We start from the raw sequence: 56,240 nt of genomic DNA, 5'->3' as shown, positions 1-56,240 counted from the left end.
GTTGCGCACAACGCGGGCGGTGCTCTGTTGCTGCTGAGCATGGTGCTGGTGAATTACCGGATTCGCGTGGTGGACAAGGTCCGTGTTGGCCATGGCTGGCGACTCACACCGGTCACCAGTGCAGGTGGCACCGTGCACACGAGGGCTGACGCGTGGCGACGCTTCTGAGTGAGCGCCCGGCGCGAGCCGGGTGGCGCGACTACCTGGAGCTGACCAAGCCCAAGGTGGTGCTCCTGATGCTGATCACCTCGCTGGCGGGAATGTTCTTGGCCACCCGGGTCGGGGTGCCTTGGCCCATCCTGTTGTTCGGCAACCTAGGCATAGCCCTCTGCGCCGGGGGCGCGGCGGTGGTCAACCATGTGGTGGACCGGCGCATCGATGCACTGATGGCCCGTACCCACAAGCGACCGCTGGCTGACGGCCGGGTCGCGCCCTTGCCGGCGCTGGGCTTCGCACTGGCCTTGTCGCTGGCGGGTATGGCCGTGCTGCTGGTCTTCACCAACGCCCTCACCGCCTGGCTCACCCTCGCCTCGTTGCTGGGCTATGCGGTGATCTACACCGGGTTTCTCAAGCGCGCCACGCCGCAGAATATCGTCATCGGTGGCCTGGCGGGTGCAACGCCGCCGTTGCTGGGCTGGGTGGCGGTCAGTGGGCATGTGAGCGCCGAGCCGTTGCTGCTGGTGCTGATCATTTTCGCCTGGACCCCGCCGCACTTCTGGGCCCTGGCCATCCACCGCAAGCAGGAGTACGCCAAGGCGGACATCCCCATGCTGCCGGTGACCCACGGCGAGCGCTACACCAAGCTGCACATTCTGCTCTATACCCTGGTGCTGCTGGCGGTGAGCCTGCTGCCATACGTCATCCACATGAGCGGCCCGCTCTACTTGATCTGTGCCTTGGCCCTGGGCCTGCGCTTTCTCCACTGGGCCTGGGTGTTGTACCGTGGCACCAGGCCGCACGCTGCGATCAAGACCTTCAAGTACTCTATCGGGTACTTGTTCCTGCTGTTCATCGCACTGCTTTTGGACCACTACCTGTTGCCGAATCTATGACCCGAACCCAGAAAACCGTCTTCATCCTCGTCGCCGTCGTCGCCTTGATCCTCGGCCTGACCGTCAACAAGGTGCTCAATGGTCGCAGCGAGGCGAACCCGGCCGAGCTGATTGACGCCGGCATCATTCTGCTACCTCAGAGCCGCACCGTGCCGGACGTGACCATGACCGACCAGGACGGCCGGCCCGTGGCGCTGGATCAGCTCAAGGGCAAGTGGTCGCTGCTGTTCTTCGGCTACACCTACTGCCCCGACATCTGCCCGACTACCCTGGCCCAGTTGCGTCAGGTCAAGAGCGAGTTGCCCAAGGAGGCGCTGGAGCGCTTGCAAGTGGTGTTGGTGAGCGTGGACCCGAACCGGGACACACCGAACCAGCTCAAGCAGTACCTGGGCTATTTCGACAAGGACTTCGTGGGGTTGACGGGGTCGATCGAAGATACCCAGGCGCTGGCCAATGGGCTGAGCATTCCGTTCATTCCGGCTGATACCAGCAAGCCTGGATATACGGTCGATCACAGCGGCAACCTGGCGGTGGTCGGCCCGGATGGTCGCCAGCGTGGTTTCATCCGTGCGCCGATGAGCAACCAGAAGCTGGTGGCGCAGTTGCCAGGGTTGGTCAAGCGGGACTGAACCCGCGGCTGAAAAGCTTCGCGGGTAAACCCGCTCCCCCAGGTTCACCGCGGCGCTTTGGCCTGTGGCGTCTCTGTGGGAGCGGGTTTACCCGCGAAACATTCAGCGCGCAGACGGCTTAGAACGCCGGAATCACCGCACCTTTGTACTTCTCGGTGATGAACTGCTTCACCTCGGGCGAGTGCAGGGCGGCAGCCAGTTTCTTGATGGCGTCGGCGTCCTTGTTGTCCGGACGGGCAACCAGGATGTTCACGTAGGGCGAATCGCTGCCTTCGATGACCAGGGCGTCCTTCTCAGGATTGAGTTTGGCCTCCAGCGCGTAGTTGGTGTTGATCAGCGCCAGGTCGACCTGGGTCAGCACGCGTGGGATGGTGGCCGCCTCCAGCTCGCGGAACTTCAGGCCCTTGTCGTTGCCGGTGATGTCCTTGACGGTCGAGAGGATGTTCTTGTTGTCCTTGAGCTTGATCACACCGGCCTTGTCCAGCAGCAACAGGGCGCGGCCACCGTTGGTGGCATCGTTGGGGATGACCACCGTGGCGCCGGACGGCAGTTCGTCGAGCTTCTTGAGCTTGCTCGAGTAGGCGCCCAGCGGCTCCAGGTGTACGCCGGCGACGCTGACCAGATTCGTGCCTTTGGCCTTGTTGAACTCATCCAGGTACGGCTGGTGCTGGAAGAAGTTGGCGTCCAGGCGCTTTTCGGCCACTTGCACGTTCGGCTGGATGTAGTCGGTGAATTCCTTCACCTTCAGCTCCACCCCTTCCTTGGCCAGTTGCGGCTTCACGAAGTTGAGGATCTCGGCATGCGGAACCGGGGTGGCCGCGACGGTGAGGGACTCGGCGTTGGCCGAGAAGGCCGCGACAGCGGCGACGACAGCAAGCAGCTTCTTCATTGATCACTCCTTGTGAGGGCCGCGACGGCCCCCGAACGGGTCGGCCAGGCCGACCCCATTGGGGTTACTTACGGGAAAAATGCACGACCAGTTTGTCGCCGACACTTTGCAGAACTTGAACCAAGATCAGCAGCAGGATCACGGTGACCACCATCACATCGGTCTGGAAACGCTGGTAGCCGAAGCGGATGGCCAGGTCGCCCAGACCGCCGGCACCGACCACGCCGGCCATGGCGGTATAGGACACCAGGGTGATGGCAGTGACGGTGATGGCGGCGAAGATGCCTGGCCGGGCTTCGGGCAGCAGGGCATTGGTGATGATCTGGCGGGTGGTGGCGCCCATCGACTGGGTGGCCTCGATGATGCCGCGGTCTACTTCACGCAGGGCGGTTTCCACCAAGCGTGCGAAGAATGGCGTCGCACCCACCACCAGCGGCGGGATTGCACCGGCGACACCCAGCGAAGTGCCGGTGATCAGCACGGTGATCGGGATCATGACGATCAGCAGGATGATGAACGGCAGCGAGCGCAACACGTTGACCACCAGCGATAGCAGCGCATAAACGCCTTTTTGTTCGAACATCTGCCGCGGTCCGCAGAGGAACAGCAGCACGCCCAGGGGCAAGCCCAGCAGCACGGTGAAGAACAGCGAGCCGAACAACATGATCATGGTGTCGATGCTGGCCAGCCAGATTTCGGCCCAGTCGACGTTGGCGAAGAAATTAAGAGCGTCCATCAACGCAGTACCTCCATATGAACATCAGCAGCCTTGAAGCGGGCGAACGCCGCTTCCATGTCGCCGCCAGTGACGGCCAGCGTGAGCTGTCCATAGGGGACGTCCTTGATACGGTCGATACGTCCGGCCAGGATGCTGTAGTCAACGCCAGTCTCCCGGGCCACGGTGCCCAGAAGCGGTGCGTAGGTGGCATCGCCCTGGAAGGTCAGGCGCACGATACGCCCTGGTACGTGGGCGAAGTCATCGCGCTGCTCGCTTTCGTCCACCTGCTCATCTTCCTGGACGAAGCGCTTGGTGGTCGGGTGCTGCGGATGCAGGAACACATCGGCCACCGCGCCTTGCTCGACGATCTGCCCGGCATCCATCACTGCCACGCGGTCGCAGACCCGGCGGATCACGTCCATTTCGTGGGTGATCAGCACGATGGTCAGCTTCAGCTCACGGTTGATCTCGGCCAGCAACTGCAGCACCTGGGCCGTGGTTTGCGGATCCAGAGCGCTGGTGGCCTCGTCGCACAGGAGGATCTTGGGGTTGGTGGACAAGGCACGGGCGATACCCACGCGCTGCTTCTGGCCACCGGAAAGCTGGGCGGGGTACTTCTTGGCGTGGTCCGACAGCCCGACGCGAGCCAGCAGTTCGGTCACACGCTTGTCGATCTCGCTACGCGACAGCTCGCCAGCCAAGGTCAATGGCAGCGCGACGTTGTCGGCGACGGTCTTGGATGCCAGCAGGTTGAAGTGCTGGAAGATCATCCCGACCTGCTGGCGGAAGCGGCGCAGCTGGTTGGCGTCGAAGGCGGTGACATCTTCGCCGTCGACGATGATCTTGCCGCCGCTTGGGGCCTCCAGGCGGTTGATCAGGCGCAGCAAGGTGCTCTTGCCGGCGCCGGAATGCCCGATCAGGCCGAACACCTGGCCATTTTCAATGGTCAGGCTGGTCGGGTTCAGGGCGGGGATATCCCTACCGGCGACGCGGTAGGTCTTGTGGACATGTTGAAACTCGATCACTGAGCGAACCTTGTGGGGCGCATGGAATTTGGGTCAGCGGTTAGCCGGGGTCGCGCATTTTAGCCTTTTCCCATAGTTGTTCTTAGCATTTATTTCGTCATCAACCAATCCGCTGGGCATAACGCGACAACCGGTAATCCGATTGAACGCTCACGGGGCGCCTCCAGTCACTACAGGAACGAGCCCGAACGGGGCGCCTGAAAGCCATGACGAGGAGAACCGACATGCCAAAGACTCCGGATTCGCCCAGGGACAGCCAGCTGGCCGGAACCCACACGCCTGACCGGGCCAACACCAACGCCAAGGTGCAAAGCCTGGAAAGCGTGCGCAGCGATGCCACCGGCCAGGCCCTGCGCACCAATCAAGGTGTGAAGATTGCCGACAACCAGAACACCCTCAAGGCCGGCGTGCGTGGGCCTTCGCTGCTCGAAGACTTCATCATGCGCGAGAAGATCACTCACTTCGACCATGAGCGGATCCCCGAGCGCATCGTCCATGCCCGTGGCACCGGTGCTCATGGCTACTTTCAGAGCTATGGCTGCCACGAGCAGTTGACCAAGGCAGGCTTCCTGCAGGATCCGCAGAAAATCACGCCTGTGTTCGTGCGGTTTTCCACTGTGCAGGGCCCGCGCGGCTCGGGTGACACCGTGCGCGACGTGCGCGGCTTTGCCGTCAAGTTCTACACCGACGAGGGCAACTTCGACCTGGTGGGGAACAACATGCCGGTGTTCTTCATCCAGGATGCGATCAAGTTCCCGGATTTCGTCCATGCGGTGAAACCCGAACCGCACAACGAAGTTCCCACCGGGGCGTCGGCCCACGACACCTTCTGGGATTTCGTCTCACTGGTACCGGAATCGGCGCACATGGTCATGTGGGCGATGTCCGATCGGGCCATTCCGCGCAGCCTGCGCATGATGGAAGGCTTTGGCGTACACACCTTCCGCCTGATCAATGCCCAGGGCGAGGCCACATTCGTGAAGTTCCACTGGAAGCCGCGCCAGGGCGTGCACTCGGTGCTCTGGGACGAGGCGCAGAAACTTGGCGGCAAGGACCCGGACTTCCATCGCCGCGACCTGTGGGAGGCGATCGAGACCGGTGATTATCCCGAGTGGGAGCTGGGCGTGCAGATCGTGCCGGAGGCAGACGAGCACAATTTTGACTTCGACCTGCTCGACCCGACCAAGATCATTCCCGAAGAACTGGTGCCCGTGACGCCGCTGGGCAAGATGGTGCTCAACCGCAATCCGGACAACTTCTTCGCTGAAGTCGAGCAGATCGCCTTCTGTCCCGGGCATATCGTGCCGGGAATCGACTTCACCAACGACCCGTTGCTGCAGGGGCGTCTGTTCTCCTACACCGATACCCAGCTCAGCCGCCTGGGCGGGCCGAACTTCCATGAAATTCCGATCAACCGGCCGATCGTACCCAACCACAGCAGCCAGCGTGATGCCATGCACCGCATGACCATCGACAAGGGGCGTGCCTCCTATGAGCCCAATTCCATCGATGGCGGTTGGCCCAAGGAAACGCCGCCAGCACCCCATGGCGGTGGCTTCGAGAGTTATCAGGAGCGCATCGACGGGCACAAGATCCGTCAGCGTAGCGACTCTTTCAGCGACCATTTCTCCCAGGCGCGGTTGTTCTTCCAGAGCATGAGCCCGACCGAGCAGCAGCACATCATCAAGGCTTACAGCTTCGAGCTGGGCAAGGTCGAGCGCGAGGCGATCCGGGTGCGGGAGGTGAACGAGATCCTGGCCAACATCGACTTGGACCTCGCCGCAGCCGTGGCGACCAACCTCGGCTTGCCGGCGCCCAAGGCCGCAACGGTGCAGGTCAAGGGATCGACGCCAGCGCAATCACCGGCGCTGAGCCAGATGAACCACCCCGGCAGTGTGGGCATCAAGGGACGCAAGATTGCCTTGTTGGTGGCCGATGGGGTGGAAGGCGCCAGTGTCGATAGGCTGGTGAAGGCTTTCGAGGCCCAAAGCGCACGCGTGCTTGTTCTGGGGCCGACGTCGGCGCCGGTGACGACTGCCGAGGGCAAGGCGTTGGCGGTGGATGCCTCCATGGAGGGGATGCCATCGGTAATGATCGATGGATTATGGGTGCCGGCCGGCAAGGCGGCGCTGGAGGCGCTGGGGAAAAGTGGTTTGGCCAAGCATTATCTGCTTGAGGCCTACAAGCACCTCAAGCCCATGGGAATGGCCAGCGAGGGCAAGGCAATGCTCAATGCCTTGGGCTTGAACGAGGATGCAGGCTTGCTGCTGGGGGATGATCAGCAGGCGGTAGATGCCTTCGTGAATGCGCTGGAGCAACATCGGGTGTGGGCGCGGGAGGCGGTGGCCGAGGCAATTCCGGCGTAGGCCAGGCTGTGTTTAGCCAGTTCCCGCGCTGTGCGGAAGCTGGCCATGCCTGCGATTGGGGCGCAGCGCGCCCCGCAATGCTCAGGGCTGACGTGGGACCAGCACTACCTGCGCAGGCAGCGAGCGCTGGATTTCATGGCGCTGGTTCAGCTCGAAACCGCTATCGAGCTTGCGCACGCGCTTGTCGAGCAAGGTCTTGAGCCAGGGTGCATCGTCGGTGCGCGGCACCTGAAACACCACATCGCACTGGTAGTTCACCACATCGGCGGCGATGTCATCGAGCTGGCGGCGCATGGCGCGGATGTCGGTGGTCTTGAGCGCCACCACGGTGCTCGGCGCACTGGGGTCGATGACGCGGGCCTTGGGCTTGGCCTCGGCGGCCTTGAGCGCGGCCTCGGCCTTTTCAAGTTCGGCCTTGCGCGCCTGGGCCACGGCGTCGCCCCCCGTGACTGCCGGGGCCTGGGGCATCAGCGCGCGGGCACGGGCCAGCGCGGTCGCGGCAGCATTGACGTCGCCCTTCTGCAGCACGATCTGGCTGCGCTGCAGGTAGGCTTCGGCCAGTTGGCGTTGGTACTGCTCAAGGCGTGCGTCGTCTGGCGATTGTGCCTGCAACGCGGCCAACTGGTCTTCAGCGGTGGCCAGCTCATTGCTGGCAATGCTTTGTTGCAGCGCTTGCCAGGCATCGGTCTGGGCAGGCGCGTTCGACTGTTCAGACGGAGTGCTGGAGCAGGCCGCCAAGAACAGGGAAAAAACGGCAACAAGCAGAAAACGGGAGGCGAACGGCTTCATTCCTGCGACTCTCTATTTGCGCAAAAAGCGAGCAAGTCTACACCCTGGTGCGCACGCTCGAAAATAAGTCTTACAGACCCTTTACCTGACAAAAGGTTGCAGGATGCACCTGCGCGCATCCTTAAATTTTCAGCGCTTGGGCAACGCCAGGCTCAGCAAGAATAGCACCGCGGCGCACACCACGATCGACGGGCCGGCCGGGGTGTCCTTGAACCATGACATCGCCAGCCCGCCACAGACGGCGACCACGCCTAACAGGCTGGCGCCCAGGGCCATCTGCTCCGGTGAGCGGGCGTGACGCTGTGCCGCAGCGGCGGGAATGATCAGCAGCGAGGTGATCAGCAGTACACCGACGATCTTCATGGCCACGGCGATGACCACGGCAATCAACAGCATCAAGGCCAGGCGCAGGCTCGCCACCGGCAAGCCTTCGACCATCGCCAGTTCCTCATGTACGGTCACGGCCAGCAGCGGACGCCACAAGGCCGCGAGCAACAGCAGGACCACGACGCTGCCGCCCAGGATCCAGGCCAAGTCGGTGGGGCTGATGGCCAACAGATCGCCAAACAGGTAGGCCATCAGGTCGATGCGCACGTCGTGCATGAAACTCAGTGCCACCAGCCCCAGGGACAACGTACTCGGTGCCAGGATGCCGAGCAGGGTGTCGGAGGCCAGCGGCTGGCGTTGTTGCAGGGTGACCAGCAGGATCGCCAGCAATAGGCAGCCGACGGTCACCGCCAGGGCAGGGCTGACATCCAGCGCCAGGCCCAGGGCGACTCCAAGCAATGCCGCGTGGGACAGGGTATCGCCGAAATAAGCCATGCGCCGCCAGACGACGAACGATCCCAAGGGGCCGGCCACCAGGGCCAGGGACAAGCCTGCGAGCAGGGCGTAGAGAAGAAAATCAGCCATGCTTGCAGTGCTCTCCATGAACGTGGGCGCCAGGGGCGATCACCGAGCCGTGCAGGTCGTGGCGGTGATCGTGATGGTGATGGTAGATGGCCAGGCTCGGGGCGTTCTGGCCGAACAGTTCGACGAACGCCGGATCGCCGCTGACCTGCTCCGGATGCCCGGAACAACACACGTGGCGGTTCAGGCACACCACCTGGTCGGTGGTGCTCATGACCAGGTGCAGGTCGTGGGAGACCATCAGCACGCCGCAACCGTGGCGGTCGCGCAGGCGGGTTATCAAGCTGTACAGCTCGGCCTGGCCGGCCACATCCACGCCTTGCACGGGTTCATCGAGCACCAGCAACTCCGGTTCGCGTAGCAGCGCACGAGCCAGCAGCACACGCTGCATCTCGCCGCCGGAGATGGTCTGGATCGGGCTGTCGATCACCTGTTCGGCACCGACTTCCTGCAAGGCCGCTAGCGCCGCGGCGCGGTCCACTCCCGGTACCAGGCGCAGGAAGCGCAGCACCGACAGTGGCAGGGTGGGGTCGACCTGGATCTTTTGCGGCATGTAGCCGATACGCAGCCGAGGCTTGCGCCAGACCTTGCCACGGTGCGGTTTGAGCAGGCCGAGCACGGCGCGCACCAGCGTGGTCTTGCCGGCGCCGTTGGGGCCGATGAGGGTGACAATCTGGCGAGGCGCCACCGACAGGTCGATGCTGTCGAGCACCGATTCGCCGGCAAAGGTGACGCCGACCTGTTCGAGGCGGATCAACGCGTCGCTCATGCCTGCCCCCGGCAGCTGCCGCACAGGCCGACCACTTCGACGGTCTGCGTTTCGACGGTGAAGCCTACGCCCTTGGCGCTGGTGATGATGGCCTCGCTGATGCTTTGCTGTTCGAGCTCGATGGCCACATGGCAGGCGCGGCAGATCAGGAACTGGCCCTGATGCACGTGCTCGGGGTGGCTGCAGCCGATGAAGGCATTGAGCGAGGCGATGCGGTGGACCAGGCCGTTTTCCAAAAGAAAATCCAAGGCGCGGTACACGGTCGGCGGTGCAGCGCGGCGGCCGTCCTGTTCGCTCAGCACGGCCAGGATGTCGTAGGCACCCAGCGGCTTGTGGCTCTGCCAGACCAGTTCCAGCACCCGGCGGCGCAAGGCGGTCAGGCGCAGGCCCTGGCGTGTGCACAGGGCGTCGGCCTCGGCCAGTGCACTGTGCACGCAGTGGGAATGATCATGAGGACGGTTGGCCAGCGGCGTGATGGACATGGGTGGCGACGGTTCTGGACAGAGACGTTATTATGTTACCTCTTTCTGGCCCGCCGAGTACTCACCGTGTCCCGATTGCTTGCCCTTTTTGTCGCTTTCCTCGCCTTCTCGGCCCACGCCGAGGTGCGCGTGTTGACCAGTATCAAACCATTGCAGCAGATCGCCGCGGCGGTCCAGGACGGCGTTGGCAGCCCGGATGTGTTGCTGCCGCCGGGCGCTTCGCCGCATAACTATGCCTTGCGCCCTTCCGATGTGCGGCGCGTGGCCAATGCTGACCTTTTGTATTGGATCGGCCCGGACATGGAAAGCTTCCTGCCCCGGGTGATCAACGGCCGTACCAAGCCTAGCGTTGCGGTGCAGTCGCTCCAAGGCATGCACCTGCGCCATTTTGGCGAGGACAGCCATGCCCATGAGGATGACGGCGATGACCATGATCATGACCACCGCCCGGGCAGCCTGGATGCGCACTTGTGGCTGTCGTCGGCCAACGCGCGGGTGATCGCGGCGAAGATGGCCAGCGACCTGGCCGCCACCGATCCGACGAATGCCGCTCGTTACCAGGCCAACCTCAAGGCCTTCATCGACCGTCTGGATGCCTTGGACCTGCGCATCAAGGCCCGGGTAGCAGGTGTCGAAGGCAAGCCGTACTTCGTGTTCCATGAGGCTTTCGATTACTTCGAGGCGGCATATGGCCTCAAGCACACCGGTGTGTTCAATGTGGCCGCCGAGGTACAGCCGGGCGCGCAGCATGTCGCTGCCATGCGCAAACGCCTGCAGGAAGTGGGCAAGACCTGTGTGTTCAGTGAGCCGCCACTGCGCCCGCGCTTGGCCGAAACACTGACGGCTGGTCTGCCGGTGCGTCTGGCCGAGCTCGATGCCTTGGGAGGGAACGATCCTGTGGATGCCAAAGGCTATGAGCGGTTGCTGGAGAAGCTGGGCAATGAGCTGACGGGGTGCCTGGAGCAGCTGTGAATCGATGGAGGCGTTTTCGCGGGAAAACCCGCTCCTACAGGGATAGCGCCACCTTTCAAGGCTGGCGCTGATGCTGTTGGGAGCGGGCTAACCCGCGAAGAAGCAGACGAGGTCAGAGGGCGAACGGCAGTCCCAGTGCCACTTGCTGACGGTGCGCCAGGCGCACCTCGAACTCGCTCGGGTCGTGGATCATCACGTCCATTCCGGCAAACGCCTGGGCCGCGATCAGGCGCGACAGCCAGAACCGCACGCATGCCACGCGCAACATGACCGGCCACAACTCGGCTTCGGCAGCGGTGAACGGACGCAGTGCAGCATAGGCGGCCAGCAGCGCTTGGGCGCGTGGCACATCGATGCCTCCGGCTTCATCCAGGCACCAGTCGTTCACGGTGATGGCGATGTCATACAGCATCGGCCCCGAACAGGCGTTGTAGAAGTCGATCACGCCGGTCAGGTGCGTGCCTTCGAACATCACGTTGTCGCGGAACAGGTCGGCGTGCAGGTTGGCCCGTGGCAAGGCCAGGATCTGCGCTTTGTGCGCGTCGATCTCGTTCAGCGCAGCCTGCAGCATCTGGCCCTGCCCGGTATCCAGGCCTGGCATCAGCTCGGCCCCGGCCTCGAGCATCCAGATCAGGCCGCGGTCGGTGCGACGCTCGATGATGTGCTCGCGGGTGGCCAGGTGGATATGCGCCAGCAACTCGCCGACCTGGGCGCAGTGCTGGTTGTTCGGCGCCTTGATGTGCTTGCCCGACAGCCGTGGCTGCAGCAGCGCGGGCTTGCCGCACAGTTCGCGCAGGGCATTGCCGTCGCGGTCGCGCAGGGCGTAGGGCACTGGCATGTCGGCATCGTGCAGCACATCGAGCAATTCGATGAAGAACGGCATGTCCTCGGCTGGCCCGCGCTCGATCAGCGTCAGGACGAATTCCCCCTGCTCCAGGCTGACGAAGAAATTGCTGTTCTCGGTGCCGGCGGCGATGCCCTGGAAGTCGAGCAAGCGGCCCAGCTCATACGGCGCCAGAAAGGTTTCCAGCTCAGGCCGGGTCACAGGGGTGAAGACTGACATGATGAAAAGAAGCCCATGCGGGCACTTCCACCCGGAAGTGCCTGGTTGATGTGAACGATACGCCTCAGATTACCACTCGAAGATCTTCCAGGACGGAATCAGCATGTCCGGCTGGTCGGATCGAATGAAGTTACCTTCGGAGCCATCGGCGCGTACCAGGAAATAAGGCTTGCCGTGCTTGGGCGTCACCTTGATCGCATACAGGAAACCGTTCTGCCGGTACTCCTGGATGGTTTTGTCGCCTTCCGTGCGAATGGTTACATCGGGATCTGCCGATGGGGCGTCTTCCGCCGCCAGGGTGACGACTGGCATGGTGGCCAACAGACCGAGCAGTAACAGGCGATTGAGTGTACGCATGATAACCTTGTCCCTTTGTCGTCAATTGTTCCCGCTATTCTAGCGCCGGACCTGCCGAAAAGGTTGATTCTCCTCATGAGCCAAGCGCCCCTCGTCCTGGTGGACGGTTCCTCCTACCTCTACCGCGCCTTTCATGCGCTGCCGCCGCTGACCACCTCAAAGGGCATGCCCACGGGTGCGGTCAAGGGTGTGCTGAACATGCTCAAGAGCCTGCGCAAGCAGTATCCGGACAGCCTCTTCGCGGTGGTCTTCGACGCCAAGGGAGGCACGTTCCGCGATGCCATGTTCGCCGAATACAAGGCCAATCGCCCGAGCATGCCTGATGATCTGCGGGTGCAGATCGAGCCGCTGCATGCCAGCGTCAGGGCCTTGGGCTATCCCCTGCTGTGTGTCGAAGGTGTCGAAGCCGACGATGTCATCGGCACCCTGGCGCGCAGCAGCGCGGCCTTGAATCGGCCAGTGATCATCTCGACCGGCGACAAGGACATGGCGCAATTGGTGGACGGGCACATTACGCTGGTCAATACCATGACCGGTAGCGTGCTGGACGTCGCTGGCGTGCACGAGAAATTCGGTGTCGGTCCCGAGCACATCATCGACTTCCTCGCGCTGATGGGCGACAAGGTCGATAACATCCCCGGTGTGCCGGGGGTTGGCGAAAAGACCGCGGTCGGCTTGCTGACGGGTATCGGTGGCGGCCTGAGCGACTTGTACGCCAATCTCGACAAGGTACCGGGGCTGCCGATTCGTGGCGCCAAGGGCCTGCCGGCCAAGCTCGAGGAGCACCGCGAGGCGGCGTTCCTGTCCTACGAGTTGGCGACCATCAAGGTCGATGTGCCGCTGGACATCGAAGTCGAGGCGCTGGTGTGCGGCGAGCCGGACCGTGACGCATTGCTGGCGCTCTATACCGAGATGGAGTTCAAGAGCTGGATCGCCGAGGTTCAGCGCGATGCGGCCCAGGTCGGTGACGTGGTCGCACCGCCCCCTGCGTCGCAGGCCAAGATCGAGCCCAAGTACGAAACCATTCTCGACCAGGCGCGCTTCGACGTCTGGCTCGACAAGCTGCGCCAGGCGCCGTTGTTCGCCTTCGACACCGAGACCACCAGCCTGGACGCACAGCAGGCGAAGCTGGTCGGCCTGTCGTTCGCGGTCGAGCCGCATGAGGCTGCCTATGTGCCGCTGGCCCATGACTACGAGGGCGCTCCGACGCAACTGGACCGCGACAGCGTATTGTTGGCGCTCAAGCCGCTGCTGGAAGACCCGGCCAAGGGCAAGATCGGTCAGAACGCCAAGTACGACATCAATATCCTGGCCAACTGTGCCCTGGGCGGCGACCCGGCGCAGGGCATCCAGATGCGCGGCGTGACCTACGACACCATGCTCGAATCCTACGTGCTGGATTCGACCGCCACCCGCCACGACATGGACAGCCTGGCGCTCAAGTACCTGGATCACAGCACCATCGCGTTCGAGGACATTGCCGGTAAAGGCGCAAAGCAGCTGACCTTCAACCAGATCCCGCTGGAAAAGGCCGGCCCTTACGCGGCCGAGGACGCCGATATCACCCTGCGCCTGCACCACGCCCTGCAGGAGCGTCTGGCCAAGACCCCCAGCGTGCAGCCGGTTTTGATGGACATCGAGATGCCTCTGGTGCCGGTGCTGGCCAAGATCGAACGCCAAGGGGCATTGGTCGATGCCGAGCTGCTCAAGGTGCAGAGCGGTGAGCTGGGCGTGAAGATGGCCGAGCTCGAGCGTGAAGCCTTCGCGCTTGCAGGCGAGGAATTCAACCTGGGCTCGCCCAAGCAGTTGGGTGTGATTCTCTACGACAAGCTGGGCATGCCGGTGCTGAGCAAGACCGCCAAGGGCCAGCCCTCCACGGCCGAAGCGGTGCTGGCTGAACTGGCCGAGCAGGATTACCCACTGCCTACGGTACTGATGGAATACCGTTCCCTGAGCAAGCTCAAGAGCACCTATACCGACAAGCTGCCAGAGCAGATCAACCCGCGCACCGGCCGGATCCACACCTCCTACCAGCAGGCTGTGGCCGCCACCGGGCGCCTGTCGTCCAGCGACCCGAACCTGCAGAACATTCCGGTGCGCACTGCCGAAGGCCGGCGGATTCGTCAGGCGTTCGTCGCCAGCCCCGGCTACAAGCTGCTGGCGGCCGACTATTCACAGATCGAACTGCGCATCATGGCCCATCTGGCCAAGGACGAAGGGCTGCTGCATGCCTTCCGCAACGACCTGGACGTGCACCGGGCTACCGCCGCGGAGGTTTTCGGCGTGCCGCTGGAGCAAGTCACCAACGACCAGCGTCGAAGTGCCAAGGCCATCAACTTTGGCCTGATCTACGGCATGAGCGCTTTTGGCCTGGCCAAGCAGATCGGTGTCGATCGCAAGCAGTCCCAGGACTATATCGACCGCTATTTCGCCCGCTACCCTGGCGTATTGGCCTACATGGAGCGCACTCGCGCCCAGGCCGCCGAGCAGGGCTTCGTCGAAACCTTGTTCGGTCGCCGCCTGTATTTGCCGGACATCAACGCGAAGAACCCGGCGCTGCGCAAGGGTGCCGAGCGCACCGCGATCAACGCGCCGATGCAGGGCACCGCGGCGGACATCATCAAGCGCGCCATGGTGGCTGTGGATAACTGGCTGACCGATAGCGGCCTGGATGCACGTGTGATCCTGCAGGTCCACGATGAACTGGTGCTGGAGGTGCGTGAGGACTTGGTCGAACAGGTACGGGAGCAGATCCGTCCCTACATGAGCAATGCCGCGCAGCTGGATGTGCCGCTGCTGGTGGAAGTGGGCATTGGCTCGAATTGGGACGAAGCTCACTGAATCGAGCAGGGCAAGCAGGATAGGATGTGTGGCGAGAGTCGTGGATCCATTGTCGGTTCAGCGCTGGCGGTTCTGAGGTTTCATGAAACTATCGCAAATAGTTTTCAGGGCCTTGGAACTAAACCGGTGAAGCGGGACTCAAAGTAACTGAATGGCTGGTGAAGCCTTTCGATGCTCCTATGTTGTGTTAAGTGTTGGCAGATACCCGGACCCCGCCCTAGCGGTCCGGACTTGAACCCCGAACTTCCCCCTCCCCATACGAAGTCCGGGGTTTTTTTTGCCTGGAATTTGGCGACCAACTTGCGCCTGGCGCTGTGGGAGCGGCTTTACCCGCCATCGGGTATCAAGCGTACGCTCCCACCGGACACGGCCTTGTCCTCAGGCGGGCTTGTTTTCCAGCTCCATCCACTCGGCCAACACGCCGTAGGCTTCCTCGAGCCCGAGGCGCTTGGGGGCCGAGAACAACTGGATGGTCACCCCATCGCCCCAGCCCTTGCGGATTTCCGACTGCACCTTGAGCAGCGTGTTCTTGGCCGCGCCAAAGGTGAGCTTGTCGGCCTTGGTGAGCAGGATGTGCATTGGCATGGCGCTGGCCTTGGACCAGTCGAGCATCATCTTGTCGAAATCAGTCATCGGGTGACGCACATCCATCAGCAGGATCACTCCGCGCAGGCACTCACGGCTGCCCAGGTAGGCTTCCAAGTGATGCTGCCAGTGCTGCTTGAGTGGGATCGGGACTTTTGCATATCCGTAGCCTGGCAGGTCGACCAAACGCCGTTCATCGTCCAGACTGAAGAAATTCAACAGTTGGGTGCGCCCGGGGGTCTTGGAGGTACGCGCCAGGCTGGCATGGGTCAGGGTATTGAGGGCGCTGGATTTGCCGGCGTTGGAACGACCGGCGAAAGCCACCTCGTAACCCTGGTCTTGAGGGCATTGTTCGACCTTGGCGGCGCTAAGGGCGAATTTGGCTTTCTGGCAGAGGCCGAGGATGGGGTTTTTGACTTGCATGGGATATCCGATATGGGTGTTGCCAAGGCCAGCCATTCAGGCGCCGGGCGCGGCAAGCTGTGTCGTTTCCGTTTGGATGGCGGAAGTATATAATGCCCCAGTTTTTGTGTGCGCATTATCCCGGCGTAGGATGATGTGCATGGGGTGTCGAACAATAGCTCGCGCATTAGAACGCAGCGCGGCCCCCAACCCTGAAAGGTCGTTGCGCATGGCGAAATGGCTGCTTGCTGTCGGTATGTTCCTGCCGTTTTTAAGCGCTCAGGCTACACAGGATCCCGAGGCGTTGTACAACCGCACGTGTGCGGCCTGTCATGCCGGGCAATTGCCACAGGCCCCCCAGCGGGGTGATCGGGCAGCGTGGAATCCGAGGCTTGCGCAAGGTATGGACGTATTGGTGGCGCATGTTACCCAGGGTTTCAAGGCTATGCCGCCGCGTGGATTGTGCATGGACTGCAGTACCGAGGACTACCGGTCTGTCATCCTCTGGATGAGCGACAGTCCCGATACATAACATTTCACCCCTAGCCGTGTTGGATTAGCTGATGAACAAACTATTCGTGAGTCTGCTGTTGACCATGGGTGTCGCAGGTGCGGCCAATGCTGCGGAACCCATCAAAGGCGATGCTGCTGCCGGTCAGGCCAAGACAGCCGTCTGTGGAGCCTGCCACAACCCTGACGGCAACAGCCTGGCGCCGAACTTCCCCAAACTTGCCGGCCAAGGCCAGCGCTATCTCGAAAAACAGCTGCACGATATCAAGTCCGGCAAGCGTACCGTGCTGGAGATGACCGGCATGCTGACCAACTTCAACGATCAGGACCTGGCCGATATCGCCGCCTACTTCTCAAGCCAGAAGGGCAGTGTCGGTGCGGCTGATCCCAAGCTGGTCGAGCGTGGCCGCGCGCTGTTCAACGGTGGCGACCTGGAGAAAGGCATGCCGGCCTGCACCGGTTGCCATTCGCCCAATGGCGCAGGCATCGCCCTGGCGGGCTTCCCGCACTTGGGGGGCCAGCACGCCCAGTACGTGGCCAAGCAGCTCACCGACTTCCGCGAAGGCAACCGCACCAATGACGGTGATGCCATGACCATGCGTTCGATCGCAGGCAAGCTGAGCAACAAGGACATCGAGGCCTTGGCCAGTTACATCCAGGGCTTGCACTGAACCCTGTAGGCCCTCGCAGGCCCTGCGCATTAACGTTCGGTTAATGCTGCCTGGCAAAGATGAAAGGGCGGCCTGGACCGCCCTTTTTTCTGTCCATAGCCGTTACACTACAGAACCCGAGCCCTTCCCGACCGGTCTTAGCTACCGGTCGCGTCGAGGCGACCAATGACTGCTCAGGAGTAAAGCATGCGTAAACTGATTCTCAGCGCTGCGCTGGTCGCCGCCAGCGTATTCGGAGTGACCGCCGTACAGGCCGCGGAGCCTGTCGAAGGTCAGCAGTATTTCGAGCTGAGCAACCCCGTTCCTGTTTCCGTCCCGGGCAAGATCGAAGTCGTCGAATTGTTCTGGTACGGCTGCCCGCACTGCTACCACTTCGAACCGACCATCAATCCATGGGCTGAGAAACTGCCGGCCGACGTCAACTTCAAGCGCGTGCCCGCCATGTTCGGCGGCCCCTGGGATGCCCACGGTCAGATGTTCCTGACCCTCGAGGCCATGGGCGTCGAGCACAACGTCCATGCCGCGGTCTTCGATGCCATCCAGAACAAGCGCATGCGCCTGACCAAGCCTGAAGAAATGGCCGACTTCCTCGCCACCCAGGGCGTGGATAAAGACAAGTTCCTCGCCACCTTCAACTCGTTCGCCATCAAGGGCCAGGTGCAGCAGGCCAAGGACCTGGCGAAGAAGTACGAAATCACTGGCGTGCCGAGCATGGTCGTCAACGGCAAGTACCGCTTCGACCTGGGTACCGCCGGCGGGCCGGAAGGCGTGCTGGATGTCGCCGACCAGCTGATCGCCAAGGAGCGCGCCGCTAAATAAGCGGCGTTGCCCATGAGCCGCTTTCGCTCCACACGCCTGGTTGGCCTGCGGCAACCGCAGGTCAACGAGCATCACCTGCAGGCATCAGGCTTGCCGGCGGATGGGCGACTGCGCCTGCTCAGCTTCAATATCCAGGTCGGTATCAGCACCGAGCGCTATCGGCACTACCTGACCCGCAGCTGGCAGCACCTGTTGCCGCACAATGGGCGGGCCGGCAACCTGCAGCGGATCGGCGAACTGCTCGGTGACTTCGATCTGGTGGCCTTGCAGGAAGCCGATGGCGGCAGCCTGCGCTCGGGTTACATCAATCAGGTCGAACATCTGGCCCAGCTCGGGGCATTTCCGTACTGGTACCAGCAGCTCAACCGCAACCTCGGGCGTTTCGCCCAGCACAGCAACGGCGTGCTCAGCCGCCTCAAGCCACAGCATCTCGAAGATCACCCCCTGCCTGGCCCAGCCGGTCGAGGTGCGATCCTGGTACGTTTTGGCGAAGGCGAAGACGCCCTGATCGTGGTGATGATGCACCTGGCGCTCGGCGCCAAGACACGGGCCCGGCAATTGGCGTATGTCCGCGAGTTGATCGGCGGCTACCGCCATCAGGTGCTCATGGGCGACATGAACACCCATGCCAATGACCTGCTCGAGCATTCGCCCCTTCGCGATCTGGGCCTCATCGCGCCGCAGGTCGAGGCCACCTTTCCCAGCTGGCGCCCCCAGCGCTGTCTGGATCACATCCTGCTCAGCCCGAGCCTGACCCTGGAACGGGTCGAGGTGCTGGCCCAGCCAATTTCCGACCACCTTCCGGTTGCCGTCGAGATTCGTTTGCCTGATGCACTGACTGTGGATACGCTGCCGGCTTTGGGCTGATTGCTATCACCGGTTTGCGGATCCAGGCATGACAGACGAAGGCGAGCGCTGGAAAGAGAAGTACCTCAAAAGCATCGAACAGCAAGAGAAGCTGGAGCGCCGTTGGGAAGCTCGTCTCGATCTGCTGCGTCGCGGCCTGGTGCGCAGCACCTTGGCGGCCGAGGGCAGCGACAAGACAGTCGACCAGTGCATGAAGGAAATGCGCGAGGTCATTCGCAGCGACAACATGGACGCGGGGCTTGCGGGCCTGTTGCCACGCTTGGAAAAAGCCGTGCTGGACTCCGAGCAGCGCCGCGAGACTCGCATGACGCAGGTCAGCGAAGCCCTGACCTCGCTGGTCGAGCAACTGCAGCGCTTGCCCTTGCCCGGTGATATCGCCCGGCCCCTGAAGAAACTTTCAAAGAAACTCGATGGTGGGGTTAGCCAGTCCCGAGAGCTGCCGCCGCTGCTGGGCGAGCTGAGCGGCCTGCAGGGTCGCGCCCTGAGCTTGCTGCAAAGGCCCGATGAAGAACCGCGACCAGGATTCCTCCAGCGGCTGTTCGGCGGCCGCGAGGCGGACCTGGAGCCGGCCACCCAGCTTGCTGAAGCCAGGCCTGCCGAGGTCCTCGAAAAAACGCTGGCCGAACCAGCGGCGCTGGCCGATGTGGATGAACTGCATCCCTTGGCGCAACCGCAGATAGACCCTGGGCAGGCTGCTGAGCGCGATGACGATGCGCTGCCCCCTGAAACGGACGTCGAAGTAGCTGAGCTGAGCGGTACCGACGCGCCTCGCCCGCACGAAGGAGCGCTGGAAACCCTGCCGCTGCCTGAAAGCCCTGAGGCGGTTTCGTCGTCACCCATTGAAATCGAGCCTGCCGACGCGTCTGCCGTCGTCGCGGAGCAAGAGCTTGCTCATGTGCAAAGCACATTGGAAGCAGAAGGCCCGTATGCCCTCCCTGACGCTGTGGAACCCCCCTACAGCACCGTCGCGGCGCATATCGAGCAGACGCTGATCGGCCTGCTCGACGACCTGAGCCTACCGGAGCGCCATAAGGCACAGGCGTTGGCCATGCGCGAGCGGGTATCGCGTGGGTTGAACTGGTACGAGCTGATTCCGGTGCTCGATGACTTGGCCGTGCTTATGCTGGCCATCACCGACAGCGGCCAGCATGAATTCGAAGCCTACCTGCAACAGCTCAACGGGCGCCTGGAAACCTTCCAGAGCCACCTGCAAGAGGCCAGTGCCGGGCATGCCGACAACAGCTGCGCCGCGCGTGAACTGGACAACCAGTTGCGTGAGCAGGTCGATGGCCTGCAAAGCAGTGTGCAGGGCGCCGCGGACGTGGACAGCCTCAAGCTCATCCTGGAGAACCGCCTCGAAGGCTTGCTGAACACCATGGATGAGCACCAGCATGAGCGCGATCGTCGTGAGCAGGAGCTGGCGGACCGCTTGAAGGGCCTGGCCGATCGAGTGGCGAACATGGAGCAGGAAGCCCTCGGTTATCGCGAACACCTGGAGGAACAGCGCCAGAAAGCCCTGCTCGACCCCCTCACGGGGCTGCCCAATCGTGCGGCCTGGTCGGAGCGCGTCGAGCGGGAGGTCCAGCACTGGCAGGCCCACGGCGGGCATCTGCTGATGGCTATTCTCGACCTGGACCACTTCAAGCGGATCAACGACAACTATGGTCACCTGGCTGGCGACAAGGTCCTCAAGATCGTCGCCGACCAGTTGCGCAAGCGTCTGCGAGGGCAGGATTTCATCGCCCGGTTTGGCGGCGAAGAGTTTGTCGTGCTGCTGCCGCAGACCTCGCCTGCTGTCGGCCTCAAGCTGGCCGAGACCTTGCGAGCGGCCGTCGAGGCCTGCCCGTTCCACTTCAAGGGCGAGCGGGTGGTGATCACCACCTCTATCGGCCTGAGCGCTTTCCGCTCTGGCGAGCGAGGCGACCAGGTGCTCAAGCGCGCGGACGACGCGCTGTACCGAGCCAAGGATCAGGGCCGCAATCGCGTGGAGCAGGCATAATTATTTACCGCATTCACTGCGACCCGGGTGCTGACAATGGTCGACCGGAAACCTGATGGACAGGTTTCGGCCCCTTGATCGAACAGGAAATAGCAGATGAAAGCACTCAACGGATTGGCCGTGTTTGCCATGGTGCTGGCCGTGCAGACGACCGCAATGGCCAAAGAACATGTGTTTACCGCTCATGTGGCGGCGGATGGCACGTTGTTGCGGCAGTCCCCGAAATGGATCTCCGACATCACCCATCAGCCCCAGCCCAACTACTTCAGCTTGTACAAGCTGAAGTTGAACAAGCAGGTTGTGCGGCAGGACCCGGGCTTTTGCACAGTCTCTGCCATCGATGCCAGCAGTTACGATCGCCAGCTGCATGGACAAGCCAAGGTAACGGGCAAGCCTTCGGCAGAAAAGGTCGACGTGATGACTCAGCTGGTCGACAAGAAAGGACCCAGTGGCGACAACGACCTGGAGTTTCTTTTGATGTGCACGCGGTGATTGCGTTTCTCGAGCTGTAGTGAGAAGTGCACGTTATACTGTAGCGCTGTTGCCGATTACTTTACTGACGTGCCCTCTCCCATGAAAACGCTTTTTGCCGGGCTGATGTTGTTGATGGTGGCTGGCTGCTCCACCGGCCTGCGGATCGACCGTAACCATCCTTCCGTCAACCACGACAGCCGTATCCAGTTCATCGTCCTGCATTACACCAACGCATCCCTGGAGCGCTCCTTGGCCTTGCTGACCCATGGCGAGGTCAGCAGCCATTACCTGGTCGGCGATGGGCCAGCCACCGTTTATCAACTGGTTGATGAAAACCGCCGGGCCTGGCATGCCGGCGACAGCCAATGGCAAGGGCGTACTTGGCTCAACTCCAGCTCTATCGGCATCGAGATCGTCAACCCAGGCTACACCGACACACCCAACGGGCGCGTCTGGCACCCCTACAGCGAGGCTCAGATCCAGGCCTTGATCGCGTTGCTCAAGGATATCGTCAAGCGCAATCACATCGAGCCACGGCACATCATCGGCCACAGTGATATCGCGCCGCTGCGCAAGCTTGATCCAGGCCCGCTGTTCCCGTGGAAACGTCTCGCCGATGCCGGCCTTGGCGTTTGGCCAGACGCAAATGCCGTTGCACGACAACAGGCATATTTCAGCGTCAATCCTCCGACCATCAGCTGGTATCAGCAGCAACTGGCGCGATTCGGTTATGCGATCGAGCAGACCGGCGAGCTGGATGTTGCCACTCGCCATGTGATCGCGGCCTTCCAGATGCGCTTCCGTCCTCAGCGCTTCGACGGCATGCCGGATGCACAGACCGCCGCGATGCTGCAAGTCTTGAATCGCTCGCGCTGAGTAACGGTAACGAAACCTTTCTGATGGTGTCATACGCCAAACGGGCAGGCTGACTTCTCGCAGAGTTGCTATACCTCTTGGTAATCAACTGGATGCCTGTGATGTCAGCCTTCCTTGCGACACTGCGTCAAATTTTCCACCGTCCCTGGATGCTGGCTGGGCTGGCCGCATTTTCCAGCGCAATCGTGCTGCTCGCAGGAAGCTTTGGTGTCGCGCTGCAGCAGATGAAACAAAACGAAAGCGCACAGATGAACGCCCGGGGCGAGCGTTTCCTGGAGCGCCTTGAACAGATCTTCGGCCAGTTGCGCGAAGGCGTGGACCAATTGCAGGCGCAACCTCTGCGCGGTTGTGATGCGGCGATGGTCGCGGCCTTGCAGCAGATCGGCTTGAGTTCGCGATTCATCTATGAGGCCGCCTATGTGGACGGCGCGGTAGTCTGCTCCAGCCGTGGCGCCGAGAGCACCCTCGAACCCCTTCGTGCTCCGGACATCCAGGGGCCCACCTACAGCTATTGGCTCAACACCAGCACCGAGCCGAACGAGAACCTGGCCGCCTTGATGCTGGGGCGCGGCAAGTTCCTGGTATCTACCTCGCGGGGTCATCTTTCCGATGTGGTCGACTTGCCGCCGGGTGGCAGCGTGCTGGTCGTGCTCGACCATGGTACCCGGGCGATCCCCGTGCTCGGCCCGCCCCAGCGCTGGCCTCCGCCGACAGTGGAATGGCCGCCGCCACCGAACCAGTCGTTGCTGGAGAAGAACGACTGGTTGCTCTATCACATGCCGACCAACTCGCCCGACTACCAGTTGGTGTTGATCGCGCCTCGGGCGGGCCTGCCTCTGAAGATGAACGGGATGCTCTGGCTGCTGTTTCCGGGCAGCCTGGTATTGGCCTGTTGCGTCGGCTGGCTGGTGCTGCAATTGATTCTGCAACGGCGCTCGATGAGTTCGGAGCTGCAGAACGCCTTGCGTCGGGGCGAGCTGCAGGTGCTTTATCAGCCGATTTTCGAGCTCGACAGTCGCCGTTGCGTCGGTGCTGAGGCCTTGGTGCGCTGGCTCAGACCGGATGGCTCGCTGACCAGTCCCGATCTGTTCATCCCGTTGGCTGAAAACACTGGGCAGATCCGTCAGATCACGGACTTCGTGTTGCAACGGGTGCTGGAGCAGTTGGGCCAATTGTTGCGGGCCAATCCTTCGCTGTACATCTCAGTGAATCTGGCGGCCTGTGACGTGATGGTGCCCCGCATCGGAAGGGTGGCGGCCCGATTGCTGGCGCATCACCGGGTGGCGGCCAGCCAGATCGCCTTCGAGGTGACCGAGCGGGGCCTGATCGATGTGGTGGTGGCGCGTGACAATTTACAGGCCTTGCGCGCGGTGGGGCATCAGGTCCTGATCGACGACTTTGGCACAGGCTATTGCAGCCTGGCTTACCTACAGACGCTCCCGGTCGACTGCCTGAAAATCGACAAGGCTTTCATCGATGCGCTTGGGCATGACGCTGCGAGCAGCGGCGTGGCGCCGCACATCATTCGCATGGCCCACTCCCTGCACCTGCGAGTGATTGCCGAAGGGATCGAATGCGAGGACCAGGCGGAGTTACTCAATAGCGAAGGTGTCAATTATGGGCAAGGCTGGCTGTTTGCCCATCCGCTCAGTGCCCGGCAGTTCACCGAACTGGTGACCCGTCAGCGGCGCAAAGGCAAATAGCCGGCGGCGAACGTTGTGGGTGAACCCACTCTTACAAGTTCAATGGTGCTGTCGAGAACGGCCTGGATCCTCTGGGCGCAGGTTACTCGCGAAGCACACAGCCCACGGTGGAGGTTCTACACGGGCAAGGTCATGTAGAACTGCGTCCCCTGCCCTGGACGGGAATACACACCCATCCGCCCGCCATGCAGCTGGACGATCTCCTTGCACAACGCCAGGCCCAAACCGGCTCCGCCTTTCTTGCGCCCGACCTGGACGAAGGGCTCGAAGATCCGGGCTTGCTGGCCATAGGCGATGCCTTCGCCGTTGTCCTCCACCCCGATGATCACTCGTTCGGCATGCCGCCGCGCATGCAGCCGGATGCGCCCATCGTTGGCGGTATGACGGAGCGCGTTGTGCAACAGATTGTCCAGCACCCGGTCCAGCTGCGCGGCGTCTGCCGGGATGCGTGGTAGAGGGGGCTCGACGTCTATGAACAGCTCGATGTTCTTCTGCGCGGCCTGCTCGGCAAAGCGTGAATGGGCACGCTCGAGTAGCTCTTCGATGCTGCAGGGCGAAAGCTCCAGCTTTTGCAGGCCGCTCTGGTAGCGGGAAAAGTTGAGCAGGTCGTTGATCAGTTGGGTCAGGCGCTGCATCTCCTCGCCGATGGTGTCCAACAGGTCGTTCTCCCGCGCTTGGGGTGGAAACGTCACCCGTTCTCGCAACAGGCCAAACGCCATGTGCATGCCGGTCACCGGCGTACGCAGCTCGTGGGAGGCCCGCAGGACGAATTCACTGCGCACCCGCTCGAACGCTCGCTGCTCGGTGACGTCGTGCAGCACCATTACGGCTCCAAGGATCGGCCCTTGTGGGTGGCTGACCGGCGTCAAGCTGTAGGTGAGCAGACGGGTTTCGTCGTCCACCTCGATGCTCAGGTCGTCCGGCGGTCGGTCCAGGCTACCGCCGCGCAAGACCTGATGCAGTTGTGGCTCGAGCTCCGGGCGCTGTAATGCTTCGGCAAGGCCCGTTCCAACTCGACTGGTGTCCCAACCCAACTGGCGTTGCGCCACAGGGTTCAAATGTTCAAGGCGGCCTTGGCGGTCGATGATCAGCAGACCATCGTCGATGCTGTCGAGCACGGCCTGCAGGCGCTGCTGGCCGGCCAGCAATTCATCGATGTTGGTGGCCTGGTGTTTGCGCAGGGCATCGGCCATCAACCCGAAGCGCCGGGTGAGCTGGTTGAGCTCGGTAGCCTGGGTGACTGGCAAGGTGACGTCGAAATTGCCTTGGCCGACCTGATCGGCGGCCTTGGCCAGGGCCTCGATGGGTTGGCCGAAACGGCGAGCGATGTTGTGCGCTGTGACGAACCCGAGCACCACTACCAACAGTCCCATCAAGCCGAGCACGCCGCTGATCAGCAGGGCGCGGTCGCGCGCTTGTTCTTCGCTGCGTGTGATGCGCTCCAGGGCCTGCTTGTGGGAATCGATCAGGTCGGTACGGACCTGATTGAAGGCGGCGCCCAAAGGTTGCTCGGTGTCCATGCTGCGCGCGGGCGCCGCGCTTTCGCGGTAGGCCTGGAGAAAGGCTTGGTAATTGCTGCTGGCCTTGCTGAAGGCGGTGCGCTCGCCGCCTTCGGCAAGGCCTTGGTTGAGCAGGGATTGGAAGTCTTCCTGCAGGGTCACCAGATTGCGTGGGTCGGTGTCCGCATCGAGGATGAGCTTCAACTGCTCTCCAAGGTTCTGTCGTAGCTTGAGGGCGATCTCCAGCGTATGGGTGGTGTCCCCCACCAATCGCTGTTGCACTGTAGCCATCTGCATCACGCTGACCAGCCCGAGCAGCAGGCCGAGCAAGGCGACCGTGACCAGGGCCGAGATGCTCAGGAAAAGCCGCGTGCGCAGCTTCATGGGCCACTTCATAGGTTGTACTGCTTGCGTTTGCGGTACAGAGTCGAGGCGTCGATCCCCAGCGTCTTGGCCGCCTGGTCCAGGGTATCGCTGGCCGCCAGCACCGCGCCGATGTGGGCGCGCTCTAGCTCGTCCAGGCTCAGGGCGGCGCCGATGCGTGGTGCGTTGCTGGTGGGAGGCTCGGCCATGCCCAGATGGCTGACTTCCACGCGCTCCTGCGGACAGATGATGCTCGCCCTCTCCACTACGTTGCGCAGTTCGCGGATGTTGCCCGGCCAGCGGTAGTTGAGCAGTGCCGTGCGGGCCTCGTCGCTGAACACTCGCGCGGGCCGGGCATATTCCTTGACGAAGCGGGCCAGGAAGCGCTCGGCGAGCATGAGGATGTCTTCGCTGCGTTCACGCAGGGGGGGCAGGTGCAGGGTGATGACGTTGAGGCGGTACAGCAAGTCCTCGCGGAAGCGACTTTCACGAACCATTTCTTCGAGGTTGAGGTTGGTCGCCGCGAGGATACGTACATCGGCGCGGCGGGTGACAGGATCGCCAACCCGCTCGTACTCCTTGTCCTGGATGAACCGCAGCAGCTTGGGCTGCAGGGTCAGAGGGAAGTCGCCGATTTCATCGAGAAACAACGTCCCGCCGTCCGCCTGGCTGACGCGGCCGAGGGTGCTCTCGCTGGCCCCGGTGAAGGCGCCGCGGGTGTGGCCGAACAACTCGCTTTCCATCAATTCGGCATTGAGCGAGGGGCAATTGATGGTCACGCAGGCCTTGCGCATTCGCTTGCTCCAGCCATGGATGGCGCGGGCCAGTTCACCTTTACCGGTACCGGACTCACCCAGGATCAGAATGTTGGCATCGGTGCTTGCCACCTGCCGGGCAGTTTCCAGCACCGCCATCATGGCCGGGCTGTGGGAGTCCAGGCCGTCCTTGGGTTTGCGCACCTCGCCTTCGAGCGCTTCCAGGCGGGCGGACAACTGACGTACCTCCAGCTGCTTGGCGGTGGCCAGGCGCAGTTGGTCGGGGCTGCAGGGTTTGACCAGATAATCGGCAGCGCCGGCCTGGATTGCGTCCACCGCCGTGTCGACCGCTGAATGGGCAGTGACGATGACCACGCGCATCCACGGTGCCTGAATGCGCATCTGCGCCAGGACATCGAGGCCGTTGTCTTCGCCTAGGCGTAGATCGAGAAAGCACAAGTCGAACACCTGGCGTTGCAACAACGCTTCAGCCTGGGCGGCGCTGCTGGCCGTGGCGACGCTGTAGCCTTCATCTTCCAGGCAATAACGGAAGGTTCGCAGGATCGCGGATTCGTCATCCACCAGCAGAATGCGGCCTTGGTTGTCCTGGGCTGATTCCATTTTCCTGCGCTCCTTCGGGATTGATCTCAATTAGTGTCGGAAAAATCGGGCAAGTTGCATGGTCAATTCTGAAGGAATCCGCCCTTTGCATGCTAGCCAATAGCCTTTCCTGCCTCCTGGCCCTGCCAGGGCAGGCGCTCAGAAAGAAGACAGCGGACTGGCATGGGGGTTGCGACGGTTCTCTCTTTATATGTCACCGATGGAGGAGCTGACATGTCTTTTTCCCTGAGAATCCTGGTGCTGACGACGTGCATGCTGACCGCCGTGCCGCCGGTTTTCGCCGATCCCGTCCAGGACGCGCGCCTGCAAGGCGCCCTGCAGACAGCTCTGTCGCTGAACCGGGTGCTCAACCCCTTTCGCATCGAAGTGACAGTCAATGGCGCGAACGCCAGGTTGACCGGCGAGGTGGAAAACGATGTCGAGCGTCAGCTGGCCGAGCATGTCGCGCTTGCCACCCACGGCATCGAGCAAGTCGACAACCAACTGCAGATAAACCCGGCGCTGGTCGAGCGGCCGCTTGAACTGCGTGCCTATGCCCAGCGTCTGGAGGACGCCACCTTGGCAGCGGTGATCCGAGCCCGGCTGCTCTGGAGCCGTATTACCGAAAAGGCAGCTATCGAAGTGGAAAGCCGCGAGGGCGTGGTCACCCTGCGTGGCAAGGTCGACAGCGCCGAGGCCAAGGAGCTGGCAGGCGTGTTGGCGCGGACCACCGATGGGGTGCACCTGGTCAACAACCTGGTCAGCCTGGACAGCGCCGCCATGGCCAAGGCGCGGGAGAAGCCCGTGGATGCACCGGTCGGCCCGCAGCCCAGCGACAACTGGATCGTCGACAAGATCCAGAGCAGTTACCGCTACAGCCGCAACCTCGACGGCCTGAACCTAAAGGTGGCGAGCGAACAAGGCATGGTCCGGCTTTCCGGTGAGGTCGTCAGCAGCGAGCAGAAGACCATTGCCGTGGAGGTGGCACGGCAGATCATCGGCGTGCGAGGCGTGGATGCCGACCTGTTGAAAGTCGCGAGCAAGGTTGAGGGTTGATCGTGCAAAACGCACGACCCCAGATAGGCCATCGTGCAGGATACGTGCTTGATGGCCTTTGGTGTTCCATATAAGTGTCTGATTTAAAAGGATTTTAAAAGAAGGCGAAGGCTGGCATGCAGGCTGCAACTTCCTGTCTAGGTTCGAATAAAAACACAGCAGGAGGAGCCGGCATGAATCGCCCATTCGTCAACCGCCCGCAGATCGCCGATTCGCCCTGGCGTCAGTGCTTGTTTCTGGGCCTTGCGCTACTGCTGACATTGGCCGCTGGCCAGTTTTACTACAGCTGGCAGACGGCGCGGTTGGCCGAGCAGGTGGCGGCGCAAACCGCGCTGTTGACGCAGATCCAGGCGAGCCGTGCCAACACCTTGGTCAAAGCCACCGCGCCGTTGCCGGCTGCCAAGGCTTCGCCAGCCCATCTGGACACTGTCGTCCATGAAGAACGCTGGGTGTTCTGAATGCCGTACCGGATCGATTTCAAAAAGAAAGGAGAACCATCATGCTGAGTTGGGCTATCACTTTCCTGATCATCGCCATCGTTGCTGCCGTGCTGGGCTTCGGTGGTATCGCCGGCGCCGCCACGGGTATTGCGAAGATTCTGTTCATCGTCTTCCTGGTGCTGTTCGTGGCTTCTTTCTTCTTCGGACGCGGCAGAGGTTGAGCATGAGCCGGATGCTATGCAAAGCCCTGGCTACTGCCCTGTTACTGGGCGGTAGCGCAGCGGCGATGGCGGCCAATGACGGCCAGGTTCGGGTCGATCAGCTGCTCGGTTCGGACCCCGATTACCGCGAAACGTGGCAGGACACGATCAAGGGCGAGGAGCGCCTGCCCGATTGGGTCATCAATTTATCCGGCAGCTCGCAACACCAGATGTCGGCGGTTACCGAGGATGGTGACCGGTACTTGGTGGGCCCTTTATGCGAATCCCCGTCCAACTGCACGTACAAGCGCCTCGTGGTGGCGTTCAGTTGGGACAAGGATCATGCCTACGGAATGCTCGTCGAAGTCCCCGAAGGCCTGCCCGCGGACAAGTCACCCACCCGACATGCGCAGTATCGCTGGCTGGGTGATCCGGACGACGGGATGAAAGCCATGCTGCAGGAGCAGCTCAAGCGGGATCCGAAGTGGTACTGACCAAGGGTCACGCATGTGTAACGTCCTAGAAGCTGAACCTTTTTATCTTTCAGGCTTCTATGGTGCGCCACTCCGAGGAGGGGTGACGCATGACCAAGGGGCTGGGCTGTTCTGATTGTTGCAGGATCGGAGTGGCCTAGGGGTACAGGGAGTACCTCCGCAATGGGCCGGGTCAGGTAGGGCGGTATCGGAAGTTTTGACCGGCGGTGTCAGATTAGGCGCAAAGCCAGGTCAGACTTCCGAGACGCCTATATAAGAAAGACGTCTGGTTGCTTTCAGTATTTTTCCCTCAAGACACATTTTGTCTCGACCGTATATCGAAATTTTTTCGATGGGCGCATCGCGTACCTTTAGTACCTTTGACACCATTCGGATTGTCGAACAAAGGTAGAAAACCCTCGTATGGATGCCGATAAATCGGCCGAAAAATGGCGCTTTGGTCTTGTTCGGGAATCCGAACACCGGAAAACCAACCCCTTCTGATGCGCGAAATTCCTCTCAAGCCTCATGCCGATTCGGCATAGGGTAGTCATTTACGGCATTAGACTGACCCCCGTCCCGTCGCAATAGTTGCCGCCTTTTTTCGCAGGCCGGAGCGTCCGACGCTCGCTTGCGGTGACCTTCGATGGCGTCGCCGCACGGAAGTCCAACGCTACCCAATACGCTGGCAAAGGCTCTGGGATGCGTTTTTCCGCCTGGCACCCATGACCACTAGAAGAAAGGGTAAAGACATGAAGAAGGCAAAACTGAGCCTCGCCTGGCAGATCCTCATCGGACTTGTCCTGGGCGTTGCGATCGGCGCGCTGCTGAACCATTTCAGTGCAGAAAAGGCATGGTGGATCAGTAATGTCCTGCAGCCTGCCGGTGACATCTTCATTCGCCTGATCAAGATGATCGTCGTCCCGATCGTGATTTCGTCGCTGATCGTGGGCATCGCCGGAGTTGGCGACGCGAAGAAACTGGGCAGCATTGGCCTGAAGACCATCATCTACTTCGAGGTAGTGACCACCATCGCCATCGTCGTGGGCCTGGTGCTGGCCAACCTGTTCCACCCAGGTGCCGGTATCGACATGAGCACCCTGGGCACCGTCGACATCTCCAAGTACCAGGCCACTGCGGCCGAGGTGCAGCATGAGCATGCCTTCATCGAAACCCTGCTCAACCTGATCCCGTCGAACATCTTCGCGGCTGTCGCCCGCGGCGAGATGCTGCCGATCATCTTCTTCTCGGTGATGTTCGGCCTGGGCCTGTCGAGCCTGCCGGGTGATCTGCGCGACCCGCTGGTGCGCACTTTCCAGGCTGTGTCGGAGACCATGTTCAAGGTCACCCACATGATCATGAACTACGCGCCGATCGGTGTGTTCGCCCTGATCGCGGTCACTGTCGCCAACTTTGGCTTCGCCTCGTTGCTGCCTTTGGCAAAGCTGGTCCTGCTGGTGTACTTCGCCATCGCCTTCTTCGCCTTCATGGTGCTGGGCCTGGTTGCCCGCCTGTTCGGCTTCTCGGTCATCAAGATCATGCGCATCATGAAAGACGAGCTGATCCTGGCTTACTCCACTTCCAGCTCCGAGACCGTCCTGCCGCGCGTGATCGAGAAGATGGAAGCCTATGGCGCGCCGAAATCGATCTGCAGTTTCGTGGTGCCGACCGGTTACTCCTTCAACCTCGACGGCTCGACCCTGTACCAGAGCATTGCGGCGATCTTCATTGCCCAGCTGTACGGCATCGACCTGTCCTGGAGTCAGCAACTGCTGCTGGTGCTGACCCTGATGGTCACCTCCAAGGGCATCGCCGGTGTGCCGGGTGTATCCTTCGTGGTCTTGCTGGCGACCTTGGGCAGTGTGGGCATTCCGCTGGAAGGTCTGGCATTCATCGCCGGTGTCGACCGCATCATGGACATGGCCCGCACCGCCCTGAACGTGATCGGCAATGCCTTGGCCGCCCTGGTCATCGCCCGTTGGGAAGGCATGTACGACGCCGCCAAGGGCGAGCGCTACTACAGCTCGCTGCTGGCCGGCCACAAGCATGACGCCGTGGTTGCGACTGCAAGCGAGCCTGCCAAGGCCGTGCAGCAGAACCACTAAGCACACATGCTGAAAAAAAGCCCCGACTCGATCGGGGCTTTTTGTTGCCTGGCAATCTGTCAGGGCTTTGCCGGAGCGGATTGACCCGTGGACCAGGGCAAAGCCCTGGCCCTGGCTCCAGCCCACTGGCGCGATACGCTATCATTCGGGCATTTTTCAGGGGGAACACACGGATGCTCAACGGCCTTTGGCTCGGCTTTTTCCTGGTGGCGGCGGTCAGCGCCCTGGCCCAATGGCTGGTGGGCGGCAATGCCGGCATCTTCGCGGCGATGGTCGAGAGCATCTTCGCCATGGCCAAGCTGTCGGTGGAGGTCATGGTTCTGCTGTTCGGTACCCTCACCCTCTGGCTGGGCTTCCTGAAAATCGCCGAACAGGCCGGTATCGTGGAGTGGCTGGCCAAGGTCCTGGGGCCCTTGTTCGCTCGCCTGATGCCGGAAGTGCCGCCTGGGCACCCTGCCCTAGGCCTGATCACCATGAACTTCGCCGCCAACGGCCTGGGCCTGGACAACGCGGCAACACCCATCGGCCTGAAGGCCATGCGCGCCCTGCAGGAGCTCAACCCCAGCAGCACCACCGCGAGCAATGCGCAGATCCTGTTCCTGGTGCTCAATGCCTCGTCCCTGACCTTGTTGCCGGTGACGATCTTCATGTACCGCGCCCAGCAAGGGGCCATGGACCCGACCTTGGTGTTCCTGCCGATCCTGCTGGCCACCAGTGCTTCGACCCTGGTCGGCCTGCTCTCGGTGGCAGTCATGCAGCGCCTGCGCCTGTGGGACCCGGTGGTGCTCGCCTACCTGGTGCCCGGCGCCTTGTTGCTGGGGGCGTTCATGGCTTTTCTCGGCACCCTCTCGGCAACGGCGCTGGCCAGTCTTTCGTCGATCCTGGGCAACCTGACATTGTTCGGCGTGATCATTCTGTTCCTGGTCATTGGTGCGCTGAGGCGGGTCAAGGTCTACGAGGCCTTCGTCGAGGGCGCCAAGGAAGGTTTCGATGTGGCCAAGGGCTTGCTGCCCTACTTGGTCGCCATGCTGTGCGCGGTCGGTGTGCTGCGTGCGTCCGGCGCCCTCGAGCTGGCGCTGGATGGCATTCGCCACACAGTAGAGTGGATCGGCCTGGACACCCGTTTCGTCGAGGGTCTGCCCACGGCGCTGGTCAAGCCGTTCTCTGGCAGCGCGGCACGCGCCATGCTGATCGAAACCATGCAGACCCACGGCGTCGACAGCTTCCCTGCCCTAGTGGCGGCGACGGTGCAGGGCAGCACCGAGACGACCTTCTATGTGCTGGCGGTGTACTTCGGCGCTGTGGGCATCCAGCGGGTGCGGCACGCCGTGGGGTGCGCCCTGCTCGCCGAGCTGTCCGGGGTGATCGCGGCGATTTTGGTCTGCTACTGGTTCTTCGCCTGAGCCTGGCCGGCCTGGGTGACGGTCCAGTTCACCACTTGCCCTACCAGCTGGTCGCTGGCATTGCCGAACCCCGCCACTACCGCTGACACCTGTTTGTCGGCCAGCGGCTGGCGCACTTCGAAGCGATGGCTGGCAAGGATGCGCTGGCTGCGTCCGTCCACCAGGCGCGCGTCATAGCGCACCACCACCTCCACCGTGTCCTGTGCACGGTACTCGCTCTGGAATGCCTGCAACTCGCCGGCCAGCTCGTAATCGGCCTGCAGGTTGCTGTCATCGGCGCTCAGGCGCTGCACCCGTCCGTCGCGCTGGAAACCGTCGAGCAAGCGGTTGCGTATCAGCAAAGGCGCTGGATCGCTCCAACGTGCGCCCTTGTAGCTGCTGATCACATCGCCCTGGGGGATCACTGCGATACGGGGTGTGGCCAAGACCTCACTGGCCAGGGGCTTGTTCAGACGCAACGACCAGTCCAGCGCGCTGGCGGTTCGGCTGGGTTGGTTCACGGGCAGGCGATAGGTGTCCACCGGCTCGGTCTTGGGCAGGATCGAACAGGCGGTGGCCAGGCTCAAGGTGGCGGCCCAAGCCAGAAGGCGCAGCGTCGGTCTCATGGCTGGAACTCCTTGTTGTTGTCTCGGCCCAGCAGATAGCCGCTCGGGTCGGCCTCCAGACGCCGGGATATGCCCTTGAGCGCGTTGAGGGTTTCGCGCAGTTCTCGGATGGCCGGCGCCAGTTGATTCAGGCCCTGGGCGCCACCGTCGATGGCCTCGCGGTTGTCATTGAGCATCTGGTTGATGGTCTGGGTACTCTCGGCCAGCGACTGCATGGCCTGTTCAGCGCTGTCGATGGCCTGCTTGCCTTCGCTGCCGACCAGGCTGTTGGCGTTGCGCATCAAGGCCTGGGTCTCGGCCAAGGTGGCATTGGCCTGTTTGCCGAGCTGGGCCAATTGATCGATGGCTTGGCTGATACCGCCCTTGTGGCTGGCGAAGGTGCCGGTGGTCTGCTCCAGGTTGGCCAGGGTGTTGCTCAGGCGCTCGATATTGTCTTCGGAGAACATCTGGTTGGCGTTGTGCAGCAGCAGGTTGATGTTGGTCACCAGGTCACTGCTGTCGTTGAGCAGGCGCGAAATGGGCGATGGTGAGGCGACGATCACCGGCAGTTTGCCGTCCTTGCCCTTGAGCTCAGGGCTTTTCGGCGTACCACCGCTGAGCTGGATGAACGAGTTGCCGGTTACGCCAGCCAGCGTCAGCTTGGCCTGGGTGTCTTCCTTGACCGGCGTGTCGGCGCTCAGGCGGATGCGGGCCAGAACCCGGCGCGGGTCTTTGGGGTCCAGGCGCAGGGTGCTGACGTCGCCGACCTTGATGCCGTTGTACTGCACCGGGCTGCCCCGGGACAGGCCGGACACCGCTTCGTTGAACACCACTTCGTAGTCTTTGAAGGTGTCATCGACGCTCGACTTGGTCAGCCATAGGCCGAACAGCATGGCGCCGGCCACCACCAGGACGGTGACTAGGCCGATCAAAACATGATGAGCTCGGGTTTCCATTGTTCAGCGCTCCTGCCCGGCGCCAGCGGCGGCCTGTTCCGCCGCCCGCCCGCGCGGGCCGTGAAAGTATTCGTGGATCCAGGGATCGTCGGTCTGCTCGACCTGGGCCAGGGGGCCGGCCACCAGGACCTTTTTCTGTGACAGCACCGCGACCCGGTCGGTGATGGTATAGAGCGTGTCCAGATCGTGAGTGATCAGGAACACCGAAAGGCCCAGGGCATCGCGCAGGGTCAGGATCAATTGATCGAATGCGGCGGCACCGATCGGGTCGAGGCCGGCGGTGGGCTCGTCGAGGAACAGGATGTCCGGATCGAGCGCCAGGGCACGGGCCAGGGCGGCGCGCTTGATCATGCCGCCGGACAGCGAGGACGGATACTTGTCGGCGGCGGAGATCGGCAGGCCGGCCAGGGCCAGCTTGACCCCCGCCAGGTGCTCTGCGTCGGCGCGAGAGAGGCCGGCGTGCTCGATCAAGGGCAAGGCCACGTTCTCGGTGACCGTGAGCGAGGAAAACAGCGCGCCCTTCTGGAACAGCACGCCGAAGCGTCGTTCCACCAGGGAGCGCTGCTCGCTGTTCAGGGTGGCCAGGTCCTGGCCGAATACGTTGACCTGCCCTTCGTTGGGCCGGCGCAGCCCGATGATGCTGCGCAGCAACACCGACTTGCCGCTGCCCGAGCCACCGACCACGGCGAGGATTTCGCCGCGGTACAGGTCCAGGTCGAGATTCTCGTGCACGCTCTGGGTGCCGAATCGGTTGCATAGCCCCCGGGCTTCGATCACTGCGTCTGGTACGCCACTCACCAGCCCATCTCCATGAAGAACAGTGCGGCCACCGCATCGAGCACGATCACCACGAAAATCGACTGGACCACGCTGGAGGTGGTGTGCGCCCCCACCGATTCGGCGCTGCCGCTGACCTTGAAGCCTTCCAGGCAGCCAATGGCGGCGATCAGGAAGGCGAAGAACGGTGCTTTGACCAGGCCGACGATGAAATGCTGCACGCCGATGTCGCTCTGCAGCAGCGAAAGGAACATCGCTGGCGAAATATCCAAGGACAGGGCACAGACCACGGCGCCGCCGACGATGCCGCAGATCATCGCGACGAAGGTCAACAGCGGCAGGGAGATCAGCAAGGCGAGCACCCGCGGCACCACCAGCAGTTCGATGGGATTGAGCCCCAGGGTGCGGATGGCATCGATTTCTTCATTGGCTTTCATCGAGCCGATCTGTGCGGTAAAGGCGCTGGCGGTGCGTCCGGCCATGAGAATGGCGGTCAGCAGCACGGCGAACTCCCGCAGGAAGGAAAACGCTACCAGGTCCACGGTGAACACCGTAGCGCCGAAATCCGCCAGTACCGTGGCGCCGAGAAACGCCACCACCGCGCCCACCAGGAAGGTCAGCAGTGCCACGATCGGTGCGGCGTCCAGGCCGGTCTGCTCGATGTGCGCGACCACCGGCGTGACCCGCCAGCGGTGAGGCTGCCAGGCCCTGCGAGCGAGCGTCTCGAGGATCAGGCCGATAAAGCCGAGCAATTGCCGGGTGTCCTCCCAGAGGGTGGCGACGGCGCAGCCGATGCGCTCTAGCAACAGCAGCAAGACGGGGCGCTCGGCTTCCTTGACCGGGATGCAGTAGTCCTGCACCGAGCAGTAGACGTTCTTTAGCAAGGCGCGGCTGGCTTCGGGGAGGTCATGGGTGCAATGCGACAGGCGCTCGGAGCCGAGCAACTCGGCCAGCAGCGAGGCGCCGGCGGTGTCGAGTCGACCCAGCTGGCTCAGGTCGGCGATCGTGTCGTCGCCATACTGTGAGCGCAACCGTTCGCTCTCGCGCTTGAGGCTGGCGTAGTGGGCCAAGGTCCAATCACCGGCGATGCGCAGGCAGGCCGGTTGGCTGCTGGTGTCCAGGGTAGCGCTGGGGGTGGTCATAGGCTCCATGCATCTGACAGGGCGCGAGGCGTCGACTCAGATCATAGCGCACCAGAGCGGCTGGGGCTGCTGGGCTGTCGCTTGCCACCGGCACTGGGGCGCGGGTTCACCCGCGAACATATCGGTGAAAGCAACACGAGACAGTCGCGCCCAAGCATCACTGGGCTGGCGCGTCGTCGAGCACCTTGAAGCGCAGCACGCCAATCACCTGGCCATCCTCGGTCAGTACCCTCACCTGCCACTTGCCCACCGGGTTGGGTGGGAAGTTCTGCTTGTGGGTCCAGGCTCGATAGCCTTCCTTACGCCCGCCGTGGATGTCCAGGGCGATGCGGTCGACTTCTTTGCCGTTCAACTGCCACACATGATAGATGCGCTCGTTCAGGCCGCGCGGGGCGTTGATGGCGGTGTAGGCGTACAGGCCACCGCTACGGATGCGACTGACGGGGACTTCCTCGAGAGAGTCGCCGGGCTGGCGGTTCTGCACTTCAGTACTGACGGCCACTTCAGTCATCCACAGGGTCGCCGGAGGTACCCAGGAGCGCAACAGCCAACCGCCGCCGCCGACCGTCAGCGTCACCAGCACCAACGCCACCGCACGGCGCCAGTTGTTGATCGGGAAACTGCTGGCCAGGCTCGGGAACGACAGCGCCATTGCGGCAATCAATGCCAGCTTGAAGCTTTGCGCGGTCGTCAGGTGCAGGATGATCGGCAACGCGGTCAGCAAGGCGGCGAACAGCGTCAGGGTGTGCAACGCCAGGAACAGCCAGCGTCGGGGCGCCAGCCACTTGTAGTACAGCGGGTCGATGATCGAGATGAGGCCGGCCGCGCCGAGCAAGCCCGTGAACACCAGCTGGCCGCTGTTCCAGGTGGTGGTGATGAAGAAGAACGGCAGGACGAAGAACAGGCTCTCCTGGTGGATCATCTGTGTCGCGTAACGCAGCAACGGCTGTGGGATCTCGCGCTTGAACACCTTAGCGAACAAGCCCGTCAGGGTATTCTCCAGCATCAGCCAGACCCAGCTGACCAGCATGAGCACGGCAACCCAGCTGGCCAGGCTGGCCTGGCGATCGACAAGGATGAAACTGCCGATGCCGGACAAGAAACCGCCCAGCGCGATGACGCCGGGGTAGCGCTTGAGCAGCTCGATCACGCGGATGACGAAATGGGGTATCGGGGGCATGGACGCAACAGACAAGAACGTGAGTGAGGCCAGGCAGGCCCTATCGCGGTAAAAGCTCGCGACAGGATGGAACTGGCAAGATGATGCCGCAGGATACTGCCAAATCAGGGCTTGCGTGTAGCGTCGTCGGGCTCAGCTGCCCGATGGCGTCGCAGACGCAGCAGACCAACGGCCAGGATTACTCCCAGCAGCAAAGCGAGTAGCCCATAGAGTTCGTCGAAGCCCAGCAGCGGCTTTTCGATGCGCAAATAGCCGGGCTCCTTGAGTAAGGCGCGCAAGGCGGCATCGGCCTGCTTGAGGCTCACCTGGCGCAGCTTGCGCGCCGGGTCACGGAAGCGCCCGTCGTTGTAGTCGTTGAGCGCACCCCAGTAATAGTCCGCCAAGGCGCTGTTGCCCTGGGTGCTCCAGCTTTCCCGGGCGATGGCTGCGTCCTTGATGCGAGCGAAGGTGTCCGGGTCCAGGCCGTTCTTGCGCAGATGATCGAACAACTGCTCCATTACCTTGATCGCCTGGTCGACATCCTGTCGCTCGAGGTCTGCGTTCAAGGCCAGCATGCCGGTATCGCCGAAGCTTTCGCGCCGCACCGATGGTCCGTAGGACAAGCCATGGCGCAGGCGCAACTGGTCGTACAGGGCCCAGTCCAGATAGCGCGAGAGCAGATCGAGGGTGGCGTTCTGGTCGTTGTCGGCCGCAGGTTCGATGAACAGCCAGTGCAGTTTGACGCTGTCCCCCAGCCAGCCGCGGGTCAGGTCGCGGCGTTGTTCGGCCTGTTGAGTGATGGTGTCGAGGTTTCGACGTTCGCCCGGCTCGGTGGCCGGCAGTTCGCCGTAGGTGCGTTCCAGGTAGGCCGGCAGCAGGCGGTCCAGGCCGCCAACCACGATCAGGGTCATGTTGTTGGCGGCATACCAGCGTTCGCGCAAGGTTTTCACCTGCTCGAGGGTCATGTCCTCGAGGTTGGAGCGCTCGGCGCACTTCAGGCCCAGCTCCACGGCCAATTGGTCGCTGCCTGGGTGGCCGATGTCCTGGCGGTCGAGCCAGCGTTGCAGGTGGCCGTAATGGCCGCCGTCCTCGCGTTCGATGATCTTTTTCGCCGTCTCCAAGGACGTGGAGTCGATGCGGGTATCGCGGATCACTGACAGCAGCAGGTCCAGGACCTTGCGTTGGTTGCGCGCGGGCGCTTCGATCACGAAGGTGGTGTCGGCACTGCTGGTGTAGGCATTCCACTCGCCGCCCAGCGATTGCAGGCGCTCTTCCAGGCCCCCTTCGCCGGTGTCGTCGATGCCGCTGAACAGCAGGTGTTCAAGCAGATGCGGCAGTTCCTTCTGGTCGCAGTCGAAGTCATCCAGGCCGACGCCGACCACCAGGCGAATGGCCACGTGATCGCGCTCATAGCCGGACTTGAGGATCACCTGCAGGCCATTGGGCAACAGATAACCCTCTACCCGCGAACGATCGAGGGCAAACGAGGGCAGGCTGCAGATCAGCAGGCAAACGAACATCAGGCAACGCATCGGCGAGCTCGGGTCTCCAGGTGTGTGCGAATTTCAGGACAGGCGGGCCTCGTCCGGCACGCTGTCGAGCAGAAGTCCGCCCGTATCCGCGCCGCCCAGTACGACATAGGCACTGCTGCAGAACAAAGAGTTCAATCGCTTCATGTCGGCGATCAGCTCCAAGTGTAGCGAACTGGTCTCGATACTTTGCACCACTTTACGTTGCAGACGGCTGACATGGGCGTGGGCCAGGCGCCGCTCTTGTGCGCGGAAACGGCGCTTCTCGCGCAGCAGCAAACGCGCACTCTCAGGGTCTGCGCTGAGGAACACCGACAAGCCCAGACGCAGGTTGGCCAACAATTGCTCCTGAAGGCCAGTGAGTTCTTCCAGCCCGACTTGGGAAAACTCTCGGCGCTGCGAGGTCTTTTGCTGTTGGACCTTGCGCAACATGCGCTCGATCAGGTCGCTGGCGAGCTTTAGGTTGATGGCCAGTTCGATGATCTCTGCCCAGCGGCGGTTGTCTTGTTCGCTCAGGTCTTCCCGGGACATTTGTGCCAAGTACAGCTTGATGGCGCTGTACAAGGCTTCGGCATCCTCGCCCAGGGCACGCACTTGCTGAGGCAGTGCGGTCTGGGTGCCGCGCAGCGCGCCGAGCATGGCTTCGAGCAGGTTATCGACGATATCTCCCAGGCGCAGCGTCTCGCGAGCAGCGTTGGCCAGGGCCAGGCTCGGAGTGCCCAAGGCGGTGGCGTCCAAGTGGCGTGCCTTGATCGGTCCATTGCCGTTCTCGCGTTCTGGCAGCAGCCAACTGCATAACCGGCCCATGGGTTTGACTGTGGGAAGCATGACCAGGCAGCGCAACGTGTTGTAGAGCAGGTGGAAGCCGATCACCAGTTCCTGGGGGCTGAAGCTCAGCGAGTCCATCCAGTCCACCAGCGGATGCAGCACGGGAATGATCAGCACCAGGCCGATCAGCTTGTACAGCAGGCTGCCCAGGGCGACCCGGCGGCCGGCGGAGTTCTGCATGCTGGTGGTCAAGAAGGCCAGCAGGCCGCTGCCGATGTTGGCGCCCACCACCAGGCCGATCGCCACCGGCAGGCTGATGACTTCGGCGCCCGCGAGGGTGGCGGTGAGCAGTACGGCGGCCAGGCTGGAATAGGACACCAGGGCGAACAGCGCGCCCACCAGGGCATCGAGCATGATGTCGCCGGTCAGCGAGGCGAACAGCACTCGCACACCCTGGGCATGGGTGATTGGCGCGGCGGCCTGCACGATCAATTGCAGGGCCAGGATGATCAGTCCCAGGCCGATACCCACGCGCCCGAGCTGGCCGGCGCGGGTCTGTTTGCGCGAGAGGAAGAAGATCACCCCGAGGAAGATCAGCAGCGGCGACAGCCACGACAGGTCGAAGGTCAGCACCCGCGCCATCAGCGCGGTGCCCACGTCGGCGCCCAGCATGATCGCCAGTGCCGGCGTCATGGCCATCAAGCCCTGCCCCACGAACGAGGTCACCAGCATCGCGGTGGCATTGCTGCTCTGCACCATGGCGGTGACCACGATGCCGGCGATGAAGGCCAGTGGGCGCTTGCTCATGTTCTGGCTGAGCACACGACGCAGGTTTGAGCCGTACACGCGCAGGATGCCGGTACGCACGATATGCGTGCCCCACACCAGCAAGGCCACGGCGGACAGCAGGTTGAGCAGGGTCAGCATGTTCTGGGCCCCCTTGTTGCCTTGTGCCCCAGGCTGGGGCCAATAGGTGAAGCTGTGAGCCGGGCCCGGGGGTGGGCTGTTTTTGGGGCTCACTGAAGCTTTAGTTGTTTTGCGGACCTGCCGCCAGCTTCGCATGCTCGCCAGGCATTTGAAACATTTGAGTCATGAAAGGGCTGTCATCAACCCGAGGGAACTTCGCGCCAGAAACGAGAAAGGACCCCGAAGGGCCCTTTCTTTCTTGCGCTTCCTGATCTTATTGACCCGGAATGTCCTTGCGCAGTTTCACCGGCTCATGCTCCTTGCCCTGCTTTCGTGCCAAGGCGGTGCGCATGCGGATGTTGATCGCCTCGACCGCCAGGGAGAACGCCATGGCGAAGTAGACGTAGCCTTTTGGCACATGCACGTCGAAGGATTCGGCAATCAGCACGGTACCGACCACGATCAGGAACGACAGGGCCAGCATCTTCAGCGACGGGTGTTTGTCGATGAACTCGCTGATGGTGCCTGCACAGAGCATCATCACCAGCACGGCAACGATGATCGCGGCGATCATCACCGGTACGTGGGAGACCATGCCCACGGCAGTGATCACCGAGTCCAGCGAGAACACGATATCGATGATGGCGATCTGGATAATGGTGTAGAAGAACTTGCCGCCTGCGCCCTTGGGCTCTTCTGCGTTTTCGTCCTCGCCTTCGAGGCCGTGGTAGATCTCCTGGGAGCTCTTCCAGAGCAGGAACAGGCCACCGAAGAACAGAATCAGGTCACGCCCCGAGATGCCCTGCTCGAAGATGACGAACAGGTCGTCGGTCAGGCGCATCACCCAGGTGATCGACAGCAGCAGCATGATGCGGGTGACCATGGCCAGGGCCAGGCCGAAGATCCGTGTGCGCGGCTGCATGTGCTTGGGCATGCGGCTGACCAGGATCGAGATCATGATGATGTTGTCGATACCGAGAACGATCTCAAGCGCCGTAAGAGTAAAAAAGGCAACCCAGATTTCCGGGCTGGTCAGCCATTCCATGTGTTTTCCTTTGAACGATAAGGGCGACGCACCCAAGCGGGTGCATCGCGGTTGAATAGTGCGCGTTTCTTACAGACTGCTGAACAGCGGGAAAATCCCCATGAGCAGCGCGGCGAGCATTATGCACAGGCACACGAGCACTGCCCACTTGAGCGTGAAGCGCTGATGATCGCCGAATTCGATACCCGCCAGGGCCACCAGCAGGTAGGTAGAGGGTACCAAGGGGCTCAGCAGGTGTACCGGCTGTCCGACGATCGACGCGCGGGCCATTTCCACCGGAGTGATGCCATAGTGGCTGGCCGCTTCGGAGAGTACCGGGAGAACCCCGTAATAGAAGGCGTCGTTGGACATGAAGAAGGTGAACGGCATGCTGACGATCGCCGTGATCACCGCCAGGTACGGCCCGAGTGCGTCGGGAATCACCGCCAGCAGACTCTTGGACATGGCCTCGACCATGCCGGTGCCGGAGAGGATGCCGGTGAAGATACCGGCGGCGAAAATCAGCCCGGTCACGGCCAGCACGCTGCCGGCGTGGGCAGCGATGCGGTCTTTTTGCTGTTGCAGGCATGGGTAGTTGACGATCATCGCGATGCTGAAGGCGATCATGAACAGCACCGGCAGCGGCAAGGCGCCGGCGATCAGGGCGACCATCAGCGCAGCGGTCAGGGCGCCGTTGAACCAGATCAGCTTCGGTCGACGGGCTTCCGGAAACTGCGAAACGGTGATTTCGCTGTGGTCGATGTCGTCGGTGGGCAGGTGCAGTTCGCCCAGGCGAGCCCGTTCGCGCTTGCCGTAGAGGTAAGCGATGGCGAGGATCGCCACCACGCCGAACGCCATGGCCGGGATCATCGGCACGAAGATGTCGGACGGGTCGACATGCAGGGCGCTGGCGGCACGCGCGGTGGGGCCGCCCCACGGGGTCATGTTCATCACGCCGCCAGCGAGGATGATCAGGCCGGCCATGATCCGCGGGCTCATCCCCAGGCGGCTGTAGAGCGGCAGCATGGCGGCGCAGCAGATCATGTAGGTGGTGGCGCCGTCGCCGTCGAGCGAGACCACCAGAGCCAGCGCCGCGGTGCCGACCGACACTTTGAGCGGGTCACCTTTGACCAGTTTGAGGATCTTGCGCACGGCCGGGTCGAACAGGCCGGAGTCGATCATCAGAGCGAAGTAGAGAATGGCGAACATCAGCATGACGCCGGTGGGCGCGAGCTTGCTGATGCCTTCGAGCATCATGGGGCCGATGTGGCTGTAGAAGCCGCCGAACAGGGCGAACAGGATCGGTACCAGGATCAGGGCGATCAAGGCCGACAGGCGCTTGGTCATGATCAGGTACATGAACGAAATGACCATGGCGAAGCCGAGGAAGGTCAGCATGGCGGTACTCCAGGCGGTGCGCTGCGAAAGGAAAGTCGATTCGGGCGGGTCAGCGCGTCAGGCGCTGCGCGGGGAGTAGCCGGAGAGGTATAGCGAACAGGCGGGCACAGGAAAACATCGGGTATCACCATTGTTGTTGTTGATTGGGCCGGGCGCGGAAACTTCCGGGTGCCCTGGCTGACCGGTCTGCTGCCGGTGGTGGGGCTATCCTATTGGCGGAAGCTTTCAGCCAGCTTTCGGCTGAAACCAGGCGACAGGAGGTAGTGCCGATGACCGATGTAATGGAAGGTGGCTGCCATTGCGGCGCCCTGCGCTATCGGTTGCAAGGCGATCTTACAGATGTCGCCCATTGCCACTGCTCGATCTGCCGGCGGGTCAGCGGAGGTCTGGTGGTGACCTGGCTGACCTTGCCTCGTGACGATTTCAGATGGTTGACGGGCACGCCGGGCTGTTATGTCGCTCCGGCCAGTTGCAGCCGTTACTTTTGCACCAACTGCGGGGCTCATGTGGCGTTGCTGACGCTACACAGCCCCGCAAGCATCGACGTGACGGTGGCGACCCTGGACCACCCGGAGCGCGTACGTGCCAATCGGCACATCTGGACCAGCAGCCGGTTGCCTTGGTTGCATCTGGATGAGGATTTGCCTGGAGAGGCGCAGGAGAGCCTTTGAAGGCCGGAAACAGCCCCACCAACCTGAGCGGTATCAGGGAAGCTGCAAACCGCCGGCGGCTTTGTGCAATTCCCGCAGATGCACGCCGATCTGCTTCACATTGGCCTCTACCGCCGCGATCTCCTGGGCCCGTGAAGGCTCGAGCAATGCCCTAACTTCTTTGTCCAGGTCGGTGCTCAGGCGCAACAATTGGGCCTGGCGCTCGCTGCTGATCTTCTCGAGCTGCTTGCGTTCTTCTGGCTGGGGCAAGCCGTAGCCCTTGTTTTCCAGCAACTCCGCCGGGCGGCTGAGGAAGCCGCTGTTGGCGAGCATTTTCTGCAAGGTGTCGTTGGCCTTGGAGATACTGCCGTCCTTGAGGGCGGTGGCGTTCAGGTAGCGCTGTTTGACCTCGTCCTGGGCCAGCAGCAGCTGGCGGCGAAGGCTGGCCTGTTCGAGCAGCAGCAACGCGGCGCTGGTGCGCAGGTCTGCCTGCTGGAACCAGGTACTGCGGTCCTTGGCATCCAGGGCCAGCCAGTCTTCGACTTTGTTCTGCTTGATCGGCAGCTGCTTCTTCAGCACATCGAACATGGCCTGGTAGCGCTCGCGGTAGGAGTCGAAGCGATAGCCCAGGCGCAGGGCCTCACGTGGGTCATCCAGGACCCTGGTATCGGCCAGCCCTCGCCCTTTGAGTACTTCCAGAAGGCCGTTGGGCATGATGCTGTCCAGATCGTTCAGCCGTGGATTGCCAGTGCCGCTGCGCAGCAGTTTCAGGGACTCGACCGCACAATTGTTGGACAGGAAGTAATAGTTGCCGTCATAGCTCCAGTGAATCTCCGCAGCCTGGCGCACCAGGCTTTCAACCTCTTGACGGCTGAGCTTGAGCGGGATCGACGCCAGGCTGCGCAGTTCGGTCTTGGTGTACTCGTCGATCACCTGGCTCAGTGGCAGCACGAACAATCGCGAAGGGTAGGCACCGGTCAGGCCGTCCCAGCTGGACAACTGCACGTCATTGACGAATGCCCGGTACGACAGCACCAAGTGTTGGTCCAGATCCAGCCGGCAGTCTGGGCCACGAGGCCTGCCTGGGGCGCAGATCACCAGGCGCAACATGCTGTGGCCCCAACGGCTCACCCAGTTCTGGTTGGCTTCGGCCAGTAGGTAATCGACTTCATAGACTCGCTGCGGGTCGATTTCGCCCAGAGGCTGGCGGGCGAAATCGGTCCCGGCATTGAGAAATGGCAGACCGCTGACGCAAGTGTTCTGCTGTGGGGCCCAGCCGAAGTGGTCGCGCAGGTACTGATTCAGGGCGGGGCGGCGGCAGGCGTAGCTCGGGTCGAGGAGGAAGTACTCCATGTTGACCGCAACGAACTCCTTGGGGCTGCTCAATTCATAGCTGTCAGGGCTGCGGGCCAGCTGGCCATTGTGTTGCTCGCGATCGCCGCGACGGCCGACATATTGCGGCCATCCGGCCAAATCGAGCAGGCGCGGGTCGTCGCTCAGGGTAAAGCGCCTTTCAGCCTGGCCTCGGCACTGCTCAGGCAGGCCGATCTTGCCCAAGGTGTCCTGCTGGCGCTTGCAGCGGGTGATCAGCTGGCGTTCGGCTTCAGGCCACAGGCGGGCGCGGTCGTAAATGTGTGTCAGCTCGTGAAGCACGGTCGCCAGCAGCTCCTGCCGGACCGTGCCGTGAGGACGGTCGGTCTGCTTTTTGGCCGCGCTGCCATCGGTGAGGCTGGGCAGCAGGCGACGGTTGAGCTCAAGCGTCGCGACCGGCGACGCCTGTCCATAGGCGTCGGTAGGCATACGCTCGCTCCAGCTGACCTGGATGCGTCGATCCAGCTGTTGCTTGAAGCGGGGGGGAAGCTTGCCCATGGCCTCGTCGAGCAGGGCTTGGGAGGCCTGCTGCTGCTGTGGGTCGAGGCCACTGACCTGCAGCTCGAGCTGCAGGCCAGCCAGGGCGGGCGTGCCGAGCAGCGTCAGGACGCAGCCCAGCAGCCAGGCACGCACGTGGTTCACAGAGCGAGGATGGCTTCGGCCAGAACCTGGTCGCTGGCATCGCGTGCTTCTGGGACGCGCTGGCGAAGGGTGTCGAAGGCGGCCTCCAGTTGAGCGCCGCGGATCTCGCCATTGCTGGCGACGAAACTGGCGGCGTCATCGTGGGCTTGTTGCACCACTTTGGAGTCGCGGATGGACGTCGTGGTGTCAGAGGTGAAATCGATCGAACGGCCAAAGGCACGGACGATGATATTGCTGGTGGCCACCAGGGTTTGTGCCTGGGCCAGGTCGGCCAGCAGCAGCATGCCGAGGGCAGCGGCGATCAGCGGTTTACGCATGGAGCATCTCCGGAAGATACAAGGAGTCAGACATGTTTATTGGACGAGAATTGCCTCGGCCAGTTCACGGTCACCGACACAATGGTACGCATGGGCATGACGCAGCGAATCGAGTGCCGCCTGCAGGCGTGCTCCGCGGATCTGGCCGTCGGTGGCCACGAAGGCTGCGGCGTCGTCGCGGGCCTGGATGACCAGCTTGCGGTCGAACGGCGCGGAGGTCACCTTGCTGGTGACGTAACTGCTGGCGACCAGGCTCTGGGTGGTGACATCCATGGCATGGGCGCTTCCCACGCCGATAAGGGCGAACAGTAACGGCAACGAATAACGCATGGAGTTCTGAAGGCGACGGAGGTGAACGGCGAAGGCTACCCCGGATACGTCGGCCAAGGCCAGTGTGTCCGGTTTGAATGGGGCCGATGTGCAGCCCTCTCGCGGGTAAAGCCCCTTCCACTGGCACTTGGCAGCTTCTTGGGGCTTACCCGCGCTCGGTAAGCAGTGTCAGAGCGCGAGGATGGCCTGGGCCAGTTGCGCGTCGCTTGCCTGCAGGCTTGGCAGCTGCTGGCGGATATGGATGAACGCGCTTTCAAGCTTGGCGCCGCGGATTGCGCCTTCGCTGCCGACGAAGGTCGCGGCATCGTCGCGGGCAGCCTGGACGATCTTGCTGTCACGGAACGACGAAGAGAGATCGGAGGTAGCGTCGGTGGAGGCGGCTACGCCGCGCACGACCGTGTCGGTGGTGACGACGAAGCTGGTGGCGTTGGCGGTGCCGGCCAGGGCCAGCAACAGGGCGGCGCCGATGAGGTGTTTACGGGACATGGTCGTGGACTCCTGCGTAAGGGTCTGGGTGATTCTGGTTATCTGCCGCACGTTTGATCGCTCGCGATGCTTTCAACCAAGCGGCTGAACGAAGCGTATCACGCGGCGGCGGTGCAGAGGTTAACTGGACGGGCTTCGTGCGCAACTGTATTGGTCAATTATCTGCTAATCAAAACTGTGCTGGTTTGCGCTGTGGTACGCGCACTAGAGCCCTGCAAACAAAAAGCCCGTCGCGGTTTCCCACGACGGGCTTTTGAAATTCTAGGGCGCCGGCCGAGGCCAGCGAGCCCGGGCTTAGCGCCAGAACGGCTTGCTCAGCTCTTCGTAACGCTGGGACTCGGTGATACCGGCGTCAGCCAGCAGACGACCGTCCAGGCGAGCCAGCTGACGACGGCTGCTGATACGACGCTGCCACAGCAGCAAGGTCGACAGGGCGCGCAGAGGCAGCGAAGCGTTGGAGGCTTGAGCGTTGTTTTCGAAAACCAGATCGGAACTGAGGGTACGTTCCATGATGTGTCATCCTTCCGCTTATGGCGGCATTAGGTAGTGATTTAACTGATGCCAATGATCCTCCTCCGTCGTCCAGAACAGTAGATACAGTTCACCAGTATTGCGATCACTCAGTTAACTGTCTAAGCCGACTGTTGCACCTGAAATTGGCGAAACTGTACCGGTGCGCACTTGTTTGGTGCAAAAACAGCGCGCTCCGATTTCGTGCCGACACAAAATCGACGTTTTTACCAGTACAGTAGTACAGTTTTTCTGAGTAAAAGGCGGACAAGCCAACAGACTGTGTAGGTCCGAATGCAATCGCGGGAGCAGCCCACCCCCCCACAGAGGTGAGGATGGGGCTGCTCCCGCGACAGGTCCAGGCAGGCTGTGCTGGATCAGCTGGCGAGCATGCGACCGCTTTCTTCCAGGTTTTCGTGCCAGCTCAACGCCTCGCGCAGAATGTGCGGGGTGTGGCCGCCACGCTGGCAGGCGCGGTCGAAGTAGTCGTTCAGCGCGGCGCGGTAGTCCGGGTGCACGCAGTTATCGATGATCGCCCGTGCGCGCTCGCGCGGGGCCAGGCCGCGCAGGTCAGCCAGGCCTTGCTCGGTGACGAGAATGTCCACGTCATGCTCGGTGTGGTCCACATGGCTGACCATCGGCACTACGCTGGAGATCGCGCCGCCTTTGGCGATCGACTTGGTGACGAATACGGCCAGATGGGCGTTGCGGGCGAAATCGCCGGAGCCGCCAATGCCATTCATCATCTTGGTGCCGCAGACGTGGGTGGAGTTGACGTTGCCATAGATGTCGAATTCCAACGCGGTGTTGATACCGATGATGCCCAGGCGACGCACCACTTCGGGGTGGTTGGAAATTTCCTGTGGACGCAGGACGAGCTTGTCCTTGTAGCGCTCCAGGTTGCCGAACACATCGGCGTTGCGGCGGGTCGACAGGGTGATCGAGCTGCCCGAGGCAAAGCGCAGCTTGCCGGCGTCGATCAGATCGAAGGTCGAGTCCTGCAGCACTTCGGAGTACATGGTCAGGTCTTCGAACGGCGACTCGATCAGACCGCACATGACCGCGTTGGCGATGCTGCCGATGCCGGCCTGCAGTGGGCCGAGCTTGTTGGTCATGCGGCCGGCATCCACTTCACGCTTGAAGAAGTCGATCAGGTGGTCGGCGATGGCCTGGGTTTCGTCGTCCGGCGGCAGCACGGTGGACGGCGAGTCGGGTTGGTCGCTGATCACGATGCCGACGATTTTGGCCGGGTCGATCGGGATTGCGGTGCTGCCGATGCGGTCATCGACTTTAACCAGCGGAATAGGGGTGCGAGTCGGGCGGTAGGTCGGGATATAGATGTCGTGCAAGCCTTCGAGGTTGGCGTTGTGCGACAGGTTGATCTCGACGATCACCTGCTTGGCGAAGATCGCGAAGCTGGCCGAGTTACCTACGGACGTGGTTGGAACGATGTGGCCTTGCTCGGTGATCGCCACGGCCTCGATGACCGCGATGTCCGGCAGCTTGAGCTGCTGGTTGCGCAGCTGCTCGACGGTTTCCGACAGGTGCTGGTCGATGAACATCACCTGGCCGTCGTTGATGGCCTTGCGCAGGGTGCTGTCCACTTGGAACGGCATGCGGCGGGCGAGCACGCCGGCCTCGGTCAGCTGCTTGTCCAGGTCGTTGCCCAGGCTGGCGCCAGTCATCAGGCTGATCTTCAGGGGCGACTGCTTGGCACGTTCGGCCAGGGCATGCGGCACGGCCTTGGCTTCGCCGGCGCGGGTGAAGCCGCTCATGCCGACGGTCATGCCGTCCTGGATCAGGCCAGCGGCATCAGCCGCACTCATTACCTTGCTGTGCAGGGAGGACAAGCGGATACGATCACGGTACATGGATTGTTATCTCGGGCTACTGAAGCTACTGGAGCGCAGTCTAGAGATTTCGCCCGTTGCCGTCCCGCGACCATGGTCGTAGGCGAAGGCTGGATTTAGAGCCGTTGATCTGGATCATGCAAACGAAAAACCCCCGAGCAGGACACCCGGGGGTTTTAGGGGATTGCCTGCGCTTCTATATATAAGTGCAGGTGAGTCTGGCGATCATTCCACGGCCTTGACCATGTCCTCGATCACCTTCTTGGCATCCCCGAACACCATCATGGTCTTGTCCAGGTAGAACAGCTCGTTGTCCAGGCCTGCGTAGCCGCTGGCCATGGAGCGCTTGTTGACGATGATGGTCTTGGCCTTGAACGCCTCGAGGATCGGCATGCCGGCGATCGGCGACTTGGGGTCGTTCTTCGCTGCTGGGTTGACCACGTCGTTGGCGCCCAGCACCAGCACCACATCGGCCTGGCCGAACTCGGCGTTGATGTCTTCCATCTCGAAGACCTGGTCGTACGGCACCTCGGCTTCGGCCAGCAGCACGTTCATGTGCCCAGGCATGCGCCCCGCCACTGGGTGGATCGCGTACTTAACGGTCACGCCGTTATGGGTCAGCTTCTCGGTCAGTTCCTTGAGCGCGTGTTGGGCGCGGGCCACTGCCAGGCCGTAACCAGGCACGATGATCACGCTGTCGGCGTTGCTCAGCAGGAAGGTCGCGTCGTCGGCCGATCCGGACTTCACCGGACGCTGCTCCTGGGAGCCTGCGCTGGCGCCGGCATCGGCATCGGCGCCGAAGCCGCCGAGGATGACGTTGAAGAACGAACGGTTCATCGCCTTGCACATGATGTACGAGAGGATCGCACCGCTGGAGCCGACCAGGGAGCCGGCAATGATCAGCATCGAGTTGTTCAGCGAGAAGCCGATACCGGCCGCTGCCCAGCCCGAATAGCTGTTGAGCATGGACACCACCACCGGCATGTCGGCACCACCGATCGGAATAATGATCAGCACGCCCATGATGAACGCCAAGGCGAGCATCAGGGTGAAGGCACTGTAATGGCCAGTGAAGGTGAACAGCAGGCCCAAGGCAATGGTGGCCAGGCCCAGGATCAAGTTCAGCTTGTGCTGCCCGGTGAACTGTACCGGTGCGCCTTGGAACAGGCGGAATTTGTACTTGCCTGACAGCTTGCCGAAGGCGATGACTGAGCCGGAGAAGGTGATCGCACCGATGGCCGCACCGAGGAACAGCTCCAGGCGGTTACCGGTGGGGATCGGGTCGCTGATGCTGGCGACGATGCCCAGCGACTGCGGCTCGAGCACCGCGGCTATGGCGATGAACACCGCTGCCAGACCGATCATGCTGTGCATGAAGGCCACCAGCTCCGGCATCTTGGTCATCTCGACGCGCTTGGCCATGATCGAACCGGCGCTGCCGCCGATCAACAGGCCGACGATCACGTAGCCGATGCCAGCAGTCGCCAGCTCTGCACCCAGCTTGTAGATAAGGCCGACCGTGGTGAGGATCGCGATCCCCATGCCGATCATGCCGAACAGGTTACCCCGGCGCGAAGTGGTCGGGTGCGACAGGCCCTTGAGCGCCTGGATGAAGCAGACGGAGGCGACCAGGTAGAGAAGCGTTACCAGATTCATGCTCATGCTTACTTCTGCCCCTCGTTCTTGGTTTTCTTCTTGAACATCTCCAGCATGCGACGGGTGACCAGGAAGCCACCGAACACATTGACCGCCGCCAGGGCCACGGCCAGGGTACCCATGACCTTGCCTGCCGGGGTCACGGTCAGCGCGGCGGCCAGCATGGCGCCCACGATGACGATCGCGGAGATGGCGTTGGTGACGGCCATCAGCGGGGTGTGCAGCGCCGGGGTGACGTTCCAGACCACGTGGTATCCCACATAGATGGCCAGCACGAAGATGATCAGGTTGTAGATGCCATGGGAAATCAGCATGTCTTCCATTGTCGTGCTCCTTAACCGTTCTTGCGCACGACCTGGCCGTCGCGGCACATCAGGCACGCGGCGACGATGTCGTCTTCGAGGTTGATCACCAGCGCGCCGTCCTTGTCGAACAGCAGCTTCATGAAGTCCAGCAGATTGCGTGCGTACAGCGCCGAGGCATCGGCAGCGACCTGGGCTGGCAGGTTGGTCGGGCCGACGATGGTAACGCCCTCTGCCATTACCACCTGATCCGCTACGGTCAGCGGGCAGTTACCGCCTTGGGCGGCGGCCAGGTCGATGACCACGGCACCGGGCTTCATCTGCGCGACGGTTTCGGCGCTGAGCAGTGTCGGTGCCTTGCGCCCGGGAATCAGCGCGGTGGTGATGACGATATCGGCCTGCTTGGCGCGTTCGTGCACGGCCTGGGCCTGGCGTTGCATCCAGCTGGCTGGCATGGGACGGGCGTAGCCACCGACACCTTCGGCGCATTCGCGCTCCTCATCGGTCTCGTAGGGCACATCGATGAACTTGGCGCCCAAGGACTCAATCTGCTCCTTCACGGCCGGGCGTACGTCCGACGCCTCGATCACCGCACCGAGACGCTTGGCTGTGGCAATGGCCTGAAGGCCCGCGACGCCGGCGCCAAGAATCAGCACTCGAGCCGCCTTTACCGTACCGGCAGCAGTCATCAGCATCGGCATGAAGCGCGGATAGTAATGGGCCGCCAGCAACACGGCCTTGTACCCGGCAATGTTGGCCTGGGATGACAACACGTCGAGGCTCTGGGCACGGGAAGTGCGTGGCGCAGCCTCGAGGGCGAAGGCGGTGATACCGCGTTCGGCCATCTTGGCGATCATGTCGTTGTTGAACGGGTTGAGCATGCCCACCAGCAGCGTGCCGCTGTTGATCTGCGCAAGCTCCTGATCACTGGGTGCGACGACCTTGAGCACCAATTGCGCGCCGAAGGCATCGGCGGCATTGCCCAAGGAAGCGCCTGCGGCCTCATAGGCACTGTCCGGAATGCTGGCATTGAGCCCTGCCCCCCGTTGGACGGTGACCTGATGACCCTGGCCAACCAGCTTCTTGATGGTTTCCGGGGTGGCGGCGACCCGCGTTTCGCCCGTCTGCGTCTCGAGAGGAACACCAATGTGCACGACTTATTCTCCTGCGGTGACCTTTTGTCTTTGTTGAAGCCAGCGCACTTCGGGTGGTGCGTCTGGTGCGGCCGTTCAGCATGAACCCGCCGGTTCCGGGGCGGGTCGAGCATTTTGCAGACGAACCGAAAGGGCTTCAACCGGTTCTGAAGCGATACGAAGCCAAAACTACAAGTCACCCTGTGACCGTATGTCGCAACAAGCCGAAAGCGGCCCGTCAAACACAGGGTATTCGGAGATTAAGGTAAAAACTGCAATTTTTTGTAGGCGTTTCGCGGATGCGTTCGTGGATGTCGCAAATAAGCTCTGAAAGCCGCGTGGTTGCACGGTTTGAAGGCATTTTTAATGCAACCTGAACAGTTTTCTAATTGGCGACAAATCCTTATATCTGTAGGTGTTTAAAATAATTAACTACAGGGTCAGGTTTTCGTGGCGTCACGATGGGTCGCGGTGTAGTGGTCGGCCTGTTGCACCAGCCAATCGCGGAAAGCGCGCAGCGATGCCGATTCCACCTTGCGGTCTGGAATCATCAGGTAATAGGCCTTGGCACTGGCCAGAGCGTGGCGGTTCGCGATGACCAGCCTGCCCTCCTCCAGCTCACGCTGGATCAGGAACGGCGGAATCAGGGCGATGCCCATCTCGTGCATGGCGGCTTGGGCGAGCATTGAGAATAGCTCATAGCGCGGGCCTGTCATGTCGCGCTCAACATTCATGTCCAGATGCCCAAACCATTGCCGCCAGGCGTAGGGTCGGGTGGTCTGTTGCAGCAGTGGTAACTCGGCGATGCGTCGCGGCTCCAGGCTGCCCTGCCCCTCCAGTAGCGCCGGGCTGCACACCGGCACGGGGTTTTCGCCCATCAATCGATGGGATTGGGTGCCGGACCAGTCCCCGTCGCCGAAATAAATGGCGGCATCGAAGGCGGTATCGGCGAACAGGAACGGTCGCGTGCGATTGGTGAGGTTCACCGTGACGTCCGGGTGACGCTCCTGAAAGTCCTTCAGGCGCGGCAGCAGCCATTGCGTGCCGAAAGTCGGCACCACGGCCAGCTCGATCACGTTCGCACCCTGCTGACGCATTACCGACAAGGTATCGCGCTCGACCGCATCGAGCTGCGCCGCGACCTGGCGACTATAAGACAAGCCCGCCTCGGTCAACTTCACCCCGCGGCGAGAGCGGCGGAACAGTTCCACATTCAGAAAAGCCTCCAAGCCACCGATTTGCCGACAAACGGCACCCTGGGTGAGGGCCAATTCCTGAGCGGCCTTGGTGAAGCTCTCGTGGCGTGCCGCCGCCTCGAAGCAGACCAATGCCGTGGTGCTGGGAATCTTGCGGCGCATGTACGTCAACCTCACTTGTCAGCCGTTGAATCTAGGATTTTTCAGTTTTTCGAAGTGAGAAAATATCACTAAACGGTGCGCAATCCTCGTTTGTCCAGACGGCCGATCGGGCCTAGGATCAAGGCACAAGAAACTCAGCTTCTCTATTTCGAGGTATTCGCTCATGGCCGGTAAAGCAAGCTTCAACTGGATCGACCCGCTGCTGCTGGACCAGCAGCTCACTGAAGAAGAGCGCATGGTCCGTGACAGCGCGTATCAGTTCGCCCAGGACAAGCTGGCGCCCCGTGTGCTGGAGGCCTTCCGCCACGAGCAGACCGATCCTGCGATCTTCCGCGAGATGGGCGAAGTCGGCCTGCTCGGCGCCACTATCCCGGTCGAATACGGCGGCAGCGGCTTGAACTACGTGTGCTATGGCCTGATTGCCCGTGAGGTGGAGCGCATCGACTCTGGCTATCGCTCGATGATGAGTGTTCAGTCGTCGCTGGTGATGGTGCCGATCAACGAGTTCGGCAGTGAGGCACAGAAACAAAAGTACCTGCCCAAGCTCGCCGCCGGTGAGTGGATCGGCTGCTTCGGCCTGACCGAGCCGAACCACGGCTCCGATCCGGGTTCGATGATCACCCGCGCGCGCAAGGTCGATGGCGGCTACCGTCTCACCGGCAGCAAGATGTGGATCACCAACAGCCCGATCGCCGATGTCTTCGTGGTATGGGCCAAGGACGATGCCGGCGACATCCGCGGCTTCATTCTTGAAAAGGGCTGGGAAGGCCTGAGCGCGCCGGCAATTCACGGCAAAGTCGGCCTGCGGGCCTCGATCACCGGCGAGATCGTCATGGACAACGTGTTCGTGCCGGAAGAGAACATGTTCCCTGAAGTGCGCGGTCTGAAAGGCCCGTTCACCTGTCTGAATTCCGCCCGCTATGGCATCTCCTGGGGCGCCCTGGGGGCAGCCGAGGCCTGCTGGCACACCGCTCGCCAATACACGTTGGACCGCAAGCAGTTTGGCCGTCCGTTGGCTGCCAACCAGCTGATCCAGAAGAAGCTGGCCGACATGCAGACCGAGATCACCCTGGCGTTGCAGGGCTGCCTGCGCTTGGGGCGGATGAAGGACGAGGGTACCGCAGCGGTGGAGATCACCTCCATCATGAAGCGCAACTCGTGCGGCAAGGCCTTGGACATCGCCCGTATGGCGCGTGACATGCTCGGTGGCAACGGTATTTCCGACGAGTTCGGTGTGGCCCGCCATCTGGTCAACCTCGAGGTGGTCAACACCTATGAAGGTACCCACGATGTGCACGCGCTGATCCTGGGTCGTGCCCAGACTGGAATCCAGGCGTTCTATTGATAAAGGAGCTGGCCATGGGTGCGCTATCACATCTGCGGGTGCTGGATCTTTCGCGCGTGCTGGCGGGCCCTTGGTCCGGTCAGATCCTTGCCGACCTTGGGGCTGATGTGATCAAGGTCGAGCGCCCAGGCACAGGGGACGATACCCGTTCCTGGGGGCCGCCCTTCCTAAAGGACGCCCAGGGTGAGAACACCAGCGAAGCGGCCTATTACCTGTCGGCCAACCGAAACAAGCGGTCGGTTACCATTGACTTCACCCAGCCTGAAGGCCAACGCCTGGTGCGTGAGCTGGCGGCGAAGTCCGACATCGTCATCGAGAACTTCAAGGTGGGCGGCTTGGCGGCCTATGGGCTGGACTATGCGAGCCTGAAGGCGGTCAATCCCAAGCTCATCTATTGCTCGATCACCGGTTTCGGTCAGACTGGTCCTTATGCCAAGCGCGCCGGATATGACTTCATGATCCAAGGGTTGGGCGGGCTGATGAGCCTGACCGGCCGCCCGGAAGGTGAAGAAGGCGCGGGACCGATCAAGGTGGGGGTCGCCTTGACCGACATCCTGACGGGGTTGTATTCGACAGTGGCGATCCTGGCTGCCCTCGCCTATCGCGATCAGACCGGCGTCGGTCAGCACGTGGACATGGCGTTGCTGGATGTTCAAGTGGCCTGCCTGGCCAACCAGGCGATGAACTACCTGACTACGGGCACCCCGCCACGGCGGTTGGGCAATGCACACCCTAATATCGTGCCTTACCAGGATTTCCCGACGGCGGATGGCAACTTCATTCTCACCGTGGGCAACGATGGGCAGTTCCGTAAGTTTGCCGAAGTGGCTGGTCAGCCACAGTGGGCAGACGACCCGAGGTTTGCCACCAACAAACAGCGTGTGGCCCATCGTGCCGAGCTGATTCCGTTGATTCGCCAGGCCACGGTGTTCAAGACCACGGCTGAATGGGTCAGTGAGTTGGAAAAGGCAGGCGTGCCTTGCGGACCGATCAACGACCTGGCGCAGATGTTCCAGGATCCCCAGGTGCTGGCGCGTGGTTTGGCGCTCGATATTGCTCACCCGCTAGCGGGTAGCGTACCGCAGGTGGCCAGTCCCATTCGGTTGTCCGAGACGCCGGTCGAGTATCGTCAGGCGCCGCCATTGCTCGGTGAGCATACTAACGCTGTGTTGGAGGAGGTGTTGGGTATGGATATCGAAGCGGTGCTGCGTTTGAGAAGCGCCGGAGTGCTATGAAGTTCTCCCTACCCTCTCTATATATAGAGAAGCGGGGAGGCCGTCAGGCCTCCCCGCTTTGCTTTTCAGCCGGATTAAGGTTTTTTGAAAATAAGTGTTGACGGGGTTTCGAATCCCCTTATAATGCGCCCCACTTCCGACGCAGTCGAAA

The 56,240-nt window shown here is 62.2% G+C and carries 54 protein-coding genes (1 of these 54 running past the window's edge); 23 read left to right on the top strand and 31 right to left on the bottom strand.

All coding sequences use genetic code 11. From position 1 onward, the window contains the following. The 3 genes in view from DQ397_RS16955 to DQ397_RS16945 are tightly spaced (each overlapping or abutting the next) and all read left to right on the top strand, a layout consistent with a single transcriptional unit that may run on beyond the window. A protein-coding gene (locus DQ397_RS16955) for a heme A synthase (RefSeq protein WP_043207687.1) crosses the window boundary here: on the top strand, positions 1 to 168 show its 3' end. 906 nt of this gene lie to the left of the window's left edge; the window shows 168 of its 1,074 coding nt (coding positions 907-1,074); the start codon falls outside the window, past its left edge; it ends in the stop codon at positions 166 to 168. Further along, positions 153 to 1,052: a heme o synthase gene (cyoE, locus tag DQ397_RS16950; protein WP_043207689.1), complete on the top strand. Its 900-nt coding sequence runs from the start codon at positions 153 to 155 to the stop codon at positions 1,050 to 1,052. The genes DQ397_RS16955 and cyoE overlap by 16 nt, the downstream gene beginning before the upstream one ends. Next, entirely contained in the window at positions 1,049 to 1,681 is a 633-nt protein-coding gene (locus DQ397_RS16945) for an SCO family protein (RefSeq protein ID WP_043207692.1), read from the top strand. Before cyoE ends, DQ397_RS16945 begins: the two co-directional genes overlap by 4 nt. Positions 1,682 to 1,799: 118 nt before the next feature. Here DQ397_RS16945 and DQ397_RS16940 read toward each other — a convergent pair whose 3' ends face one another. From DQ397_RS16940 to DQ397_RS16930, 3 genes are all read right to left on the bottom strand, one after another. Then, entirely contained in the window at positions 1,800 to 2,570 is a 771-nt protein-coding gene (locus tag DQ397_RS16940; protein ID WP_043207694.1) for a MetQ/NlpA family ABC transporter substrate-binding protein, read from the bottom strand. A gap of 64 nt (positions 2,571 to 2,634) precedes the next feature. Then, a complete protein-coding gene (locus tag DQ397_RS16935; protein WP_043207697.1) occupies positions 2,635 to 3,306 on the bottom strand; it encodes a methionine ABC transporter permease in 672 nt (223 codons plus the stop codon). Continuing rightward, complete coding sequence (locus tag DQ397_RS16930) at positions 3,306 to 4,313, bottom strand: methionine ABC transporter ATP-binding protein (protein WP_043207700.1); 1,008 nt, start codon at positions 4,311 to 4,313, stop codon at positions 3,306 to 3,308. The genes DQ397_RS16935 and DQ397_RS16930 overlap by 1 nt, the downstream gene beginning before the upstream one ends. A 206-nt stretch (positions 4,314 to 4,519) precedes the next feature. On the opposite strand from DQ397_RS16930, the gene katE reads away from it, so the two are divergent. After that, entirely contained in the window at positions 4,520 to 6,679 is a 2,160-nt protein-coding gene (katE, locus tag DQ397_RS16925; RefSeq protein ID WP_080642058.1) for a catalase HPII, read from the top strand. Between the two features lie 81 nt (positions 6,680 to 6,760). Here katE and DQ397_RS16920 read toward each other — a convergent pair whose 3' ends face one another. The 4 genes from DQ397_RS16920 to zur all read right to left on the bottom strand — a co-directional run bounded on the left by DQ397_RS16920 (position 6,761) and on the right by zur (position 9,628). Further along, entirely contained in the window at positions 6,761 to 7,468 is a 708-nt protein-coding gene (locus tag DQ397_RS16920) for a PA5502 family lipoprotein (RefSeq protein WP_043207705.1), read from the bottom strand. A gap of 129 nt (positions 7,469 to 7,597) precedes the next feature. Next, positions 7,598 to 8,380, bottom strand: coding sequence for a zinc ABC transporter permease subunit ZnuB (gene znuB / locus DQ397_RS16915; protein WP_043207707.1), 783 nt, complete (start codon positions 8,378 to 8,380; stop codon positions 7,598 to 7,600). Further along, entirely contained in the window at positions 8,373 to 9,146 is a 774-nt protein-coding gene (gene znuC, locus DQ397_RS16910) for a zinc ABC transporter ATP-binding protein ZnuC (RefSeq protein WP_043207710.1), read from the bottom strand. Before znuC ends, znuB begins: the two co-directional genes overlap by 8 nt. Continuing rightward, on the bottom strand, positions 9,143 to 9,628 hold the full coding sequence (gene zur, locus DQ397_RS16905; RefSeq protein WP_043207713.1) for a zinc uptake transcriptional repressor Zur: 486 nt from the start codon (positions 9,626 to 9,628) through the stop codon (positions 9,143 to 9,145). The genes znuC and zur overlap by 4 nt, the downstream gene beginning before the upstream one ends. A gap of 66 nt (positions 9,629 to 9,694) precedes the next feature. On the opposite strand from zur, the gene DQ397_RS16900 reads away from it, so the two are divergent. Further along, positions 9,695 to 10,600, top strand: coding sequence for a zinc ABC transporter substrate-binding protein ZnuA (locus tag DQ397_RS16900; protein WP_043207716.1), 906 nt, complete (start codon positions 9,695 to 9,697; stop codon positions 10,598 to 10,600). A gap of 112 nt (positions 10,601 to 10,712) precedes the next feature. Here DQ397_RS16900 and DQ397_RS16895 read toward each other — a convergent pair whose 3' ends face one another. Then, entirely contained in the window at positions 10,713 to 11,663 is a 951-nt protein-coding gene (locus DQ397_RS16895; RefSeq protein ID WP_043207718.1) for a homoserine kinase, read from the bottom strand. A gap of 69 nt (positions 11,664 to 11,732) precedes the next feature. Then, positions 11,733 to 12,020: a DUF2782 domain-containing protein gene (locus DQ397_RS16890; protein ID WP_043207720.1), complete on the bottom strand. Its 288-nt coding sequence runs from the start codon at positions 12,018 to 12,020 to the stop codon at positions 11,733 to 11,735. Between the two features lie 75 nt (positions 12,021 to 12,095). On the opposite strand from DQ397_RS16890, the gene polA reads away from it, so the two are divergent. After that, positions 12,096 to 14,861, top strand: coding sequence for a DNA polymerase I (gene polA, locus DQ397_RS16885; protein ID WP_043207722.1), 2,766 nt, complete (start codon positions 12,096 to 12,098; stop codon positions 14,859 to 14,861). A gap of 378 nt (positions 14,862 to 15,239) precedes the next feature. On the opposite strand, the gene yihA is transcribed toward polA, so the two are convergent. Beyond that, a complete protein-coding gene (gene yihA, locus DQ397_RS16880; RefSeq protein WP_043207795.1) occupies positions 15,240 to 15,869 on the bottom strand; it encodes a ribosome biogenesis GTP-binding protein YihA/YsxC in 630 nt (209 codons plus the stop codon). Between the two features lie 208 nt (positions 15,870 to 16,077). On the opposite strand from yihA, the gene DQ397_RS16875 reads away from it, so the two are divergent. From DQ397_RS16875 to DQ397_RS16840, 8 genes are all read left to right on the top strand, one after another. Further along, positions 16,078 to 16,380 carry a cytochrome c5 family protein gene (locus DQ397_RS16875; RefSeq protein ID WP_043207724.1) on the top strand — a complete coding sequence of 101 codons (303 nt, stop codon included), beginning with the start codon at positions 16,078 to 16,080 and terminating at the stop codon, positions 16,378 to 16,380. A gap of 31 nt (positions 16,381 to 16,411) precedes the next feature. Then, positions 16,412 to 17,029, top strand: coding sequence for a cytochrome c (locus tag DQ397_RS16870; protein WP_043207726.1), 618 nt, complete (start codon positions 16,412 to 16,414; stop codon positions 17,027 to 17,029). Positions 17,030 to 17,215: 186 nt separating this feature from the next. Beyond that, positions 17,216 to 17,848 carry a thiol:disulfide interchange protein DsbA gene (gene dsbA, locus DQ397_RS16865; RefSeq protein ID WP_043207728.1) on the top strand — a complete coding sequence of 211 codons (633 nt, stop codon included), beginning with the start codon at positions 17,216 to 17,218 and terminating at the stop codon, positions 17,846 to 17,848. Positions 17,849 to 17,860: 12 nt separating this feature from the next. Further along, positions 17,861 to 18,715 (top strand): endonuclease/exonuclease/phosphatase family protein, encoded by an 855-nt coding sequence (locus DQ397_RS16860; protein WP_043207730.1) that lies wholly within the window; start codon positions 17,861 to 17,863, stop codon positions 18,713 to 18,715. A gap of 28 nt (positions 18,716 to 18,743) precedes the next feature. Beyond that, on the top strand, positions 18,744 to 20,714 hold the full coding sequence (locus DQ397_RS16855; protein ID WP_043207731.1) for a GGDEF domain-containing protein: 1,971 nt from the start codon (positions 18,744 to 18,746) through the stop codon (positions 20,712 to 20,714). A gap of 96 nt (positions 20,715 to 20,810) precedes the next feature. Further along, positions 20,811 to 21,206 carry a hypothetical protein gene (locus DQ397_RS16850; RefSeq protein ID WP_052352394.1) on the top strand — a complete coding sequence of 132 codons (396 nt, stop codon included), beginning with the start codon at positions 20,811 to 20,813 and terminating at the stop codon, positions 21,204 to 21,206. Between the two features lie 81 nt (positions 21,207 to 21,287). Beyond that, a complete protein-coding gene (locus tag DQ397_RS16845) occupies positions 21,288 to 22,064 on the top strand; it encodes an N-acetylmuramoyl-L-alanine amidase (protein ID WP_043207733.1) in 777 nt (258 codons plus the stop codon). Positions 22,065 to 22,165: 101 nt separating this feature from the next. Continuing rightward, complete coding sequence (locus tag DQ397_RS16840; RefSeq protein WP_043207735.1) at positions 22,166 to 23,767, top strand: EAL domain-containing protein; 1,602 nt, start codon at positions 22,166 to 22,168, stop codon at positions 23,765 to 23,767. A gap of 116 nt (positions 23,768 to 23,883) precedes the next feature. On the opposite strand, the gene DQ397_RS16835 is transcribed toward DQ397_RS16840, so the two are convergent. Next, positions 23,884 to 25,662, bottom strand: a complete 1,779-nt coding sequence (locus DQ397_RS16835; protein WP_043207737.1) for a KinB sensor domain-containing domain — start codon at positions 25,660 to 25,662, stop codon at positions 23,884 to 23,886. Beyond that, positions 25,659 to 27,005 (bottom strand): sigma-54-dependent response regulator transcription factor AlgB, encoded by a 1,347-nt coding sequence (algB, locus tag DQ397_RS16830; protein ID WP_043207739.1) that lies wholly within the window; start codon positions 27,003 to 27,005, stop codon positions 25,659 to 25,661. Before algB ends, DQ397_RS16835 begins: the two co-directional genes overlap by 4 nt. Positions 27,006 to 27,218: 213 nt before the next feature. Between algB and DQ397_RS16825 the strand changes: the two genes are divergently transcribed. From DQ397_RS16825 to DQ397_RS16800, 6 genes are all read left to right on the top strand, one after another. After that, positions 27,219 to 28,040, top strand: coding sequence for a BON domain-containing protein (locus DQ397_RS16825; protein WP_043207740.1), 822 nt, complete (start codon positions 27,219 to 27,221; stop codon positions 28,038 to 28,040). Between the two features lie 173 nt (positions 28,041 to 28,213). Beyond that, positions 28,214 to 28,498 (top strand): hypothetical protein, encoded by a 285-nt coding sequence (locus tag DQ397_RS16820; protein ID WP_043207741.1) that lies wholly within the window; start codon positions 28,214 to 28,216, stop codon positions 28,496 to 28,498. 41 nt (positions 28,499 to 28,539) lie between these two features. Beyond that, positions 28,540 to 28,701, top strand: a complete 162-nt coding sequence (locus DQ397_RS16815; protein ID WP_003252966.1) for a DUF1328 domain-containing protein — start codon at positions 28,540 to 28,542, stop codon at positions 28,699 to 28,701. A gap of 2 nt (positions 28,702 to 28,703) precedes the next feature. Further along, positions 28,704 to 29,174, top strand: a complete 471-nt coding sequence (locus DQ397_RS16810; protein WP_043207743.1) for an inhibitor of vertebrate lysozyme family protein — start codon at positions 28,704 to 28,706, stop codon at positions 29,172 to 29,174. Between the two features lie 731 nt (positions 29,175 to 29,905). Next, positions 29,906 to 31,258 carry a glutamate/aspartate:proton symporter GltP gene (gene gltP / locus DQ397_RS16805; protein ID WP_043207745.1) on the top strand — a complete coding sequence of 451 codons (1,353 nt, stop codon included), beginning with the start codon at positions 29,906 to 29,908 and terminating at the stop codon, positions 31,256 to 31,258. Between the two features lie 173 nt (positions 31,259 to 31,431). Next, positions 31,432 to 32,661, top strand: a complete 1,230-nt coding sequence (locus tag DQ397_RS16800) for a nucleoside recognition domain-containing protein (RefSeq protein ID WP_043207747.1) — start codon at positions 31,432 to 31,434, stop codon at positions 32,659 to 32,661. Here the strand turns inward: DQ397_RS16800 and DQ397_RS16795 are convergent. From DQ397_RS16795 to DQ397_RS16755, 9 genes are all read right to left on the bottom strand, one after another. Next, positions 32,643 to 33,266: an ABC-type transport auxiliary lipoprotein family protein gene (locus tag DQ397_RS16795; protein ID WP_043207750.1), complete on the bottom strand. Its 624-nt coding sequence runs from the start codon at positions 33,264 to 33,266 to the stop codon at positions 32,643 to 32,645. The genes DQ397_RS16800 and DQ397_RS16795 overlap by 19 nt on opposite strands. After that, entirely contained in the window at positions 33,263 to 34,201 is a 939-nt protein-coding gene (locus tag DQ397_RS16790) for an MlaD family protein (protein WP_043207751.1), read from the bottom strand. Before DQ397_RS16790 ends, DQ397_RS16795 begins: the two co-directional genes overlap by 4 nt. 3 nt (positions 34,202 to 34,204) lie before the next feature. Next, positions 34,205 to 34,999 carry an ABC transporter ATP-binding protein gene (locus DQ397_RS16785; protein ID WP_043207753.1) on the bottom strand — a complete coding sequence of 265 codons (795 nt, stop codon included), beginning with the start codon at positions 34,997 to 34,999 and terminating at the stop codon, positions 34,205 to 34,207. After that, the gene (locus DQ397_RS16780; protein WP_043207755.1) at positions 34,996 to 36,129 is read right to left on the bottom strand and encodes an ABC transporter permease; all 1,134 of its coding nucleotides are present in this window, start codon (positions 36,127 to 36,129) and stop codon (positions 34,996 to 34,998) included. Before DQ397_RS16780 ends, DQ397_RS16785 begins: the two co-directional genes overlap by 4 nt. A 148-nt stretch (positions 36,130 to 36,277) precedes the next feature. Next, positions 36,278 to 37,300: a DUF5924 family protein gene (locus DQ397_RS16775; RefSeq protein ID WP_043207757.1), complete on the bottom strand. Its 1,023-nt coding sequence runs from the start codon at positions 37,298 to 37,300 to the stop codon at positions 36,278 to 36,280. A 104-nt stretch (positions 37,301 to 37,404) separates the two neighbouring features. Further along, positions 37,405 to 38,811, bottom strand: a complete 1,407-nt coding sequence (locus tag DQ397_RS16770; RefSeq protein WP_043207759.1) for a pitrilysin family protein — start codon at positions 38,809 to 38,811, stop codon at positions 37,405 to 37,407. 33 nt (positions 38,812 to 38,844) lie between these two features. Further along, positions 38,845 to 40,503: a Na/Pi cotransporter family protein gene (locus DQ397_RS16765; RefSeq protein ID WP_043207760.1), complete on the bottom strand. Its 1,659-nt coding sequence runs from the start codon at positions 40,501 to 40,503 to the stop codon at positions 38,845 to 38,847. 253 nt (positions 40,504 to 40,756) lie between these two features. Beyond that, a complete protein-coding gene (locus tag DQ397_RS16760) occupies positions 40,757 to 41,527 on the bottom strand; it encodes a TerC family protein (protein ID WP_043207762.1) in 771 nt (256 codons plus the stop codon). Positions 41,528 to 41,596: 69 nt separating this feature from the next. Beyond that, positions 41,597 to 42,904 (bottom strand): CitMHS family transporter, encoded by a 1,308-nt coding sequence (locus tag DQ397_RS16755; protein WP_043207764.1) that lies wholly within the window; start codon positions 42,902 to 42,904, stop codon positions 41,597 to 41,599. Positions 42,905 to 43,173: 269 nt separating this feature from the next. On the opposite strand from DQ397_RS16755, the gene DQ397_RS16750 reads away from it, so the two are divergent. Beyond that, positions 43,174 to 43,575 carry a GFA family protein gene (locus tag DQ397_RS16750; RefSeq protein ID WP_043207766.1) on the top strand — a complete coding sequence of 134 codons (402 nt, stop codon included), beginning with the start codon at positions 43,174 to 43,176 and terminating at the stop codon, positions 43,573 to 43,575. Positions 43,576 to 43,608: 33 nt separating this feature from the next. Here the strand turns inward: DQ397_RS16750 and DQ397_RS16745 are convergent, their stop codons facing one another. The 10 genes from DQ397_RS16745 to DQ397_RS16700 all read right to left on the bottom strand — a co-directional run bounded on the left by DQ397_RS16745 (position 43,609) and on the right by DQ397_RS16700 (position 53,509). Next, positions 43,609 to 45,567 (bottom strand): DUF4105 domain-containing protein, encoded by a 1,959-nt coding sequence (locus DQ397_RS16745; RefSeq protein ID WP_148921587.1) that lies wholly within the window; start codon positions 45,565 to 45,567, stop codon positions 43,609 to 43,611. Beyond that, positions 45,564 to 45,884 (bottom strand): DUF2388 domain-containing protein, encoded by a 321-nt coding sequence (locus tag DQ397_RS16740; RefSeq protein WP_043207767.1) that lies wholly within the window; start codon positions 45,882 to 45,884, stop codon positions 45,564 to 45,566. The genes DQ397_RS16745 and DQ397_RS16740 overlap by 4 nt, the downstream gene beginning before the upstream one ends. Before the next feature lie 36 nt (positions 45,885 to 45,920). Further along, complete coding sequence (locus DQ397_RS16735; RefSeq protein ID WP_043207769.1) at positions 45,921 to 46,214, bottom strand: DUF2388 domain-containing protein; 294 nt, start codon at positions 46,212 to 46,214, stop codon at positions 45,921 to 45,923. A 168-nt stretch (positions 46,215 to 46,382) separates the two neighbouring features. Next, a complete protein-coding gene (locus DQ397_RS16730) occupies positions 46,383 to 46,700 on the bottom strand; it encodes a DUF2388 domain-containing protein (RefSeq protein WP_043207771.1) in 318 nt (105 codons plus the stop codon). 294 nt (positions 46,701 to 46,994) lie between these two features. Continuing rightward, a complete protein-coding gene (locus tag DQ397_RS16725) occupies positions 46,995 to 47,210 on the bottom strand; it encodes a DUF1127 domain-containing protein (protein WP_043207772.1) in 216 nt (71 codons plus the stop codon). Between the two features lie 377 nt (positions 47,211 to 47,587). Next, a complete protein-coding gene (locus DQ397_RS16720) occupies positions 47,588 to 49,081 on the bottom strand; it encodes an acetyl-CoA hydrolase/transferase family protein (RefSeq protein WP_043207773.1) in 1,494 nt (497 codons plus the stop codon). Between the two features lie 204 nt (positions 49,082 to 49,285). Further along, positions 49,286 to 50,722: an NAD(P)(+) transhydrogenase (Re/Si-specific) subunit beta gene (locus DQ397_RS16715; RefSeq protein ID WP_043207776.1), complete on the bottom strand. Its 1,437-nt coding sequence runs from the start codon at positions 50,720 to 50,722 to the stop codon at positions 49,286 to 49,288. Positions 50,723 to 50,724: 2 nt separating this feature from the next. Next, positions 50,725 to 51,039 (bottom strand): NAD(P) transhydrogenase subunit alpha, encoded by a 315-nt coding sequence (locus DQ397_RS16710; protein WP_023631272.1) that lies wholly within the window; start codon positions 51,037 to 51,039, stop codon positions 50,725 to 50,727. A gap of 11 nt (positions 51,040 to 51,050) precedes the next feature. Next, positions 51,051 to 52,172: a Re/Si-specific NAD(P)(+) transhydrogenase subunit alpha gene (locus tag DQ397_RS16705; protein ID WP_043207780.1), complete on the bottom strand. Its 1,122-nt coding sequence runs from the start codon at positions 52,170 to 52,172 to the stop codon at positions 51,051 to 51,053. Between the two features lie 419 nt (positions 52,173 to 52,591). Then, on the bottom strand, positions 52,592 to 53,509 hold the full coding sequence (locus DQ397_RS16700; protein WP_043207782.1) for a LysR family transcriptional regulator: 918 nt from the start codon (positions 53,507 to 53,509) through the stop codon (positions 52,592 to 52,594). A gap of 163 nt (positions 53,510 to 53,672) precedes the next feature. On the opposite strand from DQ397_RS16700, the gene DQ397_RS16695 reads away from it, so the two are divergent. Further along, on the top strand, positions 53,673 to 54,854 hold the full coding sequence (locus DQ397_RS16695; RefSeq protein WP_043207786.1) for an acyl-CoA dehydrogenase: 1,182 nt from the start codon (positions 53,673 to 53,675) through the stop codon (positions 54,852 to 54,854). A gap of 14 nt (positions 54,855 to 54,868) precedes the next feature. Further along, positions 54,869 to 56,089 (top strand): CaiB/BaiF CoA-transferase family protein, encoded by a 1,221-nt coding sequence (locus DQ397_RS16690; protein ID WP_043207788.1) that lies wholly within the window; start codon positions 54,869 to 54,871, stop codon positions 56,087 to 56,089. Positions 56,090 to 56,240: the final 151 nt, after the last annotated feature.

This window comes from Pseudomonas sp. CK-NBRI-02 (genome assembly GCF_008124495.1).
In the GTDB taxonomy this organism is placed as follows: domain Bacteria; phylum Pseudomonadota; class Gammaproteobacteria; order Pseudomonadales; family Pseudomonadaceae; genus Aquipseudomonas; species Aquipseudomonas guariconensis.
Note: the sequence above shows the minus strand (reverse complement) of the source record. Positions and strands in the feature narration are given on the sequence as shown.

Excerpts from the sequence above, each read along its gene's own strand:
- algB (WP_043207739.1), bottom strand. The coding sequence starts at position 27,005 with ATGGAATCAGCCCAGGACAACCAAGGCCGCATTCTGCTGGTGGATGAC.
- DQ397_RS16935 (WP_043207697.1), bottom strand. The coding sequence starts at position 3,306 with ATGGACGCTCTTAATTTCTTCGCCAACGTCGACTGGGCCGAAATCTGG.
- DQ397_RS16870 (WP_043207726.1), top strand. The coding sequence starts at position 16,412 with ATGAACAAACTATTCGTGAGTCTGCTGTTGACCATGGGTGTCGCAGGT.
- DQ397_RS16765 (WP_043207760.1), bottom strand. The coding sequence starts at position 40,503 with ATGCTGACCCTGCTCAACCTGCTGTCCGCCGTGGCCTTGCTGGTGTGG.
- DQ397_RS16890 (WP_043207720.1), bottom strand. The coding sequence starts at position 12,020 with ATGCGTACACTCAATCGCCTGTTACTGCTCGGTCTGTTGGCCACCATG.
- znuC (WP_043207710.1), bottom strand. The coding sequence starts at position 9,146 with ATGAGCGACGCGTTGATCCGCCTCGAACAGGTCGGCGTCACCTTTGCC.
- DQ397_RS16820 (WP_043207741.1), top strand. The coding sequence starts at position 28,214 with ATGAATCGCCCATTCGTCAACCGCCCGCAGATCGCCGATTCGCCCTGG.
- DQ397_RS16775 (WP_043207757.1), bottom strand. The coding sequence starts at position 37,300 with ATGCCCCCGATACCCCATTTCGTCATCCGCGTGATCGAGCTGCTCAAG.
- dsbA (WP_043207728.1), top strand. The coding sequence starts at position 17,216 with ATGCGTAAACTGATTCTCAGCGCTGCGCTGGTCGCCGCCAGCGTATTC.
- DQ397_RS16725 (WP_043207772.1), bottom strand. The coding sequence starts at position 47,210 with ATGGAACGTACCCTCAGTTCCGATCTGGTTTTCGAAAACAACGCTCAA.
- DQ397_RS16940 (WP_043207694.1), bottom strand. The coding sequence starts at position 2,570 with ATGAAGAAGCTGCTTGCTGTCGTCGCCGCTGTCGCGGCCTTCTCGGCC.
- DQ397_RS16840 (WP_043207735.1), top strand. The coding sequence starts at position 22,166 with ATGTCAGCCTTCCTTGCGACACTGCGTCAAATTTTCCACCGTCCCTGG.
- DQ397_RS16810 (WP_043207743.1), top strand. The coding sequence starts at position 28,704 with ATGAGCCGGATGCTATGCAAAGCCCTGGCTACTGCCCTGTTACTGGGC.
- DQ397_RS16780 (WP_043207755.1), bottom strand. The coding sequence starts at position 36,129 with ATGGAGCCTATGACCACCCCCAGCGCTACCCTGGACACCAGCAGCCAA.
- DQ397_RS16800 (WP_043207747.1), top strand. The coding sequence starts at position 31,432 with ATGCTCAACGGCCTTTGGCTCGGCTTTTTCCTGGTGGCGGCGGTCAGC.
- DQ397_RS16945 (WP_043207692.1), top strand. The coding sequence starts at position 1,049 with ATGACCCGAACCCAGAAAACCGTCTTCATCCTCGTCGCCGTCGTCGCC.
- gltP (WP_043207745.1), top strand. The coding sequence starts at position 29,906 with ATGAAGAAGGCAAAACTGAGCCTCGCCTGGCAGATCCTCATCGGACTT.
- DQ397_RS16710 (WP_023631272.1), bottom strand. The coding sequence starts at position 51,039 with ATGGAAGACATGCTGATTTCCCATGGCATCTACAACCTGATCATCTTC.
- DQ397_RS16760 (WP_043207762.1), bottom strand. The coding sequence starts at position 41,527 with ATGGAATGGCTGACCAGCCCGGAAATCTGGGTTGCCTTTTTTACTCTT.
- znuB (WP_043207707.1), bottom strand. The coding sequence starts at position 8,380 with ATGGCTGATTTTCTTCTCTACGCCCTGCTCGCAGGCTTGTCCCTGGCC.
- DQ397_RS16845 (WP_043207733.1), top strand. The coding sequence starts at position 21,288 with ATGAAAACGCTTTTTGCCGGGCTGATGTTGTTGATGGTGGCTGGCTGC.
- DQ397_RS16690 (WP_043207788.1), top strand. The coding sequence starts at position 54,869 with ATGGGTGCGCTATCACATCTGCGGGTGCTGGATCTTTCGCGCGTGCTG.
- DQ397_RS16695 (WP_043207786.1), top strand. The coding sequence starts at position 53,673 with ATGGCCGGTAAAGCAAGCTTCAACTGGATCGACCCGCTGCTGCTGGAC.
- DQ397_RS16795 (WP_043207750.1), bottom strand. The coding sequence starts at position 33,266 with ATGAGACCGACGCTGCGCCTTCTGGCTTGGGCCGCCACCTTGAGCCTG.
- DQ397_RS16730 (WP_043207771.1), bottom strand. The coding sequence starts at position 46,700 with ATGTCCCGTAAACACCTCATCGGCGCCGCCCTGTTGCTGGCCCTGGCC.
- DQ397_RS16700 (WP_043207782.1), bottom strand. The coding sequence starts at position 53,509 with ATGCGCCGCAAGATTCCCAGCACCACGGCATTGGTCTGCTTCGAGGCG.
- DQ397_RS16815 (WP_003252966.1), top strand. The coding sequence starts at position 28,540 with ATGCTGAGTTGGGCTATCACTTTCCTGATCATCGCCATCGTTGCTGCC.
- DQ397_RS16875 (WP_043207724.1), top strand. The coding sequence starts at position 16,078 with ATGGCGAAATGGCTGCTTGCTGTCGGTATGTTCCTGCCGTTTTTAAGC.
- DQ397_RS16735 (WP_043207769.1), bottom strand. The coding sequence starts at position 46,214 with ATGCGTTATTCGTTGCCGTTACTGTTCGCCCTTATCGGCGTGGGAAGC.
- DQ397_RS16835 (WP_043207737.1), bottom strand. The coding sequence starts at position 25,662 with ATGAAGTGGCCCATGAAGCTGCGCACGCGGCTTTTCCTGAGCATCTCG.
- DQ397_RS16860 (WP_043207730.1), top strand. The coding sequence starts at position 17,861 with ATGAGCCGCTTTCGCTCCACACGCCTGGTTGGCCTGCGGCAACCGCAG.
- zur (WP_043207713.1), bottom strand. The coding sequence starts at position 9,628 with ATGTCCATCACGCCGCTGGCCAACCGTCCTCATGATCATTCCCACTGC.
- DQ397_RS16855 (WP_043207731.1), top strand. The coding sequence starts at position 18,744 with ATGACAGACGAAGGCGAGCGCTGGAAAGAGAAGTACCTCAAAAGCATC.
- polA (WP_043207722.1), top strand. The coding sequence starts at position 12,096 with ATGAGCCAAGCGCCCCTCGTCCTGGTGGACGGTTCCTCCTACCTCTAC.
- DQ397_RS16895 (WP_043207718.1), bottom strand. The coding sequence starts at position 11,663 with ATGTCAGTCTTCACCCCTGTGACCCGGCCTGAGCTGGAAACCTTTCTG.
- DQ397_RS16790 (WP_043207751.1), bottom strand. The coding sequence starts at position 34,201 with ATGGAAACCCGAGCTCATCATGTTTTGATCGGCCTAGTCACCGTCCTG.
- DQ397_RS16720 (WP_043207773.1), bottom strand. The coding sequence starts at position 49,081 with ATGTACCGTGATCGTATCCGCTTGTCCTCCCTGCACAGCAAGGTAATG.
- DQ397_RS16825 (WP_043207740.1), top strand. The coding sequence starts at position 27,219 with ATGTCTTTTTCCCTGAGAATCCTGGTGCTGACGACGTGCATGCTGACC.
- DQ397_RS16850 (WP_052352394.1), top strand. The coding sequence starts at position 20,811 with ATGAAAGCACTCAACGGATTGGCCGTGTTTGCCATGGTGCTGGCCGTG.
- DQ397_RS16740 (WP_043207767.1), bottom strand. The coding sequence starts at position 45,884 with ATGCGTAAACCGCTGATCGCCGCTGCCCTCGGCATGCTGCTGCTGGCC.
- DQ397_RS16715 (WP_043207776.1), bottom strand. The coding sequence starts at position 50,722 with ATGAGCATGAATCTGGTAACGCTTCTCTACCTGGTCGCCTCCGTCTGC.
- DQ397_RS16770 (WP_043207759.1), bottom strand. The coding sequence starts at position 38,811 with ATGCGTTGCCTGATGTTCGTTTGCCTGCTGATCTGCAGCCTGCCCTCG.
- katE (WP_080642058.1), top strand. The coding sequence starts at position 4,520 with ATGACGAGGAGAACCGACATGCCAAAGACTCCGGATTCGCCCAGGGAC.
- DQ397_RS16920 (WP_043207705.1), bottom strand. The coding sequence starts at position 7,468 with ATGAAGCCGTTCGCCTCCCGTTTTCTGCTTGTTGCCGTTTTTTCCCTG.
- DQ397_RS16755 (WP_043207764.1), bottom strand. The coding sequence starts at position 42,904 with ATGCTGACCTTCCTCGGCTTCGCCATGGTCATTTCGTTCATGTACCTG.
- DQ397_RS16750 (WP_043207766.1), top strand. The coding sequence starts at position 43,174 with ATGACCGATGTAATGGAAGGTGGCTGCCATTGCGGCGCCCTGCGCTAT.
- yihA (WP_043207795.1), bottom strand. The coding sequence starts at position 15,869 with ATGCAAGTCAAAAACCCCATCCTCGGCCTCTGCCAGAAAGCCAAATTC.